Genomic DNA, 55,778 nt, shown 5'->3' on the forward strand with positions numbered 1-55,778 from the left:
ATGGCTCCAGCCAAAACCCAGGCCGATGTCGATCTCGACCGCGCTGCTGCGGTACAAACGGGTGAACTCGAACGGCAGCACACCGTCGAGCACGGCGTCGGTCAGGGTCAGCAGTTCTTCGCCGGTGACCATCGACACCGGGCAGCCGTTGGTACAGGTGTTGGGTACGCAGTCGGCGGCGTCGCCGTTGGGGTTTTTCGATTGGTCGGGGACGTCGTCGTGGTGTTCGTCTTTCTTCAACATGGCGTTGCGCTTGGCATCCCAGCGCAATTGCATCCGGCCCTTTTTCACCCCGGCGGCGATGCCCCGCGCGGCAACGGCTTTGTAGCGGTCGACGTATTCAATAAAGGTGCTGACGATGCTGAACAGCGCCTTGACCAGACGCTTGGCGACGTTGAACAACTGGGCTGCACGGTCAGCCAGACGCAGCGTCAGGTAAGCGATTCCCGCCCCCGCTCCGATAAACGTCAGCACCACGCTGATCAGTACATCGATGATCAGTTGCACGATCATCATCGACGCCACTTCAGCAGACTTGCCGGCAATCTCGCTGGGCGGCAGCATGTCCAGCCACAGGCTTGCCGACCTCAGCAGCAAGCACATCGCCGCTTCGTCACTGATCAGCAACTGCAGCTTTTCCATGAGATCCGGCGCGGTCTGCGCCAGCTTGATCAGGTCAGCCGCGCCACTGCCCAGACGCTCGGCAAACTTGCCGGGATCCTGAAGAATTTCCGAGAGCAGATCGAGGCTGTCCCATACCCCCTCGATGGCCGCCCAACTGCCGGCGAGCATGCCGTTGCTGGCTGCGGTTGCCACCGACTGTGACCACTGCGGCTTGAAACCTCGCCACTCGCTACGCAGCCAGCGTTCAAGTTCGCCGATCAAACCGTCATAGGATTCGAACAGCTCGGCGATTTGATCGGAGGTGACTGCGCCATGAACATGCACGCGGTAGAACTTGCCCGGTTCGCCTCTGAATTCACCCCTGCCCTGCTGATCAAGGGTGACCGGAGTGGTCTTGCCGCCCGCCACGTCGACCACATCGACTTTGATGTTGCCCAGCGGGATGTCGTAGACCGATTCGAACTTGCTCTCGATCTGCATCAGCCCGCCCAGCGGGCATTGAACGACACTGGAGGAAAATACGTCGTCGCTGCTGCTGACCGCCGTGCTGCGATCGCCGAAGCGGATGATCCGCTCCATGCCCACCAGCGACGGCAGGTCTGCTGCCTCGCTGACCTGGTCCGCCCTGCGACTGAGCCAGTGATTGAGCTGTTTGCGGTAGAGGCTGAGGGTTTGCGGAAAGCTGTCGAGTTCCTGCTCGATGCGCGCGATGGCTTCCATCAACACACGCGAGCAAACATGGTGGGCTGAAAAACGGGCTGAAGCATGAGCGGTCCCTCGCGCAAGAAATTAGTCGCGGGAACTGTGCGGGGGATCAGAAAGGAAAGAAGTCAGGCGAGTAGGCAAAGGATGTAGGACTAATCTGCAATCGAGCTTCAAGCGAAAAACGTGCAGGCAGAAACGTAAACGCGGCGCGAGGAAAACCTCACGCCGCGTTTACTTAGAAGACATATATGGAATTACTACGTTGAATCACCAGCCTTCAGCTGTTGCAGCTTCAGCTCGGCCAACGGATGCCCGGCCCTGGCGGCCATGCTCCACCAACGAGCGGCTTCAGCGGGATCCGACGCCTTGCTCGGGGTACCTGCAAGGCAAATGACGCCGACTTGATACGCCGCTTTGCCGTCGCCAGCCAGCGCCGCCAGGCGTAGTAAACGCACGCCTTCTTCATGCGCGCCTAGCCCGACGCCGCGAAAAGTCAGAATGTGCCCATAAAAGCTTTGCGCACCGACATCGCCGAGGTTGGCCATGCGCGCAAACCGGCCTTCGAGCCAGCGCCAGCCACGCGGCTGGCGGACGAACCACGACCAATGAAACAGTCTGCGCGCCAGCCAGTAACCGGCTCGCGCCTTGAGGCGCAGAAACACTCAGGCCTCCGCCGATTCAGGGTATTCGTATTCGAAGACGCGGACCACTTCGGACGCATGCCAGGACGCCGCTGCAACGCCGTCCGACGGCCCGGAAAAGCGCCCCAGACGCTCGACACATTCAAAGAACCCGGTACGCGGCAAACGACTCGCGCCCTGACTGATGACCAGCGAACTGCGCAACGGCTGTTCGGCTTTGGCATCCAGTGCGGCCAGATGCTCAAGCGCAGCCGTAAGCGTCTGCATCGCCGGAGTCGGCAGCTGCAAACGCTCGAGCAGAGCTCGATAAGTCAGAAGATGGCGCTGACGGCGCGCCTGATCCAGTTCCCCCAGCAATCCGTCCCAATGTTGACGGCTGATGCGTACGCTCACGATTCATCCCTCCAACCTGGCACCGTCAGTTCCCAGGCCAGGCTGCGGCGAATCGCGGCGTCGGGCTGACGCTCACCACTTTCGATCATGGCCAGATAAGACGGGCTGATGCCTACCGTGCGGGCCAGCGCCTCGATGGCGATGCCCTTCCCTTCGCGCAAACTGCGTAATTGATCCAGAGCAGGAAGAATCGGCTCCGGCGAGGCGGCGAGCGGCGCTGCTGGCTGCGGCGCCGGTGTTGCGTTGATCCCTGCTGCTTTCAGTAGAGCCTGATATTGAGCCCACGGCAGAACCGCGTATTCGGGTTCGCCATCGCGTGCAATTATCTGAATATCCATGACTACCCCGTAGGACAACACCACTTAGCGAGTCGGCACTTTTCCCTAGAAGTGTAATCCTAACAGCGGCTAAGGTCGCGAGTGGTATCTATCTGTAGGCAGTCTTGGTCAGTCAGGGCTTTTTCGGGCCTTGCAGCTGCAATTGTTCAGGGGTATCAGGGAGGCGTTCAACCACCGCCAGCTTCTCGGGTTGCTGACGCTTGCGCCACAGGCGGAAGGCGTTGAGCTCGTCATCGAGGGTTTTCATCAGCCAGGCGAGGACCGCGATGTCATCGAGCATGCCGAACATGGGAATGAAATCCGGAATGGCATCCACCGGGCTGAGGAAATACATCAGGCCCGCCACCACCGAAATCAGCGATTTGGCACTGATCGCGCGGTACTCGCCACGCCAGTAGGCCAGGCACAGCGACTGCAGCAAGCGCAGGTCATCCTTGAGTTTGCCCAGACGATTGCCTTGCGCGGCGCCTTTGCTGGCCACGGCGAACAATAGGGTCGGCAGGCGTCCACGGGCCAGCAGGCGACCGGCCAACGGCAGGAATCGAGCGAAATTCCATGGAGCTTTCATCTATTCTTCCCGTTGAAATGTTATCCACACAAATTGTGGATAACCTTGTGAACAGAGCTACTTTTCAGCGCTGAGAGCCCCGTTTCATAAGGGCTGCGCTTAGATCGGGCGTTTTTTACTCACATAAAAAAGCCCAATATTTCATTGACTTGGCGGCTCAGGGCGTCTAGTGCGGGCAGCCTCAAAGCTATGACTGTGTTGAACGGCGTCAGTTCGCTCTGTTTACCTTCCCTGACCTGCAGATGCAACAACGCCCCGCATAAGCGAGGCGTTGTTTTCGAGCCGTTGCGTGTTACTTGGCAGCGGCGTCTTCTTTGGCTGGATCCTTGATGGCCAGCAGTTCCAGGTCGAAAACCAGAACCGAGTTGGCCGGGATTGCCGGGCTTGGCGACTGAGCGCCGTAAGCCAGATCGCTAGGGATGTACAGTTTGTACTTCTCGCCAACGTGCATCAGTTGCAGACCTTCAACCCAACCCGGGATCACGCCACTGACTGGCAAATCGATCGGGCTGCCGCGCTCGACGGAGCTGTCGAATACGGTGCCGTTGGTCAGCTTGCCGGTGTAGTGAACAGTGACGACGTCGGTCGGCTTAGGCTGCGGGCCATCGGCTTTCTTCACTACTTCGTACTGCAGGCCCGAAGCGGTGGTGGTTACACCGGCTTTCTTGCCATTTTCTTCGAGGAATTTCTTGCCGGCGGCTGCCGACTCTTCGCTCATCTTGGCCATGCGCTCTTCAGCACGCTTTTGCAGCGAGGCGAAGGCTTCGACCAGTTCTTCATCTTTCAGCTTCTGTTCTTTCTTGCCAACGGCATCTTCGATGCCCTGGGCTACCGCTTTGGAGTCCAGATCATCCATGCCTTCCTGGGCAAGGCTTTTGCCCATGTTCAGGCCGATGCCGTAGGAAGCTTTTTGCGCCGGGGTTTTCAGCTCTACGCTGGTCTGCGAGTCACAACCCGCGAGTACCAGGCTAACCAGGGCTACCGCCGCCGCCAACCGATGCTGTTTCATGCTATTTCCTTGTTCATGCGCCGAATGGGCAATCGAGTAAAGCCGCGAGCTTATCAGGCCGCCACGACCAATGGCTACCGGCATGAGAGCAGGAATCTTCCGATAAGTTCAGGGATTAAAACGCATTTGGGCAGCGGCTGGATGAAGCTTCTGTCATCCGTGGACGACAAGGCTTATCGGCTCACGGCTCAACATCTGGCGTAATGGCCACTTGCCCAGCCCGCACAGCTCAGGCATAACAGCGCAACAATTCGACAAGGATGTTCAACTTGCGCCTCTTATCCCGCGTTCTCGCTGTGGTGATCGTGCTGGCGGTAATCGCTCTTGCAGTGATCGTCTATTACGTCGCCAACCCGAAACTGCCCTTCTACACCCCACCCCAGCAGGTGCGCTACCTGGATCAGTGGAGCGAAGCGCAACGCCAGACTTACTACTTCACGCCGCAGGGCACGCAAGTCAAAGGCCTGCGCTACGAGTGGTTTCAGGCACTGGAATTGCCCTTCTCCGAACAGCGCTTCGCCTCCCCCGAATACCTCGCCCGCTTCGGTTTTCTGGTAGATCCGCAGCAGAAAGCCAACGAGAACAACCCCGGCAACCTCCCCGTCGGTTTCGCCCGACATCAGAATCCCGGCAACGCTTCCGAGCACTATCTGGATATCACGTGCGCCGCTTGCCACACCGGTGAGTTGCGCTTCAAAGGTCAGGCCGTGCGCATCGATGGCGGCAGCGCACAGCACGTGTTGCCTTCCAGCGTTCCTACATTGCGCGGTGGCAGTTTCGGACAGGCCCTGGTCGCCAGTCTCGCCTCGACTTACTACAACCCATGGAAATTCGAGCGCTTCGCCCGTCAGGTGCTCGGAGATGATTACGAAGCGCGCCGCGAACAATTGCGCAGCGAGTTCAAGACCTCACTGAACACCTTCGTCAAAGTGGCCTGGAACGACACCCATCGCGGCCTCTATCCGACCGAAGAAGGCCCGGGGCGCACCGATGCGTTCGGCCGGATTGCCAACGCGACATTTGGCGATGCGATTTCCCCTGCCAACTATCGAGTGGCCGATGCCCCGGTGGATTATCCGCAACTGTGGGACATGTGGACGTTCGACTGGGTGCAGTGGAACGGCTCGGCCCAGCAGCCAATGGCGCGCAATATCGGCGAGGCGCTCGGCGTCGGTGCCACGCTGAATTTCTTCGACACCAACGGTCAGCCGCTGCAAGGCGCTGAGCGCTACCCCTCCAGCGTGCGCGTGCGCGATCTGCACGCCATCGAAGAAACCTTGCAACAACTCAAGCCGCCAACCTGGCCGGAAGATCTGTTCGGTGCGATCAACAAGCCGTTGGCCGTCAACGGCCGCGCGCTGTTTGCGGAAAACTGCGCCGGCTGCCATGTCCCGCGCCATTCGCAGGAAGGCGAACGCTGGGTGCAGCACTTGCACATGCTTCCCGTGGAGGTGATCGGCACCGATCCGAATGCGGCCAACAACATTGCCAGTCACCGTTTCGACCTGAGTGCACTGCAATGGGATGTCGAAGAGCTGGAAAAGATGGACGTCAAACTGCACCCCAAACCCAAGGAACCGCTTGATCTGAGCCAATTGTCGGTGGCCAAGGGCCTGGCTTACGTCACCGCGCTCGTGGAAAACCGTGCCTATCAAGAAGCGAAGATCACGCCGGAAGAAAAACCGCGCATGGATGGTTTCGGCCTGCCGATCGGGGTGCGCGAAAAAGTCGCTTACAAAGCCCGGCCGCTGGCGGGCGTGTGGGCGACTGCGCCGTTTCTGCACAACGGCTCGGTGCCGAGCATTTATCAGTTGCTGTCACCGCAGGACGAGCGTGCGACGACCTTCTATAAAGGCACGGTCGAATACGACCCGCGCCATCTCGGCTATCGCACCGAGGCTTTCGCCAACGGTTTTCTGTTCGACACGCGCATCAGCGGCAACCGCAACAGCGGCCACGAATTTCGCGCTGGCACTCGCGGCAATGGAGTGATCGGCCGGTTCCTGCAACCCGAGGAGCGCTGGGCGCTGCTCGAATACCTGAAAGTACTGGGCGGACCACTGGAGGCGCAGTTGCCATGATCATGCCGACATTCAAAAAGGAACTGCCGCCACTCGCGCGTTTCTGGCTTTGGCTGGGACGCTTGCTTGGCAAGACGCTGCTGATCCTGCTGATCATAACCCTGCTCGGCTGGGCCATCGCCACCGCGTGGTTTGCCTGGCAGCATCGCGGGCCGGTGTCGGCGCAGGAACAGATTCCAGCGGGCGAAGCGGCGATGACCCAGGACATCATTCAAACCGCAGTGCGCATCGTCGACCAGCACCGCGAACCCACGCGTTATCTGCGCGATGCCCACGCCAAAGCGCATGGCTGCGTGAAGGCGCAAGTGCAGGTGTTACCGGAACTGGCGCAATCGCTGCGACAGGGTGTGTTCAGCGAGTCGGGCAAGACCTGGCAGGCGCTGATCCGGTTGTCCAACGGCAATGCCTATCCGCAATTCGACAGCATTCGCGACGCGCGCGGGATGGCGATCAAGTTGCTTGAGGTTCCTGGCGCGCAACTGCTCGGCAACCGCCAGGACCAGCTTGAACAGGATTTCGTGATGTTCAGCCATCCGAATTTCTTTGTCAGCGATGTCGCCGAGTACCGTCAGAATGTGGCGGCGCAGGCTGATGGCAAGAAGGTCATGGCGTTTTTTCCGACATGGGATCCGCGCACTTGGCAGGTCCGTCATCTATTCATTGCGCTGGCAACCCTGTCAGCACCGCCGGACAGCCCGACCGCGACGACCTACTTCTCGGTATCGCCTTACAAATTCGGTGAGGCCAATGCCAAGTTCCGCGTCGTGCCGGATCCGGAGCGTTGCCCGGCGTATACGCTGCCCAAACAGAATCACGACTTGCCGAATTTCCTGCGCAGCGCACTGAATCAGCAGTTGTCGACGGATCGGGTGCCGGCGTGCTTCGCCCTGCAGATCCAGCGCCAGGACGCGAACAAGTACATGCCGATCGAGGACACCAGCATTGAGTGGCGTGAGCAGGATGCACCGTTTGAAACCGTGGCGCGGATCACCCTGCCCGCGCAGGACTTCGATACGCCGGCGCTAAATGTGCAATGCGACAACCTGTCGTTCAATCCGTGGTTCGGCATCGAGGCGCATCGGCCGATTGGCGGGATCAATCGCTTGCGCAGGACGGTGTATGAGGCGGTGAGCGATTATCGGCATGCCCGCAATGCGGCGCAGTAGCGCGACGATTTATAAATCGCAGACAGCAAAAAGCCCGCACAAGGCGGGCTTTCCGTTGGTGTCTGGCGTTCAGTTCCAGATACCGAATATGGCGCAGCGGACGGGACTCGAACCCGCGACCCCCGGCGTGACAGGCCGGTATTCTAACCGACTGAACTACCGCTGCGCGAAACGCTTGAAACGAATGGTGGGTGATGACGGGATCGAACCGCCGACATTCTGCTTGTAAGGCAGACGCTCTCCCAGCTGAGCTAATCACCCTTCGCTTCGTTACGGGGCGCATTATGCCACAAGTTTTCGTAACGTGTTGATTTAATTGAATATTTTTTCAAAAAAATCTGAAAACCGGTGAAACGACACATCCCGCGGGTACAACCTTGAGACAGAAAAAAACCCGCCTCAGCGGGTTTTTCCGTGGTGACCTGGCGTTCAGTGGTCCAGGTTACCGAATATGGCGCAGCGGACGGGACTCGAACCCGCGACCCCCGGCGTGACAGGCCGGTATTCTAACCGACTGAACTACCGCTGCGCTAAACACTAGAAACGAATGGTGGGTGATGACGGGATCGAACCGCCGACATTCTGCTTGTAAGGCAGACGCTCTCCCAGCTGAGCTAATCACCCTTCGCTTCGGTGTGGCGCGCATTCTACGGAGCACCCCAACCTCTGGCAAGCACTTTTTTAAATAATTTTCCGAGGCCTTCCAAAGGCTTAGAGAAGGGTTGGCCTATGCCCCGGCGAAGACAATAATGCCCCCCTTTGTATAAAGGAGTGACTCGCCCCATGTGGTTCAAGAACCTGCTGATCTATCGCCTGACCCAAGACCTGCCTGTCGATGCCGAGGCGCTGGAAACTGCACTGGCGACCAAACTGGCGCGGCCGTGTGCAAGCCAGGAGCTGACCACTTACGGTTTCGTCGCCCCCTTCGGCAAGGGCGAAGATGCGCCGCTGGTGCACGTCAGCGGCGATTTCCTGCTGATCTCTGCGCGTAAAGAAGAACGTATTCTGCCGGGCAGCGTCGTGCGTGACGCCGTCAAGGAAAAGGTCGAAGAGATCGAAGCCGAGCAGATGCGCAAGGTCTATAAGAAGGAGCGCGATCAGATCAAGGATGAAATCATCCAGGCGTTCCTGCCGCGCGCGTTCATTCGTCGTTCGTCGACCTTCGCCGCCATCGCGCCGAAACAGGGCCTGATCCTGGTCAACTCGGCCAGCCCGAAACGCGCCGAAGACCTGCTGTCGACCCTGCGCGAAGTGATCGGCACCCTGCCCGTCCGTCCATTGACCGTGAAAATGGCACCGACTGCGGTGATGACCGAGTGGGTCACCACGCAGAAAGCCGCCGACGATTTTTATGTACTGGACGAGTGCGAACTGCGCGACACCCACGAAGACGGCGGCATCGTCCGCTGCAAGCGTCAGGACCTGACCAGCGAGGAAATCCAGCTGCACCTGAGCACCGGCAAAGTCGTCACTCAGCTGTCGCTGGCCTGGCAGGACAAACTGTCGTTCATGCTCGACGACAAGATGACCGTCAAGCGCCTGAAGTTCGAGGATCTGTTGCAGGATCAGGCGGAACAGGACGGTGGCGACGAAGCCTTGGGCCAACTGGATGCCAGCTTCACGCTGATGATGCTGACCTTCGGCGATTTCCTGCCGGCGCTGGTTGAAGCGTTGGGTGGGGAAGAGATGCCGCAGGGGATCTGACTCTGACGAGTATTTAACCTGTGGGAGCGAGCCTGCTTGCGAATGCGGTGTGCCAGTCAACATTAATGTGTCTGGCTCACCGCATTCGCGAGCAGGCTCGCTCCCACAATGTTTTGTGGTGTAACCAAAAATAAGGATCAAGCCATGCGCGCACTGGCTGCACTCAGCCGCTTTGTCGGCAATACCTTCGCTTACTGGGTTCTGATCTTCGCCGTCATCGCCTTCCTGCAACCGGTGTGGTTCATCGGCCTGAAAAGCGCGATCGTACCGCTGCTGGGTCTGGTGATGTTCGGCATGGGCCTGACCCTCAAACTCGACGATTTCGCCGCCGTTGCTCGCCATCCGTGGCGGGTGGCGCTGGGCGTGATTGCTCATTTCGTGATCATGCCCGGTGTGGCCTGGTTACTCTGCCAGGTGTTCCACCTGCCGCCGGAAATCGCCGTCGGGGTGATTCTGGTCGGCTGCTGCCCGAGCGGCACCTCGTCAAACGTGATGACCTGGCTGGCGCGCGGTGATCTGGCACTTTCCGTGGCGATTGCCGCCGTCACCACCCTCCTCGCTCCGCTGCTGACCCCGGCACTGATCTGGCTGCTGGCCTCGGCGTGGCTGCCGGTATCGTTCATGGAGCTGTTCTGGTCAATCCTGCAAGTGGTGCTGCTGCCGATCGTTCTCGGCGTGGTCGCGCAGCGTTTGCTCGGCGACAAGGTGCGGCATGCGGTGGATGTGTTGCCGCTGGTGTCGGTGGTCAGCATCGTGATTATCGTCACCGCCGTGGTCGCGGCGAGTCAGGCGAAAATCGCCGAGTCCGGCCTGCTGATCATGGCCGTGGTGATGCTGCACAACAGCTTCGGCTATCTGCTTGGCTACTTCACCGGGCGCCTGTTCGGTCTGCCGCTGGCTCAGCGCAAGTCGCTGGCACTGGAAGTCGGCATGCAGAACTCGGGATTGGGCGCCGCGTTGGCCAGTGCTCATTTCTCGCCGCTGGCGGCGGTGCCGAGCGCGTTGTTCAGCGTCTGGCACAACATTTCCGGGGCGCTGCTGTCGACGTACTTCCGGCGCATGAGCGAAAAGGAAGACCGCGACAACCTCGCGCAACGCGCTGCCGACTGAGCTGAAAACTTGATCCTCGGGTTAATGCTCGTCACTATATTGCGCAACGCGGGGACGACCCTGCGGCTCGATCGAGTCATTAATCTGGGGACGACCCCGTCAATCGATGGAGGTTGTGCATGTCCTGGATCATTCTGTTTTGCGCCGGCCTGTTCGAAGTCGGCTGGGCCGTCGGCCTGAAATACACCGACGGCTTCACCCGCCCGCTCCCCACCGCCCTGACCGTTGCCGCCATGGCCATCAGCCTTGGCTTGCTGGGCCTGGCGATGAAGGAATTGCCGCTGGGTACGGCGTATGCGATCTGGACCGGTGTTGGTGCCGTGGGCACGGTGATCGCCGGGATCATTTTGTTTGGCGAATCGATGGCGTTGATTCGGCTGGTCAGTGTGGCGTTGATCGTTACCGGGTTGATCGGGCTCAAGGTCAGCGCTTAGGCCACCGGCCCCATCGCTGGCAAGCCAGCTCCCACAAGATGGGTGTACACCATCGAACCTGTGGGAGCTGGCTTGCCAGCGATGAGGGCCGTCCAGTCAACGACTATCTAACGGATCCGCGCAATTCCCCCACCAACACCTGCAACTTCGCCGGCTCGGTCCCTTCGGTAATCGCCGGCCCCGCCACCAGCGTCACCCGCGACCACAAGCGATGGAACAAGCCCTTGTTCGGATCGCGACTGAAGAAACTCCCCCACAATCCTTGCAGCGCCAGCGGAATCACCGGCACCGGGGTCTCCTCGAGAATCCGCGTCACGCCGCCACGAAACTCATTGATCTCGCCATCGGCGGTCAATTTGCCTTCCGGGAAAATGCACACCAGTTCGCCGTCCTTCAGATACTGAGCGATGCGAGTGAAGGCTTTTTCGTAGATCTGGATATCTTCCTGGCGTCCGGCAATCGGAATAGCGCCCGCCGTGCGGAAGATAAAGTTCAACACCGGCAGGTTGTAGATCTTGTAGTACATGACAAAGCGAATTGGCCTACGCACGGCCCCGCCGATCAGCAAGGCGTCAACAAACGACACGTGGTTGCACACCAGCAGCGCCGCGCCTTCGTCCGGGATCGCTTCAAGGTTGCGGTGTTCGACGCGGTACATGGAATGGCTGAGCAGCCAGATCATGAAGCGCATGCTGAATTCCGGAACGATCTTGAAGATATAGGCGTTGACGCCGATGTTCAGCAGCGACACCACCAGGAACAGTTGCGGGATCGACAGTTTGGCGACGCTCAACAAGACGATCGAAACAATCGCCGACACCACCATAAACAGCGCGTTGAGAATGTTGTTGGCGGCAATCACCCGCGCCCGTTCGTTTTCAGCCGTGCGCGACTGAATCAGCGCGTACAGCGGCACAATGTAGAAGCCACCGAAAATGCCGAGGCCAAGGATGTCGATCAACACCGCCCAGGTGTGCACGAAGCCCAACACGGCAACCCAGCTATGGCCGGTGACGCTGTCCGGGATTCCCCCGGAATGCCACCACAGCAACAGGCCGAACACGGTCAAGCCAAACGAGCCAAACGGCACCAGGCCGATCTCGACTTTGCGCCCGGAGAGCTTCTCGCAGAGCATCGAACCCAGTGCGATCCCTACCGAGAACACCGTCAAAATCAACGTAACCACGGTTTCGTCACCGTGCATCCATTCCTTGGCGTAGGCCGGGATCTGCGTCAGGTAAATCGCCCCGACGAACCAGAACCACGAGTTGCCGACAATCGAGCGTGACACCGCTGGCGTCTGGCCCAGACCGAGTTTCAGGGTCGCCCAGGATTGACTGAAAATGTTCCAGTTCAGACGCATCTCCGGCGACGAGGCCGCCGCGCGCGGAATGCTGCGGCTGGCCAGATAACCCAGCACGGCAATGCCGATGATCGCTGCGGAGACTACCGGCGCGTAGTGCTCGGTCGACATCATGATCCCGGCGCCGATGGTGCCGGCGAGAATCGCCAGAAACGTGCCCATTTCCACCAGACCGTTGCCACCGACCAGTTCATCGTCGCGCAAGGCCTGCGGCAGGATCGAATACTTCACCGGGCCGAACAGTGCCGAGTGCGTGCCCATGGCAAACAGCGCCACCAGCATCAGCGACAGGTGATCGAAGAGGAAGCCGATCGATCCTACGGCCATGATCGCGATTTCCGCGAGTTTGATCAGACGGATCAGCGCGTCCTTGGCGAATTTTTCCCCGAACTGCCCGGCCAGCGCCGAGAACAGGAAAAACGGCAGGATAAACAGCAGCGCGCAAAGGTTGACCCAGATCGAGCGGTCGCCCTCGATGGTGAGCCGATAGAGGATGGCGAGGATCAACGACTGCTTGAACACATTGTCGTTGAACGCGCCGAGCGACTGGGTAATAAAGAAGGGCAAAAAGCGCCGGGTGCGCAACAGGTTGAACTGTGAGGGGTGACTCATCTTCCGTGTTTCCTGATGTTAGGTAGAGAGGCCTGGGTGCTTGTTATTGGAATGCCGCACCGCGATCCAGGCCACACCTTACCTAAACTTTGCAGATTATTTCTTCAAACCTGCAATACACGGCGAGACAAACAGCTCGCCACGCCACGCGCCCTGCACGGTGCGCTTGCCGACAATCAACCACATCGCTGCGAGCAGGATCACCAGCGCGGTTCCGAACACGCTGAAAAACGTCAGACCGAGAATGCTCGCCAGTTTCAGCGTCGCCAGCGAATAAACGCCCAGTGGAAAAGTGAAGCCCCACCAGCCAAGGTTGAAGGGGATGCCGTCTCGCAGATAACGCACAGTGATCAACAGCGCCATCAACATCCACCACAGACCGAAGCCCCATAGGGTGATTCCTGCCACCAACCCAAGGCCCCAAGCGATTTCACCGACGCCGGGCAGGCCATTCGCGGCAAAAATCGCTGGCGCCTCACCGCCCAACAGCAGCATGCCCAACGCACCAGTACCGATCGGACCGAGGGCCAGCCAGCTCGACGCGGCCATGTTTTCGTGGGGCAGTTTGTGCAAGGCCATGCGCAACAACAGGATGGTCAGAATGCTGAACGCCACCGGCAGGGAAAAGGCCCACAGCACATAGCTGGTGGTCAGTACGACGAGTTGCGCATGGGCGTCAGTCAGATGCGGGGCGAGCAAACCGCCACTGGCCGCTGCCACTTCCGCCGCCACCACCGGCAGCAACCACACTGCCGTCATCTGGTCGATGCTGTGTTCCTGGCGGGTAAACATCATGTACGGAATCAACACACCGCAGGCCAGCGACATCGCCACATCGATCCACCACAACACTTCAACAAGCTGGATGACACCGTCGCCCCAGCGCGGCAGGCCGAACTGTATAAAGCCGTTAATGATCGTCGCCAGGCCCATGGGGATGGTGCCGAAAAACATCGACACAGTGGAATGACCGAATATCCGCCGCGCCTCGTCAAAGAACAAAATCCAGCGCGCAGCGTAAGCAATAGTAAACAGCGTGAATAACAAAATGTTGAACAACCACAGCCCTTCAGCCAGGGCGCGCAATCCGGGAATCGCCAGTGGCAATTGCGCCAAGGCCAGCGCCAGCACACCGGTACCCATGGTCGCGGCGAACCAGTTCGGGGTGAATTGGCGGATCACTTCACGCGGATGTTGAAGCTGGCTGAAAGGTTTGTAGCCGGGGGTGACGCTGTTGGGGCAAATCATCATGAACTCCTGTCCTCTGGTGAGGTTGAGCCCATGGTAGATCCGAATCGAATATCGATATAACGGGTAATATCTCTAACTGTTATCTGTTTTACAGATAAACGCCTACACGCGTTCACGAAGCGCTGCAAACTCTGCCCGCCTGCGGACGCAGGCTGAGCAGCAGCGCAGCCACGGCCAGCACAATCAAGGCAGTACCGTAACCGTCGGTGGTCGCCAGCAGTCCAAAGTTGCGCGCCAGATAACCGGCCAGCAGCGCGGGCAAACAGAACGCCAAGTAACTGAGCACGTAATAAGCCGACATTAACCCGGCTCGTTCATGCGGCAAAGCCAGCGACACCAGACTGCGCACCGCACCGAGGAAACCCGAACCAAAGCCGCAACCGGCGACCAGTGTGCCGAAGAAAAACAGCGGCAGACTGGCGCCATGTACTCCGAGCAGAATCAGGATCAGCCCGACCGGCAGCAGACTTGCCCCCAGCCGCAGCGCCTGAGCGGCCGGGCGATTGCGCATCATGAAGATCATCAATGCGCCGGTCACGGTGAGCGCCGCTACCGTAGCGCCACCGATCAGATTAGAAGTGGAGCCCGTCGCGGTGCGCACCAATGACGGCGCCAGCGAGGCGTAGAAACCACCGAGCGCCCAGGTTGCGGTGTTGAGTGGCAGCACGCGCCACAACGTTGAACGCGCTTGCACCGGCACGTGCAGGGTCGGCCGCAACGAGGCCAATGCCCCGCCTTGCCGCGAAACACTTTCCGGCAGGCGCCAGACATACACGCCTTGCAATACAAACAGCGCCAACAGTAACCAGTAAGTCAACTGCAACGGCGCCGGCGCGAATTCTGCCAGCAAGCCACAACCCAAACCGCCCAGCGCCATCCCCAGTAACGGCGCAACACTGTTGATCAGCGGCCCCTGCTGACGGTCGGTGTCGAGCAGCGTTGCGCTCAATACGGCAGTGGCCATGCCGGTGGCAAAACCCTGCAACACCCGTGCGCTGATCAACCAAGCCACGCTATCGGCATAGATGAACAGCAACATGGCCAGCGAATTGAGCAACACGGCGGCGAAGATCACCGGTTTGCGTCCGAGATGGTCAGAAAGCGAACCGACCGTCAGCAACGCCGCCAACAGACTCAAGGCGTATACGGCAAAAATCAGCGTCAGCATCGCCGCCGAGAAGTGCAACTGATCCTGATACAAGTGATACAACGGCGTCGGGGCGGTGGAAGCGGCGAGAAAACTGAGTAAGGTGATCGCCAGAAACCACAAGCTGGACCGGTGGGAAGCGACACTATTCAAGGGGCTTGTCATGGGCATACTCCGCAAAAGCTAACTTTTTGCTTTTGCGGAGTGTGCTACCGCCTCGCGCTTAAAGCAAATTCTTTGTGTTAAGGTCTGCCGCATGGCTATTAAAGAAGGTTTACGCCCCGGTGGCCGCAGTGCCCGGGTGCAAGAGTCGATTCATTCGGCCGTCAATGCGCTGCTGCAAGAGCAGGAACGTTCCACCGTGACCGTCCCGCAAATTGCCGCCCGTGCGGGGGTCACGCCGTCGACGATCTATCGGCGCTGGGGCGATCTGGCGGCATTGCTCGCCGACGTCGCCCTCGCCCGCATGCGTCCCGACAGCGAACCGGCAGAGACGGGCAGCCTGCGCGGCGATATCCGTGCGTGGGCCGAGCAATATCTGGACGAGATGAGCTCGGAGGTCGGGCGCAACATGCTGCGTGACGTGCAGGCGAGTGCGACGCCTGGCTATTGCGTGACGATCATCGGTGCGCAGTTGCAGACCATTGTCGATCGCTATGCGCATGAGAAAACGCCGAGTGTCGATCGCTTGATCAATCTGGTGGTGGCGCCGGTGGTGTTCCGGATTCTGTTTTCGGCGGCGGCGCTGGAGGTGGATGAGTTGCATCGGTTGATCGATATTGCATTGCGGCAGGACTGACGCCTTCGCGAGCAGGCTCGCTCCCACAAGGGATGCATTCCAACTGTGGGAGCAAGCCTGCTCGCGAAGAGGCCCGCCCGGTCACCACAAAAACCACCCGGTACCCCGCCTGCGACACCCCGCCACGCCACGACCTTGGTCGACACTGACTAACCGCCGCGCCCGTGCGAGACTGTCCGCCCGGGCAGGAGTGCCGGGGAGTCTTTTGTCGGGAGTGCTGCATGTCGTTGTCCACCGGGCTGATCGCCGTCGTTGCCCTGGCCTACATGGCCATCATGTTCGCCATCGCCTTCTACGGCGACCGTCGCAGCACACCGTTGCCGCCGCGGGTGCGTGCCTGGGTATACAGCCTGTCGCTGGCGGTTTACTGCACCAGCTGGACGTTTTTCGGCGCGGTCGGTCAGGCGGCGGAACAACTGTGGTCATTCCTGCCGATCTACCTCGGGCCGATCCTGCTGCTGGTCGGCGCGCCGTGGGTCCTGCAAAAAATGGTGATGATCAGCAAACAGGAGAACATCACCTCCATCGCCGACTTCATCGCCGCGCGCTACGGCAAATCGCAATCGCTGGCGGTGGTGGTGGCGCTGATTTGTCTGGTCGGCGTCTTGCCCTATATTGCCCTGCAACTTAAAGGCATTGTCCTCGGCGTGAACCTGTTGATTGGCGCCGGCGCCGATGCCATGGGCACCCGCGCTCAGGACACGGCGCTGATCGTGTCGCTGGTGCTGGCGTTGTTCACCATCGTTTTCGGCACGCGCAACCTCGATGCCACCGAACACCACCGTGGCATGGTGCTGGCGATCGCTTTCGAATCGCTGGTCAAGCTGTTCGCCTTTCTCGCCGTCGGCGCCTTCGTCACGTACGGCCTGTATGACGGTTTCGATGACCTGTTCAATCAGGCAATGCTCGCCCCGCGCCTTGAGGCGTACTGGAAGGAAACGATTAATTGGCCGTCGATGGTGGTGCAGACCGGCGTGGCGATGATGGCGATCATCTGTCTGCCCCGGCAATTTCACGTCACCGTAGTGGAAAACATCGACCCGCAGGATCTGCGTCTGGCGAAATGGGTGTTCCCTGCCTATCTGGCTTTGGCCGCATTGTTTGTAGTCCCGATCGCCCTCGCCGGTCAGATGATGCTGCCCAGCCACGTGCTGCCCGACTCGTTCGTGATCAGCCTGCCGCTGGCCCAGGCCCATCCGGCGCTGGCGATGCTGGCGTTTATCGGTGGTGCCTCGGCAGCGACCGGCATGGTGATTGTCGCCAGCGTTGCGCTGTCGACCATGGTTTCCAACGACATGCTGTTGCCGTGGCTGTTGCGCCGCAACAACGCCGAGCGCCCGTTCGAAGTGTTCCGCCAGTGGATGCTCTCGGTGCGCCGGGTGAGCATCGTGGTGATTCTGCTGCTGGCCTACGTCAGTTATCGCTTGCTCGGCTCGACCGCGAGCCTGGCGACCATCGGCCAGATCGCCTTTGCGGCAGTAACGCAACTGGCGCCGGCGATGCTCGGCGCGCTGTACTGGAAACAAGCCAACCGCCGCGGCGTGTTCGCCGGTCTCGCCACCGGCACTTTCCTCTGGTTCTACACACTGGTGTTGCCGATTGCCGCGCACAGTCTCGGCTGGTCGCTGGCGAGTTTTCCGGGCCTGGCGTGGCTGCACAGCAATCCGCTGAACCTGCCGATCACGCCGTTGACCCAGGGCGTGGTGCTGTCGCTGGCCGGTAACTTCACCGTGTTCGCCTGGGTCTCGGTGCTGTCGCGCACGCGAGTTTCCGAGCACTGGCAGGCCGGGCGCTTCATCGGTCAGGAAATCAGCGCCCGCCCGAACGGACGCTCGATGCTGGCAGTGCAGATCGACGACCTGCTGCAACTGGCGGCGCGTTTCGTTGGCGAAGAACGCGCGCGGCAGAGCTTCATTCGTTTCGCCTACCGCCAGGGCAAGGGTTTCAACCCCAACCAGAACGCCGACAGTGAATGGATCGCGCATACCGAACGTTTGCTGGCTGGTGTCCTTGGCGCCTCTTCGACGCGCGCTGTAGTAAAAGCCGCCATCGAAGGTCGGGAAATGCAGTTGGAGGACGTAGTCCGTATCGCTGACGAAGCCTCGGAAGTGCTGCAGTTCAACCGTGCGCTGCTGCAAGGCGCGATCGAAAACATTACCCAGGGCATCAGCGTGGTCGACCAATCGCTGAAACTGGTGGCATGGAACCGGCGTTATCTGGAGTTGTTCAACTACCCCGACGGCCTGATCAGCGTCGGCCGCCCGATCGCCGACATCATTCGCTACAACGCCGAACGCGGTTTGTGCGGCCCCGGCGAAGCGGAAGTGCACGTTGCACGACGCTTGCACTGGATGCGTCAGGGCCGCGCGCATACCTCCGAGCGGCTGTTCCCCAATGGCCGGGTGATCGAGCTGATCGGCAACCCGATGCCCGGCGGCGGCTTCGTCATGAGTTTCACCGACATTACCGCGTTCCGCGAAGCCGAACAGGCACTGACCGAGGCCAACGAAGGGCTGGAACAACGGGTCAGCGAGCGCACCCAGGAACTGTCGCAACTCAACGTCGCGCTCACCGAAGCCAAGGGCAACGCCGAGGCGGCGAACCAGTCGAAAACCCGCTTCCTCGCCGCCGTCAGCCACGATTTGATGCAGCCGCTTAATGCCGCACGGCTTTTCTCCGCTGCCCTCTCCCACCAGAACGAAGGTCTGAGCCCAGAGGCGCAGCAGCTGGTGCACCACCTCGACAGCTCACTGCGTTCGGCGGAAGACCTGATCAGCGATTTGCTGGACATCTCGCGCCTGGAAAACGGCAAGATCAACCCGGATCGCAAGGCCTTTGCCGTCAACGAACTGTTCGACACCCTCGGCGCGGAATTCAAGGCGCTGGCGCAAGAGCAAAAGCTCACGTTCCGGGTGCGTGGCAGTCAGTTGCGCATCGACAGCGACATCAAATTGCTGCGGCGAATTCTGCAGAACTTCCTCACCAACGCTTTCCGCTACGCCAAAGGTCCGGTGCTGCTGGGCGTGCGTCGACGCGGTGGTGAGTTATGTCTGGAAGTCTGGGATCGCGGACCGGGCATTCCAGAAGACAAGCAGCAAGTGATCTTCGAGGAATTCAAACGCCTCGACAGCCACCAGACCCGCGCCGAGAAAGGCCTGGGCCTGGGTCTGGCGATCGCCGACGGCCTGTGCCGCGTGCTCGGGCATACCTTGCGCGTGCGTTCATGGCCGGGGCGCGGCAGTGTGTTCAGCGTGACGGTGCCGATCGCCCGCGCGCAAACGCCTCCAGTTAGCGCCACGGTGGAACTGAACGGCAAACTGCTCAGCGGCGCGCAGGTACTGTGCATCGATAACGAAGACAGCATTTTGATCGGCATGAACAGTCTGTTGAGCCGTTGGGGCTGCCAGGTGTGGACAGCGCGCAATCGCGAAGAATGCGCAGCCATATTGAATGAAGGTGTGCGGCCGCAACTGGCGCTGGTCGACTATCACCTCGACCACGGCGATACCGGCACAGAGCTGATGGCGTGGTTGCGCACGCGCCTGGGCGAACCGGTGCCTGGCGTGGTCATCAGCGCGGATGGACGCACGGAGACCGTCGCGCAAGTGCATGCGGCGGGCCTGGATTACCTGGCCAAACCGGTGAAGCCGGCGGCGTTGCGGGCGCTTTTGAGTCGGTATTTGCCGCTGTAGAAGGTGACCTTGCAGACGTTATCGCGAGCAGGCTCGCTCCCACATTTGGATTTGAGTACAACCGCAAGTAACAGGTCGGCTGTCAGGCCGCTTTCGCGAGCAAGCCCCCTCCCACATTTGGGATTGGGTACAACCGCAAGGAACAGGTCGGCTGTCAGGCCGCTTTCGCGAGCAAGCCCCCTCCCACATTTGGGATTGGGTACAACCGCAAGGAACAGGTCGGCTGTCAGGCCGCCTTCGCGAGCAAGCCCGCTCCCACATTTGGGATTGGGTACAACCGCAAGGAACAGGTCGGCTGTCAGGCCGCTTTCGCGAGCAAGCCCGCTCCCACATTTGGATTTGGGTACAACCGCAAGGAACAGGTCGGCTGTCAGGCCGCTTTCGCGAGCAAGCCCGCTCCCACATTTGGGATTGGGTACAACCGCAAGGAACAGGTCGGCTGTCAGGCCGCCTTCGCGAGCAAGCCCGCTCCCACATTTGGGATTGGGTACAACCGCAAGGAACAGGTCGGCTGTCAGGCCGCTTTCGCGAGCAAGCCCGCTCCCACATTTGGGATTGGGTACAACCGCAAGGAACAGGTCGGCTGTCAGGCCGCTTTCGCGAGCAAGCTCGCTCCCACATTTGGATTTGGGTACAACCGCAAGGAACAGGTCGGCTGTCAGGCCGCCTTCGCGAGCAAGCCCGCTCCCACATTTGGATTTGGGTACAACCGCAAGGAGCAGTTCGGCTGTCAGGCCGCTTTCGCGAGCAGGCTCGCTCCCACATTTGGGATTGGGTACAACCGCAAGGAACAGGTCGGCTGTCAGGCCGCTTTCGCGAGCAAGCCCGCTCCCACATTTGGATTTGTGTACAACCGCAAGGAACAGGTCGGCTGTCAGGCCGCTTTCGCGAGCAAGCTCGCTCCCACAACAAAAGCAAAAGCAAAGCAGCGAAGCTGCCCGCGGCGAAGCCGCCCCACTCAACAATGAGCGTTAGCTCGAGTGCTTTTGATCTTGCTTTTGATCCACCGGCGACGTCGGAAGGCTGAGTGGAGGGATTGATCCGGGGGTGGGAGCGCAGCGACCGTCTGGCGCAGCCAGACACAGCGGAAGGAGGTGCAGCGAAGCAAACCGGAGCCGCTGCGCCCGGATCAGTCCCGGAGCGAAGGGACCCGAGCCCGCGAGGGCCGAACGCAGGAGCTAGCGTTTTTTGCTTACTTTTTTTGGCGATTGTAAAAAAGTAAGTCGCCGTCAGGCGAAACCGCCAGCCGCCGCGACCGCAGCAACGGATATGCCCCCAATCAGCCAAACAAAGCCTTTACTCAGGCAACTCAACCAACCCATCAACGTCCGTCATCGCCCGCTCCAGCAAATCCGCCGGCAAGCTCTTGCTCGCCCGCGCACCGAGCAACTTCAACTGCTCACTGCGGCTGACCAGATTACCGCGCCCCTCTGTCAGCTTGTTACGCGCCGAGCTGTAAGCCTTGTCCAGTTGCTGCAGACGATTGCCCACTTCGTCCAGATCCTGAATAAACAGCACGAACTTGTCATACAGCCAACCCGCGCGCTCGGCGATTTCCCGGGCGTTCTGGCTCTGCCGTTCCTGCTTCCACAGACTGTCGATCACCCGCAGCGTAGCCAACAGCGTGGTCGGGCTGACAATCACGATATTGCGGTCAAAAGCGTCCTGAAACAGCGACGGCTCAGCCTGCAATGCCGCAGAAAACGCTGCTTCGATCGGTACGAACAGCAAAACGAAATCGAGGCTGTGCAAGCCTTCCAGACGCTTGTAATCCTTGCCGGCCAGACCTTTGACATGATTGCGCAGCGACAACACGTGCTGCTTGATCGCGATCTGCCCCAACGTGTCGTCATCAGCCGCAACATATTGTTGATAGGCCGTGAGGCTGACTTTCGAGTCGACTACCACCTGCTTGTCGCCGGGCAGATAAATGATCACATCGGGCTGGAAGCGCTCACCGTCCGGGCCCTTGAGATTGACTTGGGTCTGATATTCGCGACCCTTCTCCAGACCTGCATGCTCAAGAACGCGCTCGAGGATCAGTTCGCCCCAATTGCCCTGGGTTTTCTGGCCCTTGAGCGCGCGAGTCAGATTGGTCGCTTCGTCGCTCAGACGCAGGTTCAACGCCTGCAAACGCTCCAGCTCCTTGGCCAGCGAGAAGCGCTCGCGGGCTTCGGCCTGGTAGCTTTCTTCAACGCGTCTTTCAAAGGACTGGATGCGCTCTTTCAACGGATCAAGCAACTGCCCGAGCCGCTGCTGGCTGGTTTCGGCAAAGCGCTGCTCACGCTCATCGAAAATCTTGCCGGCCAGCTCGGCGAATTGCGCGCGCAGTTCGTCGCGCGAGCCTTGCAGGTCGTTGAGACGTTGTTGATGGCTTTCCTGTTGTTCGCGCAGTTCGGCGCTCAGCGAGGCAGCGTGGGCGTCGAGGCGGCGCAACTCAGCATCCTTGTTGGCGCGTTCGAGGTTCCAGGCGTGGGAGGCGTCGCGGGCGTCATCGCGCTCGATCTGCAGCAATTCGACTTCGCGGCGCAGGGCGGCGAGGTCTGCCTGTTTGGCGGCATTGGCCTGGCCGAGATCGGCGATCTCATCGCGGCTGGCTTCAAGCTGCGCGGTGAGGCCATCCTGGGCCAGTTGCGACATCGCCAAGCGCTCTTCGAACAAGGCCAGATCGGCCTGGGCATTGCTGGCCCGGCGTTGCAGTTGCCAGGCCAGCGCCAGCAGCGGCAACCCTGCCGCCGCAAGACCGAGCAATATGCTGGTCAAGTCCATAGCCATAGCGACTCCTGCCAATCGGATAAAGCCTGAAGGTTAACCAAGGTGTCAGGGCTTGGACAGCTCAGTCTTCGATCAGACCGAGTTCCTGCTGCGCGCGACGGTCACCGGCGCGGGCGGCCTGACGCAGCAGCTCCTGACCGATACGCCGGTCACGGGCATTGCCGCACTCCCGGCAAATCAATTGGCCGAGACGGCTCTGTGCAGCGACCACACCTTCACGGGCCGGTTGCTTGAGCAGACGGCCAGCGAGGTGTTTGGCGCTGGGACTGTCACTCAGACGCGGCGCATCGAGCAGCCACTCAGCCACACGTACGGAAAAACGCTTGGGAGCGGTCACGGAGGTCGGATTGGAGGTAACGGAGTCTGATACTGAGCGAAACTTCATAGAGCACTGCGGGACAGATCGGAAGGCGCGCCACTTTACTCTCTTTTCTTACAGGTAAAGTCGAAAAAAACCCGGCACGCCCGTCCTAGAGCAAGCGCTAGGGACAATCCACAGAAGCTGTGGATAAGTCAGTGGACAACCGCTCTCTGATCCTCGCAAAGCCTTATGGAATGGGGCTCGCAGTCAAACTGACGATTTTTTCACCAACAAAAAAAGACGATATTTTTCATTGACTTAAACTTTTGATACAGGCAGCGACTGGAGTCAGGATCGATGTGACAGTTGCGTTACGCTCTGCGCAACTAATGTGCACAAGTACCTGTGAGCCGGTTATATGCGTGCGCTTTTTCGGGTCATTTTGCGCAGCTGCGAGCGACCGAAAGGCTCTGCGAAAAGCATGCACGCCGACGGACGGTGCGACACGACCTTTCCCTGTGATCCTTTTTTTGGTCGTGGGGTTTGCTTCGCTCGAACGGATCCGTTACTATCCGCGGCGTTAGTACCAAGCTGAAAGTCAATTCCGGTCGAACATCTCCCCACGGTCAACTTCCAAACAAGAAGCTACTGCCGAAAAAAGCGGGAACGACCCCTCGATGGTTTCCAGGTAAATCTTGCGACGACGCTGCCTTTGAATGAAAGCAAAGGGCGTTGCGAAGAACACTTACTCTGACCGAACCAACCTGCAAATTGATCAGGATCTTCACCCCGGGCCCAGAACCTTTGCCCTCGCTGTGATGCCTGTCCTCCTAAGTACCTACCTGCCAGCCCAAGCGCGCTCACTTATCAGCGCTTCAAACTGGCTGCTTTGTTCCAGTCGGGTTCTTCGTTCGATCAATGGTGATCAACGTTACTGGAACGTTTTAACGTTGCACGGTTCTTATCCGTGTCATTTGTAGGAACACCTAATAACTATGTCTACTCAAATCCAGACTCAGGATGCCATTCGCACCCTAACCAACGCTTTTGCTCCAATGAACTGCCTGATCATGGCCGCTCGCAAAGGCTGCTTCAGCTTCACCGTGGTCAATGAACACGGCATCGCTCGTCACAGCGAGCGTCTGTACCCCGATCAATACTCCAGCGCCGAACCGCTGCAGGCCGTGATCGAGCGTACCCGGCAGGCACTGGTTGCCTGAAAGCCGGACAGGCTGCAAAAGCAAAGCCCTGCTGAAAAGCGGGGCTTTTTATTGCCTGATATTTCACTGTTAACGCTGCGCTTCTAAGCAGGTTCCGATCTAACGCCGGGAAAGCCATGGCGGAAATATTTTAAAAACAGTCCTTTACACGCTGAATATGACACTACACTTCAACTCAAGCGGCGTGACCCGCTTGCGGCGAGCCTGAGTCGATCCACAGCTGCCAAAGCCCCTTCAGGCCTCGCCCTCAACAACAAGAACCGAGGGTGTTATGGGTATCGCTGCCAGCGAACTGTGCCGCTATGTGATCCGTCCCACATTGATCTATCTGGGACGCCACTGCGCAACCGCCGAATCCCTGCTGCTGGGTATCGCTGCCAGCCAGTCCGCCCTCGGGTCTGCCCTGCATGACCGCCGTGGCCATGGCCTCTACCGGATCGCCGAGCATCGCCATCAGGCACTCTGGGACGATTATCTGGCGCTCGATCCGGAGCGCGCCAGCCTGGTGCGCGGCTTGGCCAGTCAGCATGCGTTCCTCAGCGGCCCGCATCTGGAACTGACCGTCAACCTGCGTTACGCCACGGCCATCGCCTGGCTACTGGTGGAAGAACAAAACCCCACCCTCCCCGCTCCGACCGACCTGCTCGGCATGGCGCGCATCTGGCGCCAGACCTTTCAACCGCAAGGTCGCCTGCGCGACTTCACCTATGCCTGGCAAACCTGTGTTTCACCGCTGAATCAGGTCGCTTGCTGACCAGGCGGTTTCACAAGTTCTCGCATCAGGCCGCCATTTTGGTCGGATTGTCCTACAAAACCGCTCTAACTCAAGGCATACAGGCTATAGCGCTGGGACGAAAATGTTGGTAATTTTCGCCCCGGTGATCACCAGGAGTTCTAATAATGAAAAAAGTCATGCTCAAAACCACCCTTAGCCTCGCCGTTACCCTTGCCTCCACACAAATCTTCGCGGCAGGTTTTGCCCTTAATGAACAAAGCATCAGTGGCATGGGGACTGGTTTTGCCGGGCGATCTTCTTCTGCCGACGACGCAAGCACTGTTTATGGCAACCCGGCCGGCATGGCGCGCATCAAGCGCGAACAGGTCACCGGTGGCGTCGCCGTTGTCGATGCACACACCGATATCAGCAACGCCAGCTCCAGCCCTAACGGCGGCAGCAACAAAGGCGACATGGTGCCCTTCACCGCTGTACCTATGGGCTTCTATGTAAAACCGATCGATGATCACTGGGCATTCGGTCTCGGTGTGTACGTGCCGTTCGGTCTGATCACGGATTACGAAAACGGCTTCGCCGGCCGTTACTTCGGCAGCAAGTCCGAAGTACAAGTCATCACCTTCCAGCCAACCGTCAGCTACGCCTTCAACGACAAGGTGTCGATCGGTTTCGGCCCGACTATCAACCGCATCGACGGCGCGCTGGAATCCAACCTGTCGATCACCCAGGCACTGCCGGATGGCAAGGTCAAGATCAAGGGTGACGACACCGCGCTGGGCTACAACGTCGGTTTGCTGGTCCAGGCCACTGACACTACCCGCCTGGGCCTGACCTATCACTCCAAGGTCGACTACAAGCTCGAAGGCAACACCAAGGTCAACTACGGCGCGCTGGCGCTCGTGGGTGTCGGCGCCAACCAGAAGTACGACGCTTCGCTGAAGATCACCACACCGGAATCCGTAGACTTCTCCGTCACCCAGGCGATCAACGATCGCTGGAACGTCTACGCCGGTACCACCTGGACTCGCTGGAGCCAACTGGACAAGATCACCGTGAAGAACTCCGGCGTGCAGCCTCTGCTGGCCGGTCAGTTTGGTTCGATCAACGAAGACCAGAACTGGCATGACTCCTGGGCCTACGCCGTGGGTACCTCGTACCAGTTGAACAAGGAATGGGTACTGCGTACCGGTCTGACCTTCGATCAGTCTCCGACCAACAATGAAGACCGCTCGCCGCGTATCCCGACTGGCGACCGTACCATCTTCAGTATTGGTGCCGGCTGGAGCCCGACCGACGATCTGACCATCGATGTCGCGTACTCGTACCTGAAAGAAGAGTCGGTCAACATCCGCAACGAAAACGCTCGTGGCCAGACCTACGATGCCAAGTATGAAAACTCGGCAAACGGCTTCGGTGTCGGCGCGACTTACCGCTTCTGATGCTCGATGGCGAGGCTAACCCCTCGCCCACTAAAAAGCCCCGCTCTCTTTACAGAGGCGGGGCTTTTTCTTGCCTGCAACTTTTCACTGGAACGACTAAATCACCCTTGTGGGAGCGAGCCTGCTCGCGAAGGCGGTATGTCAGATGTAGATTTGCTGGCTGACACACCGCTTCGCGAGCAGGCTCGCTCCCACAGGGTAAAGCATGAGTCAGTGAGTCAGCGGTTCGGAGGCAATGGCCTTTTCGATCGCGGCGATAAACTCGGGGTCATCCGGTTTGGTCAAGCTGGAAAAACTCGCCACGACCTTGCCTTGCCGGTCCACCACGTACTTGTAGAAATTCCACTTCGGCGCATTGCTCTGCGCGGCCAGCACCTGAAACAGATGTGTGGCGTCGTCGCCGCGAACTTTCTGCGGCTCGGTCATGTTGAAGGTCACGCCGTAGTTGGCGTAGCAGACCTTGGCGGTTTCGGCGCTGTCCTTGGACTCCTGCTTGAAATCGTTCGACGGCACGCCAAGCATCTCCAAGCCTTGTGATTTGTAGCGTTTGTTCAGCGCCTCGAGCCCTTCGAACTGTGGAGCGAAACCGCAGAAGCTGGCGGTATTGACTACCACCAGCGGCTTGTCGGCGTACTGCTTGCACAGATCGATGGATTCCTTGGCGCGCAGCTTCGGCAGCGAGCCTTGCAGCAGCTCAGGACAGTCGGCAGCCTGGGCCAGGCCAGTCAACGCCATCAGCAACGCGGGAACAGCACACCAGCGCATCAACATATCGAACTTCCTTGGGCAGTCATCAGGCTTTGACGTTACTCGCCACGCTGCGATCTAGCAAATGCTCATGCCCAACTGCATCAGCGCCAGACCGCCGCGCTGCCAGCCCCACCACACCAGCGCCAATAGCGCTGCAGCGACTGCGGTGACGGCGAATCGCGCGCAGATCCGGCTCATGCTGCGCTCGCAGCGGCTTGCAGGCGCGCCACCGGACGCTCGCGCACCGGCCAGTTCAGCGCCGCCGCGAGCAGGCTCAAGAGAACCGCCACTTGCCAGATCAAGTCATAACTCCCGGTTCGGTCATACACCACTCCGCCCAGCCAGCCGCCAAGGAAGGAGCCGAGCTGATGGAACAGGAAGACGATGCCGCCGAGCATGGACAAATTGCGCACGCCGAACAAGGTCGCCACCGTACCGTTGGTCAACGGCACCGTCGACAGCCACAGGAAACCCATGGCCATGCCGAACAGATACGCCGTGGTGGTCGTCACCGGCAACCACAGGAACAGCACGATCACCACTGCGCGCAACAGATACAGCGCAGTCAACAGACGCGGTTTGGACATGCGGCCACCGAGCCAGCCGGCGGTGTAAGTGCCGAAGATATTGAACAATCCGATCAACGCCAGCACCGTAGTGCCGACACTGGCGGGCAGATGCTGATCGACCAGATACGCTGGCAAGTGCACACCGATGAACACCACCTGAAAACCGCAGACAAAAAAGCCGAACGCCAGCAGCCAGAAACCGGAGTGCGAGCAGGCTTCACGTAGCGCTTCGCCAAGGGATTGTTCGTGGCCAAGCACCGGCAGCGGCTTGTCTTTCAGCATGCTCACCAGCGGCACAATCATCGCCACCAACAGACCCAGCACCAGCAATGCGGCGGACCAGCCGAGCCAGCCGATCAAACCGAGCGTGCCCGGCAACATGGCGAACTGGCCGAACGAACCGGCAGCGCTGGCAATACCCATGCCCATGCTGCGTTTGTCGGCCGGGACAGCGCGACCGACCACGCCGAGGATCACCGAGAACGACGTACCGGACAAACCAATGCCGATCAACAGGCCGGCGCTCAGCGACAAAGTCATCGCCGAGTCGGACAGGCCCATGCACACCAGACCCAGCGCGTAAAGCACGCCGCCGACCAGCACCACTTTCGCTGCACCGAAGCGGTCAGCCAGCGCACCGGTGAATGGCTGCGCCAGGCCCCAGATGAGGTTTTGCAGGGCGATGGCGAAGGCGAACACTTCGCGGCCCCAGCCGAACTGTGCGCTCATCGGCGACAGGAACAGACCGAACCCGTGGCGCACGCCCAATGACAACGCCAGGATCAGCGCACTCCCCAGCAACACCCAACCGCACGTCCGCCACATCGTTGTCATTGTTATTCTCCAGTCGCGGGTATATACCCGCTTGAGCGCGAAGAAACCGGCGTCAGGCCAGTTCGTCGAGCAGTTTGAGCAAGGTTTCGCGCTTCTCGGCACCCAGACGGTCGATCAGCCGTTGTTGCGCCGCTTCCCACGCCGGCAATGCCGCTGCCAGGCGCTGCACGCCGGTTTCGGTGAGCCGGACGATACGGTTGCGCATGTCCTCGCCTTCGGCCAGCGCCACCAGACCTTCACCCTCCAGCACACGTAGATTGCGCCCGAGAGTGCTGCGATCCAGGCCCATGGCCTCGGCCAGTTCGGAAATGCTCGGCTGCTCCAGCCGCTGCAGATTGCACAGCAGAGAATACTGGGCAACGTTGATCCCGAAGCCGTCGAGAGCGCCGTCGTAATGCCTGCTGACGCCACGCGCGGCGCGACGCAGGTTGGTGCACAAACACTGAGAAGGAAGCATGATGCGTGTATATACCCGCGAGTGTGTTAAATCAAGTTACAGATGAGTTTATCCACGCATTTGTGGCGCCGACCGATAGCTATCGCGAGCACACTCACTCCTACAAGGAGTACGCATTCCAACTGTAGGAGTGAGCCTGCTCGCGATAAGGCCGGCATTACCAACCCAAATATTTCAGACGAGGGCCAACCCAACCAACACCCCCGTCTCCAGCAATTCCAGCAACGCCCCCGCCGTATCCCCGGTCGTCCCACCCAACCGCCGCATCATCAAACGCCGCAGCCAGACAAACCCGACCAGCGAAATCAGCACCGCGCCGAAACCGGCGATAAACACGCAGCCCAAGGCAATCAACCCCAGCACCCACCACCCCGCTCTGCGCGGCAGATGATCGGCCAGTGCCTGACCCAAGCCACCCGCACGCACATATGGCGTAGTCAGAAACAACCCCAACAGCGCCGCTCGCCCGAGTACCGGAACGATGATCAGCGCCAGGGTATGCCCTTGCTCGATCAGCGCCAGCAGCGCGGCAAATTTGAGCAACAGGACCAGCACCAGCGTGACCACCGCAATCGGCCCGCTGCGCGGATCTTTCATGATCGTCAGCGTGCGCTCGCGATCACCAAAACCGCCGAGCCAGGCATCGGCGCTGTCGGCCAGGCCATCGAGATGCAGCGCGCCGCTGAGCAGTACCCACACGGTCAGCAACAGCGCCGCATGCAGCAACAACGGGGCGCCGGCCAACAACAGATTCAACGCGAAGAGGATCAGCCCGAACAGCAATCCCACCAGCGGATAAAACAGCAGCGAACGGCCGAGCTGTTGCGGCTCGGGCATGCCCGGGAGGCGAATCGGCAGGCTGCTGAGAAACTGCAAGGCGATCCACAGCGGCAACATCTCAGTGACCTTCCTTGAGCGCGCCATCGGCCTCGACCGTCAGCGCAAACAGCGCGCCATGGCCGACTTCGACATTGAGTAACTGTTCGCGCGGCAGCCCTCTCGCCTGCGCCAGCAACAAGCGCATCACACCGCCGTGGCTGACCAGCAGAATCCGCTCGCCGGCGTAAGCCGCATGCAACCGCGCGACCGCCGCCAACACCCGCGCTGAAAAATCGCTGACCGGCTCACCCTGCGGAGGCGTAAATCCATAGGGATCAGCCCAGAACAGCCCCAGCGCTTCGGCATCCGTCTCCATCAACGCCGCCGCGCTCTGCCCTTCCCACGCGCCGAAATGCAGCTCCTGCAAATCCTTGTCCAGATGCACGGACAGGTTCAGTTGCTCGCCGAGTTCAGCAGCGAAGCGCGCGCAGCGCTGCAATGGCGAACTGACGATACGATCCCACGGCCCGCCGTCGACCACCGCCGTACGCATCTGCGTCCAGCCATTAGCGGTCAGCGCATCGTCGAGGCTGCCGCGCAGGCCGCCGCCAAGTTCCGTTTCGCCGTGGCGCAACAGGTCCAGGCGCAGGCTCATGCCGGGCGATCCGCCACGGCTGCTTCGGCGAACGTCGCCATTTGCCCGTGCAGGTCACAGGCCAGACGCAACAACGGCACCGCCAACGCCGCGCCACTGCCCTCGCCCAGGCGCAGGCCGAGTTCCAGCAACGGTTCGGCGCTCAAGGTTTCCAGCACGTGGCGATGGCCCGGCTCGGCACCGCGATGGCCGAACAACAGCCATTCACGACAGGCCGGATTCAAGCGCACTGCGACCAGCGCCGCGACCGTGCAGATGAAGCCGTCGACCAGCACCGCGATACCTTCCTGCGCGCAGGCCAGATAAGCGCCGACCAACGCGGCAATCTCGAAACCGCCGACATTGAATAGCGTCTGCAAGGCGTCGCCACGCTGTGCGGCATGCAGCGCCAGCGCGCGTTCGATCACCTGTGCCTTGTGGCTGACGCCAGCGGCATTCAGCCCGGTGCCGGGACCGGTCAGGTGCGCCACCGGGCAATCGAGCAAGGCGCAGGCCAGCGCACTGGCCGCCGTGGTGTTGCCGATGCCCATTTCGCCGCCGATGAATAACTGCGTGCCGGCGGCTTTCGCGCGCAACACGCTGTCGCGACCGGCCTGCAGTGCCAGTTCGCCCTGCGCCTGAGTCATCGCTGCCCCCTGAGCGAAGTTCGCCGTTCCCGCGCCAATGTTCAGATGGCGCACGCCGGGCAGATTCAGCGTCGGATTCACCGTGCCCAGATCGACCACCTCCAGCTGCGCGCCGAGCTGACGCGCCAGCACGCTGATCGCCGCGCCGCCGCTGACAAAGTTGAGCAGCATTTGTCCGGTGACTTCCTGCGGATAAGCCGATACGCCTTCGGCTACCACGCCATGGTCGCCAGCGAAAATCGCGATCCAGACTTGATCCAGCGTTGGCTTGAGCTGACCTTGCAGACCGGCCAGTTGCACGGCCACCGATTCAAGGCGTCCCAGCGAACCGGCCGGTTTAGTCAACTGCTGCTGGCGCTCGGTCGCTTGCGCAACCATCTCGGCATTCACTGTTTTGCACGGGTTCAGCCACCAGGTCGGGCTCATAACGCAGGTCCTTTCAAAGTCAGGGGCAGGCCGGCGACGGTCAGGACAACTCGCTGACAACGCTCGGCCAGAGCTTGATGCAGCCAACCGGCTTCATCGACATAGCGGCGAGTCAATTCGCCCAGCGGCACGACACCCATTCCGGTCTCGTTGCTGACAAAAATGATTTCACCCGGCAACGACGCCAGGCAATCGAGCAAGGCTTCACGCTCGGCGGCGAGACGTTCGGTGTCGTCGAGCATGAGCAGATTGGTCAGCCACAGGGTCAGGCAATCGACCAGCAGGCAGCGCTCGGCGCCGGCGGATTCGCGCAGCACGCGGGCCAGTTCCAGCGGCTCTTCGATCAACGCCCATTCAGCCGGGCGGCGCGCGCGGTGATGGGCGACGCGCTGGTTCATTTCGCCGTCCAGCGGCTGGCTGGTAGCGATGTAGGTCACCGCGAGATGGCTGTCGCTGGCGAGTTTTTCCGCCAGACGACTCTTGCCGGAGCGGGCGCCGCCGAGGATCAGTTGGAGCATGGGTTCATCCAAAAATGTGTGGTGAGACAACCGGCCCCTTCGCGAGCAGGCTCGCTCCCACAGTTGATCGCAGTTCCCTGTGAGAGCGAGCCTGCTCGCGAAGAGACCAGCCCAGACAACTCAAATCCCGCAGAGCTGACGCAACAGCCCGGTGTCCAGATGCTTCTCCACCAGATCAGCCAGTCGCTCGATATCGCGCTCGCGCAAGCCGTGGTAATCGACCTCTTGCACATCACTCAAGCCCGCCCAGCGCAGCAACGCCGCGCTCGCCTCGGGGGATTCGAACAAGCCGTGCAGATAGGTGCCAAACACCTGGCGATCGGCACTTTGCGCACCATCGCAACGACCGTCGTCCAGATGCACCGCGGGGTTTTCCAGCGCCGGCCCGGTGGTTACGCCAGCATGGATTTCATAACCGCTGACTGCGGCGTTTTCCAGCGCCAGCCGCCCGCGCACGTTGCGCAGTTGCTTCTCGGCTTCAAGTTGCGTTTCGAACGCCAGCAGACCCAGGCCGGCACTGGAGCCGGCAGCGCCTTCCAGCCCAAGCGGGTCGTGCACCTGCTCGCCGAGCATCTGCAGACCGCCGCAAATCCCCAGCACCTTGCCGCCGTAGCGCAGATGCCGATTGATTGCTGCGTCCCAACCGTTGGCGCGCAGATAAGCCAGATCGCTGCGCACGCTTTTCGAGCCTGGCAGGATGATCAGATCGGCGGCAGGAATCGCCTGCCCCGGGCCGACAAACTGCAGATCCACCTGCGGATGCAGACGCAGCGGGTCGAAGTCGGTGTGATTGCTGATGCGCGGCAGCACCGGCACCACCACTTTCAACACCTGCTCGGCCTTATCGGTCTGGCGTTGGTCGATACCGTCTTCGGCCTCAAGGTGCAGGTCCATCACGTAGGGCAACACGCCAACCACCGGTTTGCCGGTGCGCTGCTCCAGCCAGTCGAGGCCCGGTTGCAGCAAGGCAATATCGCCGCGAAAACGGTTGATGATGAAGCCTTTGACCCGCGCCTGCTCACTCGGCGACAGCAATTCCAGCGTGCCAACCAGATGCGCAAACACGCCACCGCGATTGATGTCGGCGATCAGCACAACCGGGCAATCCACCGCTTCGGCAAAGCCCATGTTGGCAATATCGCCGGCGCGCAGATTGATCTCGGCCGGCGAACCGGCGCCTTCGACCATGACCAGCGGATACGCCGCAGTGAGCCGCGCATGGGAAGCGAGCACCGCTTGCATCGCGATGGTTTTGTAATCGTGATAGGCAACGGCGTTCATCGTCGTCACCGCGCGGCCATGAATGATCACTTGCGCGCCGGTGTCGCTGTTGGGTTTGAGCAGCACCGGGTTCATGTCGGTGTGCGGCTCGAGACCGGCCGCTTGCGCCTGCACTGCCTGCGCGCGGCCGATCTCGCCGCCGTCAGCGGTCACTGCGCTGTTGAGCGCCATGTTCTGCGGTTTGAACGGCACCACCGCCACGCCCTGGCGGGTGGCCCAGCGGCACAACGCCGTCACCAAAGTGCTTTTGCCGGCATCGGACGTGGTGCCTTGCACCATCAGAGTGGTCATGGATTGTCCTTGGTGAAAGCTTGCAAAGCCTGTTCGAGACGCAGCGCTTGCGCGGCATCGGCAGGCAGGCCGAAACGCACACTGCTGTTGTGGCTGAACAGGCGCAGGAGGATGCCGCGCCGGGCGAGGAATTCGTGCAGCGCTTCGGCGTGCTCGGTGATCAGCCACTGAAACAGCGCGCAGCCACCCTGCGGTGCAAAACCGCAACGGGTCAGCAGCGCCACCAGCCGTCCGCTCGCTTCATCGCTGCGAATCCGCTGACGGGTGTGACCCTCGGTGTCTTGCAGACACGCCGTACCGAGCACCCGCGTCGGCCCGCTCACCGCCCACGGCCCGACCTGTTCGGCGAGCAGTTTGAGCAACTTGCGCTCGGCCAGAACGAAACCGAGGCGCACCCCGGCCAGGCCGAAAAACTTGCCGAACGAACGCAACACCACCAGCCCGACCTGATGGGCATAGGGCGCCAGGCTCAGTTGCGGCGTGTTGTCCATGAACGCTTCATCGACCACCAGCCAGCCGCCGCGTTGCGCCAGCCGCGCATGCCAGTCGAGCAGGCGCGCCGGGGTCAGGCTCAGGCCGGTCGGGTTATTCGGATTGACCACCACCAGCACATCGAGACTGTCGAGAAAGAACTCGACTTCCTGCTCGAGCACTTCACGGACAATGTAACCGCTGCGCCGCCAGGCTTCGGCATGCTCGGCATAGCACGGCGACAACACGCCGACCTTGCCAGCCCGGCGCAAACGCGGCAGCAGCTGGATGGCCATTTGCGAGCCGGCGACCGGTAGCACCTGCGCGGCGCCGTAATAATCGCAGGCCGCCTGTTCCAGACCGTCGTCGGTTTCCGGCAAGCGCGCCCAGGCGCGCAGCGGAATCTCCGGAATCGGGAACGGCCAGGGCGCGAGGCCGCTGGACAGGTCAAGCCAGTCAGCTTCGGCAATCCCGTAATCGAGTGCAGCCTTGCGCAGCCGGCCACCGTGCTCAAGCATAAAATTCCGCCCCCAGGCAAAGCATCAGCAGCCACAACCATACGCCGCGCTGGACCAATTGCCAGCCACGGTCGATGGATTCGGCATCGGCCGGCGCACCTTCGCCCAGTTGCGGGCGCTCATGCAGTTCGCCGTGATAGATCGCCGGGCCACCCAACTCGACGCCCAGCGCACCGGCACCAGCTGCCATCACCGGGCCGGCGTTGGGGCTGTCCCACTTTGGCGCCTGGGTGCGCCAGCACTTCAGTGCGAGTCGGGTTTTGCCGAGCAGCGCGTAGGTCAATGCCACCAGACGGGCAGGAATGTAGTTCAACACGTCGTCGATTTTCGCCGCGGCCCAGCCGAAACGTTCGAAGCGTTCGTTGCGATAACCCCACATCGCATCGAGGGTATTGCTCAGGCGATACAGGACCACGCCCGGCGCACCGGCGACGACAAACCAGAACAGCGCGGCAAACACCGCATCGCTGCCGTTCTCCAATACCGATTCGGTGGCGGCGCGGGCCACAGCGTTGCTGTCCAGTTCATCGGTCTGGCGGCTGACCAGATAGCCAACACGCTTGCGCGCCTCGTCCAGATCATCGGCGCGCAACGCCGCCGCGACCGGCGCAACATGTTCGCCGAGGCTGCGCATGCCGAGGGCGCAATACAGCGCGAGAATCTCGACGATCCAGCCCACATACGGTGCCCAGGAAAATGCCGTGGCGAGCAAGGTCAGCGGCACCACCGCGAGCACCCATGCGGTCACACCATGGCTGCGCCAGCCACGGCCGCCGGCGTTGAAGCGTTGCTCGATGCGCCCGGCCAAATTGCCGAACGCCACCAGCGGATGCCAGCGTTTCGGTTCACCGAGTAGCGCATCCAGCGCTACCGCGGCGACACTCAGCAACGCCACACTCATTGACTCACTCCCCAATAATTTTCGTACAGCAACTCGTTCAGCGGCCGCGCCTGCGCCCAGCCTTCGAGCACCAGCATCGGGGCCGGATAGAATTCCTTGACCGGGCCCAGACACAACACCGCCAGCGGCTTGGCACCGGTCGGCAACTTGAGCAAATCCGCCAAGGCTTGCGGCTCGAACAGCGAGACCCAGCCCATGCCCAGACCTTCAGCGCGGGAGGCCAGCCACAGATTCTGGATCGCGCAGGACAGCGAAGCCATGTCCATTTCCGGCAACGTGCGCCGACCGAAAATGTGTTTTTCGCGATCGTCCATCAGCGCCGCGACCAGCACCTCAGCGCAGTCGTTGATGCCTTCGACCTTGAGCTGCATGAACTCATCGCTGCGCTCGCCAAGGGCTTCGGCGGTGCGGATGCGCTCTTCTTCCACCAGATCGCGGATCTGCCCGCGCAAGGCACGATCGCTGATGCGGATGAAGCGCCAGGGCTGCATCAGGCCGACGCTTGGGGCCTGGTGGGCGGCTTCCAATAAACGTCGCAGCAGCTGCGGCTCGACGCTGCCACCGGTGAAGTGGCGCATGTCGCGGCGTTCGGCGATGGCCTTGTAGACCGCTGCGCGTTCGGCTGCGGAGAATGTGTTGTCGGTCATGGGCCTTTCGCGAGCAGGCTCGCTCCCACAGGGTTCAGGTGATCCATTGTGGGAGCGAGCCTGCTCGCGAAGGCGGCCTCACGGTCTGGCGCAAACAATGCAGCAATCGCAGTCGGATTCGACGGAAAATAAAAGTGCACATAGGAAGCTGTCATCCGCCCCTCGCGATAAACCGCCTCAGCGCCGCGCCCGCCATTGGGGCTCAACCCCCGGGCAATCGGCGTCAGCTCGGTGGTGGTCAGCGAATGGTGATACGTGTGCCCTCGCAAAGAACCTTCCGGCAATTCAACCGCCTGCAACGCCAATGCCGCCAGACGCTTCTGCATCACCGCATCACCTTTCAACAAACCGACCAGCTCAGCACGGGTGCCTTCCACGTCGGTCAGCGAATCCAGCAGATAAAGCATGCCGCCACACTCGGCGAGCAACGGCTTGCCCGCTGCGTGATGCGCGCGGATGGCTGCAAGCATCGAGGTGTTCTGCGCCAGCGCGACGTGATGCAGCTCTGGATAGCCGCCCGGCAAATACAGGCTGTCCGCGTCGGGCAATTGCGTGTCGCGGATCGGCGAGAAAAAGTGCAGCTCGGCGCCCATCGCCCGCAGCAAATCGAGGCTGGCGCCATAGGTGAAGGCAAACGCTTCATCGCGGGCGACGGCGATGCGCACACCTTTTAATAGAGGCTCGGCTTCGATGACATCAGGCGCGGCGAATTCGACCGCCGGTGGCAGCGCGACTTGGCAACTGCTGGCCAGCGCATCGGCGGCGGCGTCGAGGCGCAGATCCAGATCATTCAATTCGCTGGCCTGAACCAGGCCCAGGTGGCGGCTCGGCAATTCGATGCCGGTCTCGCGGGACAGTGCGCCGTACCAGCGCAGACCTTCGGTGAGGCTGCCTTCGAGCAATTGCGCATGGCGCAAGGTGCCGACGCGGTTGGCCAACACGCCAGCGAACGGCAAGTCCGGCTGATACTTCGCCAGGCCCAGCGCCAAGGCACCAAAGGTCTGCGCCATGGCGGTGCCGTCGATCACACCGAGCACCGGCACACCGAAGTGGCGCGCCAGATCAGCGCTGGATGGCGTGCCGTCGAACAGGCCCATCACGCCCTCGATCAGAATCAGCTCGGCCTCGGCGGCAGCTTCCCACAACAAACGGCGACTTTCCTGCTCGCCGACCATCCACATGTCCAGTTGATACACCGGCGCACCGCTGGCGCGCTCGAGGATCATCGGGTCGAGAAAGTCCGGCCCGCACTTGAACACGCGCACCTTGCGCCCTTGGTTGCGATGCAAACGGGCGAGTGCGGCGGTGACGGTGGTCTTGCCCTGACCGGAGGCCGGCGCGGCAATCAACACCGCCGGACAGTGACGTGGTTGCTTCAAAGTTCGACGCCTTTCTGCGCTTTGATCCCGGCCTGGAAGGCGTGCTTGAGCATGCCCATCTCGGTGACCGTGTCGCCCATCTCGATCATTTCCGGCTTGGCGCCGCGACCGGTAACGACCACGTGTTGCATCGGCGGACGCGCCTGCAAATCGCTGAGCACCTGATCGAGATCAAGGTAGCCGTGCTTGAGGGCGATGTTCAATTCGTCGAGCACCACCAGACCGATCGAAGGGTCGCGCAACAATTCCCGCGAGACTTCCCAAGCGGCGGTCGCCGCGGCGATGTCACGTTGGCGATCCTGGGTTTCCCAGGTGAAGCCTTCGCCCATGACGTGGAAACGCACCTGCTCGGGAAAACGGCGGAAAAACAATTCTTCGCCGGTGCTGTTGCGGCCCTTGATGAACTGCACCACGCCGCACTGCATGCCGTGGCCCATGGCACGGGCGAGCATGCCGAACGCCGAGCTGCTCTTGCCTTTGCCATTGCCGGTCAGCACCAGCACCAGGCCGCACTCGTCGGGCGAGTTGGCGATGCGTTCGTCGATCACGGCTTTCTTGCGCTGCATACGCGCCAGATGGCGTTCGTCACGCTCGGGGGAATCATTCATGGGGAGCTCTCCGTTGAGGCTGGATAACGGCGGGCAGGCACAAGAATAGACGGCAAAAAGCCTGGCATCGCCCACCGTGATGCCGCTGAGATGGATCAGGCCGGTCTCCGGGCTCATGAGCGGCATCGGCCGGACTGCGCGCCTTCCCGCTTCTTTCGAGGCAGTGGCTCAAGGCGCAGTTTTCACTCATTTACCGTTGCGGGGGCAGCGCCGGGATCGTCGTGGCTTCGCTTGAAGACCACCCTTACCGGCTTCCCTGTTTCACTCTGTCGACGCGGGGCCACAGAGCACCTGAAACAAGCGGCGAAGGTTAGAGGGTTGGGGGTGGAGCGTCAATTGAAGAGGCACATTGCGCGCAAATAGCTGCCGCTGATCAATTGTGCAGCGGCAATCTTGTGCCAGACTGTGACAAGTGATATCAAAGAGCCATGCTTTTTTTCCAAAAAGCCCACTACAACAATAAGGATGACGACGATGCAAGGCATGATCATCAGCAACCCGCGCCTGGAATTCCTGCGCCCGTTGCTGGAACGCTGGTTTGACTGTATCGATCGCTACAACACCGTTCGCGGCGACAACGACACGCCATATTGGCACGACGAAAAAGCCAATCTCGGCCTGCTCGCGGCAGCGGCGTGGATGGCGGAAATGGTCACGCTGAACGACACGGCCACGCGCAAACAGAACGAAGAAGGCGAACGCAATGCTCGCGCAGATCTGCTGATTGCCGGCGCCGAAGACCGCGCGTTCATTCAGGCCACGCAACGCTGGCCACGGGTCAACAACCTCAACCTGACCCAGGCCCTGCTCGACATCACCGCTGATGCCAAGCGCATCAGCTACGCCAGCGATCTCAAGCTCGGCTGCCTCTTTGTTGCTCCGCAAAAACCTCAGCACAGCGCCAGCCCCGAAGAATTGCAGGACATGGTTGACGACCTGCAAAAGGAACACACCTGCGCCGTGGCCTGGTATTTCCCCTACGCCTATCGCAAATTGCACAGCGACGCGGGCAACTATCATCCGGGCATCGCCGTGCTGTTCAAGGAAGCCCGCGGCTGAGCAGTTGAACCATCGGGCCTGCGCCCTCCTCTATGTTTAGGAATGCATTCATAGGGAAGATCAGCAATGCGCAAGGCCCCACTCGCTCTCATCATCGCCGTCGCTGGCGGGCTCGCCGCCTGCGGTGAAACCTCCAGCCTGCAAGTCTCCGACGGCACCGGCCCGTCGCCGAAACTGCCCGAACCGAACAAGACGCTGATCCCGACAGTCAACATCGCCCCGGCGGTGGGCTGGCCACAAGGCACGAAACCGACCGCAGCGGCCGGCACCCAGGTCGCGGCGTTTGCCGAAGGCCTCGATCACCCGCGCTGGCTCTATGTGCTGCCCAACGGCGATGTGCTGGTGGCGGAAACCAACGCGCCGCCCAAGCCTGACGACAGCAAAGGCATTCGCGGCTGGGTAATGAAGAAAGTCATGGGCAAGGCCGGCGCTGGGGTGCCGAGCCCGAACCGCATCACCCTGCTGCGTGACGCCGACCACGATGGCGTCGCCGAAACCCGCACGGTGTTTCTGCAGAACCTCAATTCGCCATTCGGCATGACGCTGGTCGGCAACGATCTGTACGTAGCCGACACCGATCGCCTGCTGCGCTTCAACTACGAGCCGGGTGCCACCGAGATCAAGACCCAACCGATCAAAGTCGTCGACTTGCCCGGCGGCACGTTGAATCACCACTGGACCAAGAACGTCATCGCCAGCAAGGACGGCAGCAAGTTGTACGTCACCGTCGGCTCGAACAGTAACGTCGGCGAAAACGGTCTGGATCAGGAAGAAGGCCGTGCGGCGATTTGGGAAGTGGATCGTGCGACCGGCAATCACCGCATCTTCGCCTCGGGCATCCGCAATCCCAACGGCCTCGCCTGGGAACCCACCAGCGGCGCGCTGTGGACAGCGGTCAACGAGCGTGACGAAATCGGTAGCGACCTGGTGCCGGACTACATCACCTCGGTCAAGGACGGCGGCTTCTATGGCTGGCCCTTCAGCTACTACGGACAACATGTCGATGAACGGGTCAAACCGCAGAACCTCGATCTGGTGGCCAAGGCCATCGCTCCGGATTACGCCGTCGGCCCGCACACGGCTTCGCTGGGCCTGACCTTCGCCGAGGGCAACAGCCTGCCGGCGCAATTCAAGGAAGGCGCATTCATCGGCCAGCACGGCTCGTGGAACCGCAAACCGCACAGTGGCTACAAAGTGATTTTCGTGCCGTTCACTGGCGGCAAACCGACCGGGCAGCCGGTGGATGTGCTGACCGGTTTCCTCGACAAGGACGAGAACGCGCTGGGCCGCCCGGTGGGCGTGGTGATCGATCAGCAAGGTGGCTTGCTGGTGGCGGATGATGTCGGGAACAAAGTGTGGCGCGTTTCGGCCAGCAAATAAGCTAAGCGCGACGCAAAAAATGTGGGAGCGAGCCTGCTCGCGAAAGCGGTTTATCAGTCAAATCATGGTCGACTGACACTCCGCCTTCGCGAGCAGGCTCGCTCCCACATTTCGTTATGCATTCGAACTATGGGTTATGCGCCAACTGTCCCGGCTGCAACACCCGCTTGGCGCTCAGATACGCCTTCTGCCAATAAGCCTTCGACAGGCTGTCGAGTTTGACCGTGCCGCCCGTGGCAGGCGCATGCACGAAGCGCCCCTCACCCACGTAAATCCCCGCATGGCTGACCTGCGAGCCGCCATTGGTGGCGAAGAAGATCAGGTCGCCGGTCTGCAAGCCTTCCTTGCCCACATTCGGCGCCTGCATGACGATCATTTCGCGGGTCGAGCGCGGCAGCGAGATGCCCGCCGCGTCGCGGTAGACGAAACCGATCAGGCCACTGCAATCAAAACCGGAATCCGGCGTGTTGCCGCCCCAGCGATAAGGCGTACCGACCAGGCCCAAGGCACGGAACAGCACGTCTTCAGCAACAGGGGAAAAAGTCTGGGTAGGTGCGAACACGATTGGCGCGCGAACCACGGGGGCTGGCGGCGGTGTACGGCTGGCGCAGGCGCTGAGCAGCGCGGCGCAAAGAATCAAGGTGAGGCGGGCCGACATCGTCATAAGCAGAACATCCTGATCTGGCTGCGGCTTTCTCTGCCGAATGGACAGAAACAAAACCGCCTGCGTCATCACGCAGGCGGTTTGCCATCAATATAGATTCAGGATTCTAGCGGCTACGCGGCAAACTTCAAGTAAGACTTTAACTTCACCTTGTAAAGTTTACGTCTACTTCGTCGCCGGGCCGTTTTGTCGCCGCGAACGCAGCGACATCGGGGTTACTTGCGAGCGGTGACCACGGTCGGCGCCATGGCGAGTGCACGCTTGGCTTCGATGAAAGTCTTGCTCCAGTAGCTGTCACCCAGGCTGTCGATGCGAACACCGCCACTGCGACGACTGCTGGAGTGAATGAACTGGTTGTCACCCAGGTAGATCCCGGCGTGACTGACACGACCGCGACGACCATTGGTGGCGAAGAACAGCAGATCACCCGGCTCAAGGTTGCTGCGCGAAACCAGCGGCGCATCGACGTTGATCATTTCACGAGTGGAGCGCGGCAGGTTCATGCCCGCCTCTTCGCGGAACAGGTAACCGATGAAACCGCTGCAATCGAAGCCGGCTTCAGAAGTACCGCCGAAACGGTAACGAGTACCGATCAGGGACATGCCGCGTTCGAGGATGCTGTCAGCCAGTACAGGAAGCTGATAAGGCTTGCTGCCGTTGAACTGGTTGAGTTCTTTTTCGGTATCCAGCTCTTCCTGGTAAATAACGGAAGACTGGGCGGTAGCAGAATTCTTGACCTGTTGCGGCGGCTCTTGAACCGGAGAATGAGCAGCACAACCGAATAACAGGGTAACGAGTGCGAGAGGCACGAGGGGTGCGAAGCGCTTTAGCATGGGCACGACCGTGGCTGATAGTTGTAAAGAAGCCGAGACTATGCCCGCTATCGTCCTCATTTGCAAATTCAATCGAACTTTATGTGACTTCCCGGTTTCGCGTTTACATCTAAGCGCTTAACTCGTTTGGCCGGTGAAACGCCGCAGGTACGCGGGTTTTCTGGCGCCTGAAAGCTGGCAAAAGCCCACTACTACCAGCCCAGAGTTTCCTTGAGGAAGGGAATGGTCAGCTTGCGTTGCGCTTGCAGGGACGCCTGATCAAGCTGCTCAAGCAGATCGAACAGCGCGCTCATGCTGCGCGTGCCGCGAGTGAGAATGAAGTGCCCGACTTCATCGGTCAGGTGCAGACCACGACGCGAGGCGCGCAATTGCAGCGCACGCAATTTGTCTTCATCGGAGAGTGGGCGCATCTGGAAGATCAGCGCCAGGGTCAGGCGCGATTTCAGGTCAGCCAGCTTCACTGGTAATTCGCGAGGCGAAGTGGACGCAGCGATGAGCAAGCGCCGACCGCTGTCACGCAGTCGGTTGAACAGATGGAACATCGCCTCTTCCCAGTCAGCCTTGCCGGCAATCACCTGCAAGTCATCCAGACAAACCAGTTCGTACTGTTCAAGGTTGTCGAGGATTTCCACGCCGCGGTCCATCAACTCGGCCAGCGGCAGATACACCGCCGGTTCACCCATCTGCTCGAAGCGCAGGCACGCCGCCTGCAACAGATGCGTGCGCCCGACGCCGTGCTTGCCCCACAGATAGATCAGGCTCTCCGTCCACCCGGCGTCGGCTTCGCACAGACGCTCGACATAGCCGAGTGCAGCGGCATTGGCGCCTGGGTAGTAGTTGATGAAGGTGGCGTCGTCACGCAGACGCACACCTAGGGGCAGCTGAATCGGTTTCATGCTGACTGAACAGTTCAAAGGAACCGTTAGTGGCCTCTGTGTAAAGTTTGCGAAGTTTATACCCGTGAGGCTGAGCGCACAATGCGACAGACTCCAAGCAAAATCAAAGGTTTGCGTTACCGCAGCGGTTTTGTGACAGATTCTCTGGCGCCCTTGCCCGCACGACATGGGCCAGCCCGGCCAAGCGCCGGGCCGCCCGAGCCGTTACAGCTCGGGTTCGTCGACGCCACTGTAGATTTCTGAATCCTTGTACAGATCGTGCACATGCCGCACTAGCACCATGATCACCGCCGCCACCGGCAGCGCCAGCAGCACGCCGGTGAAACCGAACAATTCGCCGCCCGCCAGAATCGCGAAAATCACCGCCACCGGGTGCAGACCGATACGATCGCCCACCAGCAACGGCGTCAGCACCATGCCTTCCAGCGCCTGTCCGACCATGAACACCGCGACAATCCCGACCATCGGGTACAGATCGCCACCGAACTGAAACAACCCGGCGATCAACGCCGCGCCAATGCCGATGACAAAACCCATGTACGGCACGATCGCCGCGAGCCCGGCAATCAGGCCGATCAACAGCCCCAGTTCCAGACCGACGATCATCAGGCCAGCGGCGTAAATCACCCCCAGCGCAACCATTACCAGCAACTGCCCGCGCACGAACGCGCCGAGCACTTCGTGGCACTCGCCCGCCAGCGCAACCACGCGCTCTTCGCGATCACGTGGCAGCAGGCTGCGGATCTTGCCCATCATCACGTCCCAGTCGCGCAGCAGGTAAAAGCTCACCACCGGGATCAGCACCAGATTTGCCAGCCAGCCGATCAGTGCCAGGCTCGAGGCCGTCGCCTGACTCAGCACCACGCCAACAATGTCAGTGGTCTGGCCCATGTGCTCGCTGATGGCAGCCTTGACCTTGTCGAACTTCCAGAAGCCGTCCGACAAGCCGAGCTTCGCTTGCGCCCACGGCACAGCGGTGTGCTGCAACCAGTCGAGCATCTGCGGCGCCAACTCGTACAAACGCAGCAACTGCTTGGCGAGCATCGGCACCAGCACCAGCATCAACGCGGTGACGATCAAGGTGAACAGAGCAAACACGGCGATCACGCCCCAGGTTCGCGACAAGCCGAGCCGTTCCAGACGATCCACCAGCGGATCGAACAGATAAGCCAGCAACAACGCGACCAGAAACGGCGTGAGGATCGGGTGCAGCAACCACACAAACGCGCAAAGCAGGACCACCCCACCGAGCCAGAACCAACGCCGCGTATCGGCCATTTACCACTCCTGATGCTTCTATATAAGGAAAGACTTACCAGCGAAACCGCAACGACGGTGCCGCCGCTACCGGGGTTGGCGCTGCAATCGCAGGCGCGCCCTCGACGGCAGGCTGCGCCGGCGCCACTGGAGCCGGTGCTTCGGCAGGCAGCTCCTGCAACTTCGCCAGCGACAATTGCGCGCGCAACTGATCGGCGCTGCCATTGACCCGGTAGATGATGCGATCACCCTGCACGCTTTGCAGACGCACGCCGAACGGTTCGAGTAACCGCAGCAGCGCCGCATAATGCTCCAGATTCATGCCCTGCACTTCCAGAATCTGCTGACCCGATGCGCCGGGCTTGGCGACAAATCGCGGCGCCAGACGCTCGGCCACTGCCAGCATCACCGCATCGGCAACGGCGGCCTGATCGGCGCCCTGCACGCTGCCGGCCTCTTTCTGATCACCGAGCCACAAGCGCCACTTCGCCTGCCACTGCCCGCCCTCTTCCCGGGCATGCACGGCCAACAGGGCGTCAGCGTTGTAGCGGTCCGAAGCACTGCGCAGGGGCGCGGGGTCAGCGCTCTCCAGCGCCGGCGCGGTAGCCACCAATTGCTCGCTGAGATCGGCCAGCGGCAAGCGCAGGGGCAACCCACGATGTTGCGCGGCCGTGCGCAAGGTTGCGGCCGCGGCCTGCCCGTCGCCGACCAGACTTGCACCTTCGGTTGAATCGTTCAGCCACCAGCTGAGCATCGACGGCCGACTGGCGCCCCACACCGGCAATCCGGCCCGGCGCAAGGCCCGCTCGGTGGTTGCCGGGTCGAAGTCGACTTTCAGCACTTCCGGTGGTCCCGCGTCGAAACCGAACTGACTGATGATTTGCTGCGGATCCTTGCGAATCGGCGCCAGCCCCGGGTTCTGCGCGGCTTTCGGGTCGCCGGTCAGGCGCAGCACCAAGGTATCGAGCGCCGCCTGCGTGGCACGATCGCGCTCTTCCGGCGCCTGGCCGCTGACCGGCTGACGCACCTGATACAGGCCTTTGAGGTTTTCGGCATGACTCGCCAGGCTGACCAGTGTCAGGCAGCCCACAAATAACAATTTACAAAAACGCATGGAAAATTCCCGTCGACAGGAGCGGCTGGAACACGCCGCGTGAACCGTTTGAGCAAGGCTGTGACCCCCTCCTCTGGCAAAACATTCACACGGTGGCGGTAAGTTTTTGCACAGTCCTAACGATAGACGGTTAATCGCCACACCTTATACAGGCAGTCATATCCTGCGATTGCAAAAAATTTCCGCCGATATGGCCCTGCCCGTCGGTGCGAGGATGGCCGCTGCCCCTCAAGCCTGATAAAATCGCGCGCCTTCGCAGACCGGCAACAGCCGGGCCCCTCGAAACTCGCGTGAGGCGATCGCCCATCGAGCTCGACGTTCCCGCTGAACTCGGTCGTTACCCCCTGAATCCCCTCCCCTAAAGGCCTGGATCATGAGCAAGCAACCCTCCCTGAGCTACAAGGACGCCGGTGTAGACATCGACGCCGGTGAAGCATTGGTCGAACGCATCAAGAGCGTCGCCAAGCGCACTGCGCGCCCGGAAGTCATGGGCGGCCTGGGCGGTTTCGGCGCCCTCTGCGAAATCCCGGCCGGCTACAAGCAGCCAGTGCTGGTCTCGGGTACCGACGGCGTCGGCACCAAGCTGCGTCTGGCGCTGAACCTGAACAAGCACGACAGCATCGGCATCGACCTGGTCGCCATGTGCGTCAACGATCTGGTGGTGTGCGGCGCTGAGCCGCTGTTCTTCCTCGACTACTACGCCACCGGCAAACTGAACGTCGACACCGCTGCCCAGGTGGTGACCGGCATCGGCGCTGGCTGCGAACTGTCGGGTTGCTCGCTGGTTGGCGGCGAAACCGCTGAAATGCCAGGCATGTACGAAGGCGAAGACTACGACCTGGCCGGCTTCTGCGTCGGCGTCGTGGAAAAATCGGAAATCATCGACGGCTCGAAAGTCGCCACCGGTGACGCCCTGATCGCCCTGCCATCGTCCGGCCCGCACTCCAACGGCTACTCGCTGATCCGCAAGATCATCGAAGTCTCCGGTGCCGACATCGAGAACACCCAGCTCGACGGCAAACCGCTGACCGACCTGCTGATGGCCCCGACCCGCATCTACGTCAAGCCGCTGCTCAAGCTGATCAAGGACACTGGCGCGGTCAAAGCCATGGCCCACATCACCGGTGGCGGCCTGCTCGACAACATTCCGCGCGTACTGCCAAAAGGCGCTCAGGCTGTGGTTGATGTGGCCAGCTGGACTCGCCCGGCCGTGTTCGACTGGCTGCAAGAGAAAGGCAACGTTGACGAAACCGAGATGCACCGCGTGCTGAACTGCGGCGTCGGCATGGTCATCTGTGTAGCTCAGGAGCACGTTGAAGTGGCCCTGAACACCCTGCGTGACGCTGGCGAGCAGCCTTGGGTCATCGGTCAGATCGCCGTGGCCGCCGAAGGCGCTGCGCAGGTCGAGCTGAAGAACCTCAAGGCCCACTGATGTCAAAGCCCTGTGATGTCGTGGTGCTGTTGTCCGGCACCGGCAGTAACTTGCAGGCTCTGATCGACAGCACGCGGACCGGCGACAGCCCGGTCCGCATCGCTGCGGTGATTTCCAACCGCGCCGACGCCTACGGCCTGCAACGCGCCCGCGACGCGGGTATCGCCACCCGCTCGCTGGATCACAAGACATTCGAGGGCCGCGAGGCCTTCGATGCCGCGCTGATCGAACTGATCGACCAATTCAACCCCCAACTCGTGGTACTGGCCGGCTTCATGCGCATTCTCAGCGCTGATTTCGTGCGCCACTACCAAGGTCGCCTGCTCAACATCCACCCGTCACTGCTGCCCAAATACAAAGGGTTACACACTCATCAGCGCGCGCTGGAGGCCGGCGATACGGAACATGGCTGCTCCGTGCACTTCGTCACCGAGGAACTCGATGGCGGACCACTGGTCGTACAGGCAGTATTACCGGTAGAGTTGCACGACACGCCGCACAGTCTGGCGCAACGAGTCCACGCTCAGGAACACCTGATCTACCCGATGGCAGTACGCTGGTTTGCTGAAGGCAGGCTGACACTCGGTGACCAGGGTGCTTTACTCGACGGCCAGCTACTCGCCGCCAGCGGCCACTTGATTCGAAACTAGGAGATATTATGCGTCGCGCCCTGCTCTTCGCTTGCGCTCTGCTCGCCCTGCCCTTCGCGCAGGCAGCGGACCTTCAACCGTTCTCCGCCAGCTACACCGCCGACTGGAAGCAGCTGCCCATGAGCGGCACTGCCGAACGCAGCCTGACCAAAGAAGCCAACGGCGTCTGGAAACTCAGCTTCAAGGCCTCGATGATGATCGCCAGCCTGACCGAAGAAAGCACCCTGAAGCTGGACAAGGACACGCTACTGCCGCAGTCCTACCACTTCGAACGCGGTGGTCTGGGCAAAGCGAAAAAAGCTGATCTGGACTTCGACTGGGCCAACAAGCTGGTCACCGGTACCGACCGTGGCGACGCGGTGAAGATCCCGCTGAACCGTGGCATGGTCGACAAGTCGACCTACCAACTGGCGCTGCAGCATGACGTTGCCGCCGGCAAGAAAAGCATGAGCTATCAGGTGGTTGATGATGGCGAAGTCGATACCTACGACTTCCGCGTGCTGGGTTCGGAAAAGGTCGACACCAAGGCCGGCCAGATCGACGCGATCAAGGTCGAACGCGTGCGCGACCCGACACAAAGCAAGCGCATCACCGTGCTGTGGTTCGCCAAGGACTGGGATTACCTGCTGGTGCGCCTGCAACAGGTCGAGACCGACGGCAAGGAGTACAACATCATGCTCCAGGACGGCACGGTCAACGGCAAGACTGTCAAAGGCAACTGATCGACCGCAACAGCAAAGAGCCCCGCGAATGCGGGGCTTTTTATTGCCCGCAGTTTACGCAAACACAACAATACCCGTGGGAGCGAGCCTGCTCGCGAAGGCGTCTGCTCAGCCAACCTTTTCATTGGCTGACACTGCGCTTTCGCGAGCAGGCTCGCTCCCACAGGTTTTAATTGCAATGGATTGCGCGGTCAGACAGAAAACCGCGCCACCATCCCGTTCAGATCCACCGCCAACTTCGACAACTCCTGACTCGCCGCACTGGTCTGATTGGCCCCCGCCGATGTCTGCATCGCCAGATCGCGAATGTTCATCAGATTGCGATCCACCTCCCGTGCCACCGCCGCCTGCTCTTCCGAGGCACTGGCGATCACCAGGTTGCGCTCGTTGATCAAGGTAAACGCCGAGGCGATTTCCTCCAGGGCCGAGCCTGCGCTCTTCGCCAGCTCGAGGGTCGAGCGCGCCCGTGAGTTGCTCTGCTGCATCGAACTGACCGCTGAATCGGTGCCCTGCTGAATTCCGCCGATCATCTGCTCGATTTCCTGGGTCGACTGCTGGGTGCGATGCGCCAGCGCCCGCACTTCATCTGCCACTACTGCAAAACCACGCCCGGCATCACCGGCCCGTGCCGCTTCGATCGCGGCGTTGAGGGCGAGCAGATTGGTCTGCTCGGCAATCGAGCGAATCACGTCCAGCACTTTGCTGATGCCATGAACCTTTTGCGCCAGCGCCTCGACCTGCGCTGCGTTGTTGGTGACGTCGCCGGCAAGAAACTCGATCGACGTCACCGTCTGCTGCACCTGCTCACGCCCCTGGCGGGCGATGCGGTCGGACTCACGGGAGGCTTCGGACGTAGCCACGGCATTGTTCGCCACCTCTTCCACCGCTGCTGTCATCTGGTTGACTGCGGTGGCGGCCTGTTCGATTTCCTGGCTCTGCTGATGCAGGCCGCGAGTGGCGTCTTCGGTGACGCTGCTGAGCTCTTCGGCGGCCGAGGCCAACTGAGTCGACGACTCGGAAATGCGCCGGATCGTGTCGCGCAAGTTGTGCTGCATGCTTTTCAGCGCTTGCAGCAGGCGCGCCGGCTCGTCTTTGCCAGCGATATGAATGTCACCTGTCAAATCCCCGCCGGCCACCACCTCGGCCACGCTGAGCGATTGCGACAACGGCACGACGATGCTGCGCGTCAGCAGCAATGCCAGGCCAATGGTGATCAGCGCGGCCATGGCGATCATCACCCCAACCCATACCCGCGATTGGTTGAACACCAAGCGTGCCGCCTCGGTGGCCAGGTTGGCATTGTGTTTATTCATCTCGACCAGATCGCGCAGAGTGACAGCGATCTCATCGGCCAGCGGGCTCATCTGATCATTAAGAATTGCCGAGGCCTCAGCGACCCGATTTTGTGCCGATAGCTGTAGGACTTGCGCCTGCAACTCCAGGTACTTGTGCTCGGCAACCTTGAATCGATCGAACAGCGCACGCTCCTCCGGCAAGGCGATCAACACGTCATAGCGCTGCTGCGCCTCGCTCAAGCCACTGCGCAGTTCGCTGAGCTTGGCGACGTTCTGCTCCAGTGCCTTGGGGTCACGATTGAGCAACAGGCGCATGGTCAGTGCGCGCAGACGCAGCATGTCCTGACTCATCTCACCGACGGCCATCACGCTTGGCAGCCAGTTGTTGTCGACTTCATCGGACTGTGCGCGCATGTTCGACATTTGCAGCAAGGCGAACGCGCCAAGGGCAAACACCATCAAGGCCAGCAGGCCGAAACCGAAACCGGCGCGCGGGGCAATATTGAGACTACGGATATTCATCACTCTGGCTCCTTCCAAAAGCGCTGCATCAGCCTGCAGCGGGTTGCTTTAGAAGGTATCGGCATTGCCCTGAATTTGCGTAAGACGAAAAGGCGATAGGCAGACGAGCGGCTAGTTCGAACCCATGGCTTTGTCGTTTCAGCGCGAGTCGGCGGGTTTGCTTGTATTGCGCGGCAATATTGCCAGGAAGTTGTCCCTTGCTACCTTTCGCGCAATCGCCTCTGGCAGCGCATCGAGAAATGGTTTGTAGCTGTGCATTTCCTGACCGAGCTTGTTGAATCGTCCTACCACGTCAGAGCCAAGCATGAAGCGCTCGGGATATTTTTCCACCAGCGCCAGCCATTGCGCGCGCGGCCTGCCCTGCTCGTCCAGCAAGTACGGCGTGAGCATGCTCCACGACAGGTCGATAAACAGATTCGGATAAGCCTCAAGCATGCGCGTCAGGGTTGGCAACAAAAACGGTAATTGCGTTTGATGCCGATGAATCTCGGCGCTGGTGCCAGCGTGCGCCCAGATGAACCGCGTATGCGGATGATTGCGCAGCGGCTCTTCGACTTCCTTCAGGTACAGCGGATTTTTCTCACGCTTTGAAGTGATGTTGGAATGCAGCATCACCGGCAGATCATTTTCCGCTGCCAGGTGATAGATCTTGGTCATCGCCTCGTTGTTGGCCCGGGGTGTGTCGCCGGAGGTCAGCGCGGTCAGGTCATCGTGCCGGGTGAACACCTCGCCAATGCCCTGCCAAAGTCCCGGGTACAGGTCGAGCATGCGCTGGATGTGCGCGGCGGAATTCTTGTCATTGGGATTGAAGCCGGACAGGAACGGATGAAAGTACTGGCGTTGCTCTGGGGCGAGTTTTTGCACCGCGTCGGCAATGATCACATCGGTGGCGCTGTACCAATAGGCATCGGCGTCATCACCGGCGTAATAACGCGGGCGCTTGGGTTCGTCTTCATGCCATTTCTTCGCCACGGGAATGCCGGAAATCATCACGTGCTCAATGGAATTTTCTTTCATGGCCGTGAGCAATTTCTGCATGCCGGCGCTTTCCTGGAAAAAATCCACGTAATGCAGGTGCGCATCGCTGTAGGTGTATTCGCGGGCGCCGGCGCTGCCAGCGAACAGCAGCAGGCAGGCAAGACTCAGACGAGACAAGGACACAAGTAATCTCCGGCAGATGGGCATAACCTAGACCGCGCCCGAACCACAAGGGTTCATCCCTGCCGAAAAGCGCAACGCCCACTGCCGGGAATGCTCTATAACTGCAAGGTCTGTTTTGATCGAACGATTTTTCCTGCCGCCTGTGAGGTTTCCATGACTGTCACCGTCAATACCGTCTCTGCCGAAGGTTTTCGTCACACCGTCCAGATCGACGACCACGAATTGTTTGCCGATGTACCGAAAACCGCCGGAGGTGAAGGCACCGCGCCAGAACCACACGACTACTTCGACGCCGCACTCGGCGCCTGCAAAGCGCTGACCCTGAAGATGTACGCGAAGAAAAAAGACATCCCGCTGACCGGCGTGGGCGTCGAAGTGAAGCGCGACAACAGCCAAGAACAGAAAGGCAAATACGCCCTGCATGTCACCCTGACGCTCAAAGGCGTACTCACCGACGCCCAGCGTGAAGAACTGTTGCGAGTCGCCGATCGCTGCCCGATTCACAAGTTGATGACCACCAGCGAAGTCAGCATCGAAACTCACGCGCCACAAGGCTTCGATAGCCAATAATCCTCCCGATGCCAGCGGCGGGTTATGCTTCTGGCATCACCCGCTCAGCCTGGAATGCACCATGGACACGCCACTCCTGATCATCCGCCCCCGCGCCGAAGACGTCGAAGGCCAGCCGATTCTGCGCCCGCTGCCGTCAGCCAAATGCCGCAACGTCGGGCCTTTCGTGTTTTTCGACCACATGCTCGAAACGATTTATCCGACGGGCAAAGGCATGGATATCCGACAGCATCCGCACATTGGTCTGTCGACGCTTACCTATCTGTTTGAAGGGCAATTGCAGCACAAGGACAGTCTGGGCTCTGATCAAGTGGTCGTTGCCGGCGATGTCAGCTGGATGACCGCTGGCAGCGCCATCGCCCACGTCGAGCGTACGCCTGCGCCGCTGCTCGCCGAGACCTTCACCCTGCACGGCCTGCAAGTCTGGCTGGCCTCCCCCAAAGAACACGAACAGGGCCCGGGGCATTACAGCCATCATCCGGCAGCGACGTTGCCGGTCAGCGATAACCTCGGCGTGCAGATTCGCATGATTGCCGGGTCAGGCTTTTGCCTGGAATCGCCGGTACCGGTGCTTTCTCCGACGCTGTATGCCGAAGTGAAGATGCAGACTGCTACCACCCTGCTGATTCCCACCGAGCATGAAGAACGCGCGGTGTACGTGTTGAGCGGTGATGCGCAGTTGAATGGCGAGGCGATCGAGCCGCATGCGCTGGTGGTATTGCCAGCCGGCGAAGAGATGAGCCTGTTTGCCGAAAGCGATGTGCACGCGGTGGTGTTCGGCGGCGCGGCGCTGGACGGTCCGAGGCGGATCAACTGGAATTTTGTTGCCAGTGATCCGGGGGCGATTGATGAGGCACGGCGCAAATGGGCAGCCAAGGATTGGCCGACGGTGCCGGGGGAAGTCGAGCGGATCGAATTACCGCCAGGCCGTTAAAAACAAAAGATCGCAGCCTTCGGCAGCTCCTACACCGGACTTACGTAGGAGCTGCCGAATGCTGCGATCTTTTGATCTGAGGGCAATCAGCCCTTGAACACTTCATCCAGCAAATCATGCATCGACTTGAACGCGCGCTTGGCGGTCTTTTCGTCGTACATCATCTTGCCCGGTACGTTGGCGTGCGGATCAGTAAACGAATGCACCGCACCGCCGTAGCTGAGCAATTGCCAGTCGACCTTCGCCGCGTTCATTTCATCTTCGAACGCCGGCAGTTGCTCTTTCGGCACCAATGGATCGGACGCGCCGTGCAGCACCAGCACCGAGCCCTTGATGTTCTGCGCATCCGCCGGATTCGGCGAATCCAGCGTGCCGTGGAACGACACCGCCGCTTTTACCGGCGCGCCAGTGCGGGCCAGATCCAGCGCACAGCAACCACCGAAGCAGAAACCGAACACCGCCAGTTTCGACGTATCAACCGCCGCTTCGCCCTGGCTCTGCAATTGCTCGAAAGCCACCTGCAGACGCTTGCGCAGCAGCGCGCGATCGTCCTTGAGCGGCATCATTGCTGCCAGCGCCTCGTCTGCATTCTGCGGACGTACGGTCTGGCCGTAGACATCCGCGATCAACACTACGTAACCCTCGGCCGCCACCGCTTTGGCGATGTCTTCGGCACCGGCGCTGACGCCCATCCAGTTCGGCGCCATCAGCAAACCCGGGCGCGCGCCCTTATGCTCAGCGTCGAAGGCAAGGCGACCTTCATAGGCTTGGCCGTCAATCTGATAGACCACGGAACGTACAGTGACTTGGCTCATTTCTGACTCCCGATTGAGTAAACACCAGAACGAAAAAACCCGCCGAAGCGGGTTTTTCCTACAACGTGATCAAACCGACAGTTCAACCAGCAGCTTGTTCAGACGGCGCACATATGCGGCCGGATCCTTCAAGCTGTCGCCTGCCGCCAGAGCGGCCTGATCGAAGAGGATGTGCGACAGGTCGCCAAACCGCTCTTCGCTCTGCTCGCCATCGAGTTTCTCGATCAGCGGGTGGCTCGGGTTGAATTCGAAGATCGGCTTCGAATCCGGGACTTTCTGCCCGCTGGCCTCGAGGATCTGGCGCATTTGCAGGCCCAGATCCTGTTCGCCGATGGCCAGAATGGCCGGCGAATCGGTCAGACGATGCGACACGCGAACTTCAGCGACGGAATCGCCCAGCGCAGTTTTCAGACGCTCGACCAAGCCTTCTTTGGACTTGGCGACTTCTTCCGCAGCTTTCTTGTCCTCTTCCGAGTCCAGGTTGCCCAGATCGAGGTCACCGCGCGCCACGTCGACAAAAGTCTTGCCGTCGAATTCGCTGAGGTAGCTCATCAGCCACTCGTCGATACGATCGGTCAGCAGCAGCACTTCGATGCCTTTCTTGCGGAAGACTTCCAGGTGCGGGCTGTTCTTGACCTGCGCGTAGGTTTCGCCGGTGAGGTAGTAGATCTTGTCCTGACCTTCCTTGGCGCGGGCCAGGTAGTCAGCCAGACCAACAACCTGCTCACCGTCGTCGCCCTGGGTCGATGCGAAACGCAGCAGACCAGCGATTTTCTCCTTGTTGGCGAAGTCTTCTGCCGGGCCTTCTTTCATGACCTGACCGAAGTTTTTCCAGAAGCCTTTGTATTGCTCTGGCTCGTTCTTCGCCAGTTTTTCCAGCATGTCCAGAACGCGCTTGGTCAGCGCGGTTTTCATCGAATCGATGATCGGGTCTTTTTGCAGGATCTCACGCGACACGTTCAGCGACAGGTCGTTGGAATCGACCACGCCTTTGATGAAGCGCAGGTACAGCGGCAGGAACGACTCGGCCTGATCCATGACAAACACACGCTGCACGTACAGCTTCAGGCCTTTCGGCGCTTCACGCTGGTACAGGTCGAACGGCGCGCGGGCCGGCACGTACAGCAGCGAGCTGTACTCAAGCTTGCCTTCAACCTTGTTGTGGCTCCACGACAGCGGATTTTCGAAATCGTGAGCGATGTGTTTGTAGAACTCCTGGTATTCCTCGTCCTTCACCTCAGTACGCGGACGGGTCCACAGGGCGCTGGCGCGGTTGACGGTTTCCCATTCAACGGCGGGAGCCTCTTCGCCTTCGGCCGGAGTGACTTCCTTCGGCAGTTCGATCGGCAAAGCGATGTGGTCGGAATACTTCTTGATGATGTTGCGCAGACGCCAGCCATCCGCGAATTCGTCTTCACCGGACTTCAGGTGCAGGACGATGCGGGTGCCGCGCTCTGGCTTGTCGATGGTGGCGACTTCGAACTCGCCCTCGCCTTTCGACGACCAGTGCACGCCTTCGCTGGCGTCGGTGCCGGCGCGACGGCTGTAGACATCAACCTTGTCGGCAACGATGAAGGCCGAGTAGAAGCCGACACCGAACTGGCCGATCAGGTGCGAATCTTTCTTCTGATCGCCGGACAGGTTTTTCATGAAATCGGCGGTGCCGGATTTGGCGATGGTCCCCAAGTGGGTGATCACATCGTCACGGTTCATGCCGATACCGTTGTCTTCGAGGGTGACGGTCTTGGCGTCCTTGTCGAAGCTCACACGGATTTTCAGGTCGGCGCCACCTTCGAGCAACTCAGGCTTGGCCAGGGCTTCGAAGCGCAGCTTGTCGACAGCGTCAGAGGCGTTCGAGATCAATTCGCGAAGGAAAATTTCCTTATTCGAATACAGCGAATGGATCATGAGGTGCAGCAGCTGCTTTACCTCGGTCTGGAAGCCCAGGGTTTCCTTTTGAGTTTCCACACTCATGGTCATCAAACTCCAATCAGATGGCATTGGCCGCGACCCGAATGGTCTGCGGCGGGTTGTCATCTGAGTTGGGGGCGCTGCTCAGGATTTCAAGGGCTCATCAATTTTGAAGTGCGCACGGGCGGTGGCGATCGGTTCGGCCTCGGTACTCTGCCACGCCGTGACCGCAACGTTGGCCACGCGCCGGCCCTGACGGCAGACCTGGCACCTGGCCCAGGTGTCGCGAAACTGCCCGGCGCGCAGGTAATCGAGGGAAAAATCGATGATCTTCGGCACACCCGGCGTGCCGGTAAATATCAGCAAATGCAGGGCTGCGGCCAGCTCCATGAAGCCGGCAATCACCCCGCCGTGGATCGCCGGCAATAAAGGGTTACCAATGTTGTCCTTGTTCGCCGGCAGCTTGAACAGCAACTCATCGCCGACTCGCGAGCACTCGATACCGATCAGCCCGGCGTAAGGGATCAATGCCAGCAGCGGCGCGTAATCGCCCTGCGCGTGGGCCTGTTGCAGCTGCTCCCTGAGATCGTTGCTCATTGGCTCGCTCCCTTGATCGCGCCCGCGAAACCCTTGCTGCCCTTCAGACCGATGCCCATGCGCATGAATGTGCCGACGACGTGGGCAATCGGTTGCTCGGGATCGTCCTGG

The 55,778-nt window shown here is 60.6% G+C and carries 53 protein-coding genes, 4 tRNA genes and 1 riboswitch (2 of these 58 only partly in view); of the genes, 17 read left to right on the forward strand and 40 right to left on the reverse strand.

What is annotated here, in order from left to right; genetic code table 11:
* The 6 genes from ACMYUN_RS06280 to ACMYUN_RS06305 form a co-directional block, all read right to left on the reverse strand.
* A protein-coding gene (locus tag ACMYUN_RS06280; RefSeq protein ID WP_415763268.1) for an RHS repeat-associated core domain-containing protein crosses the window boundary here: on the reverse strand, positions 1–1,344 show its start. Its footprint begins 3,429 nt before the window's first position; the window shows 1,344 of its 4,773 coding nt (coding positions 1–1,344); its start codon is at positions 1,342–1,344; its stop codon lies off the left edge, out of view.
* Positions 1,345–1,586: 242 nt separating this feature from the next.
* Positions 1,587–1,991, reverse strand: a complete 405-nt coding sequence (locus tag ACMYUN_RS06285) for a sel1 repeat family protein (protein WP_039764018.1) — start codon at positions 1,989–1,991, stop codon at positions 1,587–1,589.
* On the reverse strand, positions 1,992–2,363 hold the full coding sequence (locus tag ACMYUN_RS06290; RefSeq protein WP_003223109.1) for a hypothetical protein: 372 nt from the start codon (positions 2,361–2,363) through the stop codon (positions 1,992–1,994).
* On the reverse strand, positions 2,360–2,701 hold the full coding sequence (locus ACMYUN_RS06295; RefSeq protein WP_415763269.1) for a helix-turn-helix domain-containing protein: 342 nt from the start codon (positions 2,699–2,701) through the stop codon (positions 2,360–2,362). Before ACMYUN_RS06295 ends, ACMYUN_RS06290 begins: the two co-directional genes overlap by 4 nt.
* Before the next feature lie 112 nt (positions 2,702–2,813).
* On the reverse strand, positions 2,814–3,269 hold the full coding sequence (locus ACMYUN_RS06300; protein WP_016773733.1) for a YkvA family protein: 456 nt from the start codon (positions 3,267–3,269) through the stop codon (positions 2,814–2,816).
* Positions 3,270–3,561: 292 nt separating this feature from the next.
* The gene (locus ACMYUN_RS06305; protein WP_016773732.1) at positions 3,562–4,278 is read right to left on the reverse strand and encodes an FKBP-type peptidyl-prolyl cis-trans isomerase; all 717 of its coding nucleotides are present in this window, start codon (positions 4,276–4,278) and stop codon (positions 3,562–3,564) included.
* Positions 4,279–4,547: 269 nt separating this feature from the next.
* Between ACMYUN_RS06305 and ACMYUN_RS06310 the strand changes: the two genes are divergently transcribed.
* Together ACMYUN_RS06310 and ACMYUN_RS06315 are read left to right on the forward strand one after the other, a co-directional pair.
* Positions 4,548–6,359: a di-heme-cytochrome C peroxidase gene (locus ACMYUN_RS06310; RefSeq protein ID WP_415763270.1), complete on the forward strand. Its 1,812-nt coding sequence runs from the start codon at positions 4,548–4,550 to the stop codon at positions 6,357–6,359.
* Positions 6,356–7,525 carry a catalase family protein gene (locus ACMYUN_RS06315; protein WP_415763271.1) on the forward strand — a complete coding sequence of 390 codons (1,170 nt, stop codon included), beginning with the start codon at positions 6,356–6,358 and terminating at the stop codon, positions 7,523–7,525. The genes ACMYUN_RS06310 and ACMYUN_RS06315 overlap by 4 nt, the downstream gene beginning before the upstream one ends.
* Positions 7,526–7,614: 89 nt before the next feature.
* Here ACMYUN_RS06315 and ACMYUN_RS06320 read toward each other — a convergent pair.
* The 4 genes from ACMYUN_RS06320 to ACMYUN_RS06335 form a co-directional block, all read right to left on the reverse strand.
* Positions 7,615–7,691: transfer RNA gene (locus ACMYUN_RS06320), tRNA-Asp, on the reverse strand.
* 19 nt (positions 7,692–7,710) lie between these two features.
* Positions 7,711–7,786: transfer RNA gene (locus ACMYUN_RS06325), tRNA-Val, on the reverse strand.
* A 191-nt stretch (positions 7,787–7,977) separates the two neighbouring features.
* Positions 7,978–8,054 (reverse strand) — tRNA-Asp (locus ACMYUN_RS06330).
* 19 nt (positions 8,055–8,073) lie between these two features.
* A tRNA-Val gene (locus ACMYUN_RS06335) sits at positions 8,074–8,149 on the reverse strand.
* 159 nt (positions 8,150–8,308) lie between these two features.
* Here ACMYUN_RS06335 and rdgC point away from each other — a divergent pair.
* The 3 genes from rdgC to sugE all read left to right on the forward strand — a co-directional run bounded on the left by rdgC (position 8,309) and on the right by sugE (position 10,773).
* Complete coding sequence (gene rdgC / locus ACMYUN_RS06340) at positions 8,309–9,229, forward strand: recombination-associated protein RdgC (RefSeq protein WP_024012190.1); 921 nt, start codon at positions 8,309–8,311, stop codon at positions 9,227–9,229.
* A 144-nt stretch (positions 9,230–9,373) separates the two neighbouring features.
* Positions 9,374–10,339: a bile acid:sodium symporter family protein gene (locus tag ACMYUN_RS06345; RefSeq protein ID WP_039763754.1), complete on the forward strand. Its 966-nt coding sequence runs from the start codon at positions 9,374–9,376 to the stop codon at positions 10,337–10,339.
* A 119-nt stretch (positions 10,340–10,458) separates the two neighbouring features.
* The gene (gene sugE / locus ACMYUN_RS06350) at positions 10,459–10,773 is read left to right on the forward strand and encodes a quaternary ammonium compound efflux SMR transporter SugE (RefSeq protein WP_024012188.1); all 315 of its coding nucleotides are present in this window, start codon (positions 10,459–10,461) and stop codon (positions 10,771–10,773) included.
* A 103-nt stretch (positions 10,774–10,876) separates the two neighbouring features.
* On the opposite strand, the gene ACMYUN_RS06355 is transcribed toward sugE, so the two are convergent.
* From ACMYUN_RS06355 to ACMYUN_RS06365, 3 genes are all read right to left on the reverse strand, one after another.
* Positions 10,877–12,748, reverse strand: a complete 1,872-nt coding sequence (locus tag ACMYUN_RS06355) for an MFS transporter (RefSeq protein ID WP_415763272.1) — start codon at positions 12,746–12,748, stop codon at positions 10,877–10,879.
* A 96-nt stretch (positions 12,749–12,844) separates the two neighbouring features.
* Positions 12,845–13,996 (reverse strand): TDT family transporter, encoded by a 1,152-nt coding sequence (locus tag ACMYUN_RS06360; RefSeq protein WP_415763273.1) that lies wholly within the window; start codon positions 13,994–13,996, stop codon positions 12,845–12,847.
* Positions 13,997–14,111: 115 nt separating this feature from the next.
* Entirely contained in the window at positions 14,112–15,299 is a 1,188-nt protein-coding gene (locus ACMYUN_RS06365; RefSeq protein ID WP_415763960.1) for an MFS transporter, read from the reverse strand.
* A gap of 103 nt (positions 15,300–15,402) precedes the next feature.
* Here ACMYUN_RS06365 and ACMYUN_RS06370 point away from each other — a divergent pair, with 103 nt between their 5' ends.
* The gene (locus ACMYUN_RS06370) at positions 15,403–15,945 is read left to right on the forward strand and encodes a TetR/AcrR family transcriptional regulator C-terminal ligand-binding domain-containing protein (RefSeq protein ID WP_415763274.1); all 543 of its coding nucleotides are present in this window, start codon (positions 15,403–15,405) and stop codon (positions 15,943–15,945) included.
* A 221-nt stretch (positions 15,946–16,166) separates the two neighbouring features.
* Positions 16,167–19,637, forward strand: coding sequence for a NahK/ErcS family hybrid sensor histidine kinase/response regulator (locus ACMYUN_RS06375; protein WP_310407131.1), 3,471 nt, complete (start codon positions 16,167–16,169; stop codon positions 19,635–19,637).
* A 1,296-nt stretch (positions 19,638–20,933) separates the two neighbouring features.
* Here the strand turns inward: ACMYUN_RS06375 and rmuC are convergent.
* A complete protein-coding gene (gene rmuC, locus ACMYUN_RS06380) occupies positions 20,934–22,298 on the reverse strand; it encodes a DNA recombination protein RmuC (RefSeq protein WP_415763961.1) in 1,365 nt (454 codons plus the stop codon).
* 175 nt (positions 22,299–22,473) lie between these two features.
* Positions 22,474–22,797: a hypothetical protein gene (locus ACMYUN_RS06385; RefSeq protein WP_024012181.1), complete on the reverse strand. Its 324-nt coding sequence runs from the start codon at positions 22,795–22,797 to the stop codon at positions 22,474–22,476.
* A 911-nt stretch (positions 22,798–23,708) separates the two neighbouring features.
* On the opposite strand from ACMYUN_RS06385, the gene ACMYUN_RS06390 reads away from it, so the two are divergent.
* From ACMYUN_RS06390 to ACMYUN_RS06400, 3 genes are all read left to right on the forward strand, one after another.
* On the forward strand, positions 23,709–23,933 hold the full coding sequence (locus ACMYUN_RS06390) for a hypothetical protein (RefSeq protein WP_016773719.1): 225 nt from the start codon (positions 23,709–23,711) through the stop codon (positions 23,931–23,933).
* 271 nt (positions 23,934–24,204) lie between these two features.
* Positions 24,205–24,687: a hypothetical protein gene (locus ACMYUN_RS06395; RefSeq protein WP_024012180.1), complete on the forward strand. Its 483-nt coding sequence runs from the start codon at positions 24,205–24,207 to the stop codon at positions 24,685–24,687.
* A 146-nt stretch (positions 24,688–24,833) separates the two neighbouring features.
* Positions 24,834–26,105 carry an OmpP1/FadL family transporter gene (locus ACMYUN_RS06400; RefSeq protein WP_039763708.1) on the forward strand — a complete coding sequence of 424 codons (1,272 nt, stop codon included), beginning with the start codon at positions 24,834–24,836 and terminating at the stop codon, positions 26,103–26,105.
* 210 nt (positions 26,106–26,315) lie between these two features.
* Here ACMYUN_RS06400 and ACMYUN_RS06405 read toward each other — a convergent pair whose 3' ends face one another.
* The 14 genes from ACMYUN_RS06405 to cobO form a co-directional block, all read right to left on the reverse strand.
* Positions 26,316–26,876, reverse strand: coding sequence for a glutathione peroxidase (locus ACMYUN_RS06405; protein ID WP_415763275.1), 561 nt, complete (start codon positions 26,874–26,876; stop codon positions 26,316–26,318).
* Between the two features lie 54 nt (positions 26,877–26,930).
* A complete protein-coding gene (locus tag ACMYUN_RS06410; RefSeq protein WP_268747873.1) occupies positions 26,931–27,053 on the reverse strand; it encodes a hypothetical protein in 123 nt (40 codons plus the stop codon).
* On the reverse strand, positions 27,050–28,258 hold the full coding sequence (locus ACMYUN_RS06415; protein ID WP_415763276.1) for an MFS transporter: 1,209 nt from the start codon (positions 28,256–28,258) through the stop codon (positions 27,050–27,052). The genes ACMYUN_RS06410 and ACMYUN_RS06415 overlap by 4 nt, the downstream gene beginning before the upstream one ends.
* A 52-nt stretch (positions 28,259–28,310) precedes the next feature.
* The gene (locus ACMYUN_RS06420) at positions 28,311–28,715 is read right to left on the reverse strand and encodes a MarR family winged helix-turn-helix transcriptional regulator (protein WP_016773714.1); all 405 of its coding nucleotides are present in this window, start codon (positions 28,713–28,715) and stop codon (positions 28,311–28,313) included.
* Positions 28,716–28,889: 174 nt separating this feature from the next.
* The gene (locus tag ACMYUN_RS06425; RefSeq protein WP_415763277.1) at positions 28,890–29,612 is read right to left on the reverse strand and encodes an adenosylcobinamide-GDP ribazoletransferase; all 723 of its coding nucleotides are present in this window, start codon (positions 29,610–29,612) and stop codon (positions 28,890–28,892) included.
* A 1-nt stretch (position 29,613) separates the two neighbouring features.
* Complete coding sequence (cobC, locus tag ACMYUN_RS06430) at positions 29,614–30,189, reverse strand: alpha-ribazole phosphatase family protein (protein ID WP_415763278.1); 576 nt, start codon at positions 30,187–30,189, stop codon at positions 29,614–29,616.
* A complete protein-coding gene (gene cobT, locus ACMYUN_RS06435) occupies positions 30,186–31,241 on the reverse strand; it encodes a nicotinate-nucleotide--dimethylbenzimidazole phosphoribosyltransferase (RefSeq protein ID WP_415763279.1) in 1,056 nt (351 codons plus the stop codon). Before cobT ends, cobC begins: the two co-directional genes overlap by 4 nt.
* Positions 31,238–31,759, reverse strand: a complete 522-nt coding sequence (gene cobU / locus ACMYUN_RS06440) for a bifunctional adenosylcobinamide kinase/adenosylcobinamide-phosphate guanylyltransferase (RefSeq protein ID WP_310407143.1) — start codon at positions 31,757–31,759, stop codon at positions 31,238–31,240. Before cobU ends, cobT begins: the two co-directional genes overlap by 4 nt.
* 120 nt (positions 31,760–31,879) lie before the next feature.
* The gene (locus ACMYUN_RS06445) at positions 31,880–33,331 is read right to left on the reverse strand and encodes a cobyric acid synthase (protein WP_415763280.1); all 1,452 of its coding nucleotides are present in this window, start codon (positions 33,329–33,331) and stop codon (positions 31,880–31,882) included.
* On the reverse strand, positions 33,328–34,320 hold the full coding sequence (gene cobD / locus ACMYUN_RS06450) for a threonine-phosphate decarboxylase CobD (RefSeq protein WP_415763281.1): 993 nt from the start codon (positions 34,318–34,320) through the stop codon (positions 33,328–33,330). Before cobD ends, ACMYUN_RS06445 begins: the two co-directional genes overlap by 4 nt.
* The gene (cbiB, locus tag ACMYUN_RS06455; protein ID WP_415763282.1) at positions 34,313–35,221 is read right to left on the reverse strand and encodes an adenosylcobinamide-phosphate synthase CbiB; all 909 of its coding nucleotides are present in this window, start codon (positions 35,219–35,221) and stop codon (positions 34,313–34,315) included. The genes cobD and cbiB overlap by 8 nt, the downstream gene beginning before the upstream one ends.
* The gene (gene bluB, locus ACMYUN_RS06460) at positions 35,218–35,868 is read right to left on the reverse strand and encodes a 5,6-dimethylbenzimidazole synthase (protein WP_039763691.1); all 651 of its coding nucleotides are present in this window, start codon (positions 35,866–35,868) and stop codon (positions 35,218–35,220) included. The genes cbiB and bluB overlap by 4 nt, the downstream gene beginning before the upstream one ends.
* Positions 35,865–37,247, reverse strand: a complete 1,383-nt coding sequence (locus ACMYUN_RS06465) for a cobyrinate a,c-diamide synthase (RefSeq protein WP_415763283.1) — start codon at positions 37,245–37,247, stop codon at positions 35,865–35,867. The genes bluB and ACMYUN_RS06465 overlap by 4 nt, the downstream gene beginning before the upstream one ends.
* Positions 37,244–37,855, reverse strand: a complete 612-nt coding sequence (cobO, locus tag ACMYUN_RS06470) for a cob(I)yrinic acid a,c-diamide adenosyltransferase (RefSeq protein ID WP_415763284.1) — start codon at positions 37,853–37,855, stop codon at positions 37,244–37,246. Before cobO ends, ACMYUN_RS06465 begins: the two co-directional genes overlap by 4 nt.
* 80 nt (positions 37,856–37,935) lie before the next feature.
* A riboswitch (cobalamin riboswitch) is annotated at positions 37,936–38,165 on the reverse strand.
* A gap of 164 nt (positions 38,166–38,329) precedes the next feature.
* Between cobO and ACMYUN_RS06475 the strand changes: the two genes are divergently transcribed.
* Complete coding sequence (locus ACMYUN_RS06475; protein WP_415763285.1) at positions 38,330–38,914, forward strand: hypothetical protein; 585 nt, start codon at positions 38,330–38,332, stop codon at positions 38,912–38,914.
* 66 nt (positions 38,915–38,980) lie between these two features.
* Positions 38,981–40,294 (forward strand): PQQ-dependent sugar dehydrogenase, encoded by a 1,314-nt coding sequence (locus ACMYUN_RS06480; RefSeq protein ID WP_415763286.1) that lies wholly within the window; start codon positions 38,981–38,983, stop codon positions 40,292–40,294.
* A 127-nt stretch (positions 40,295–40,421) separates the two neighbouring features.
* Here the strand turns inward: ACMYUN_RS06480 and ACMYUN_RS06485 are convergent, their stop codons facing one another.
* The 5 genes from ACMYUN_RS06485 to ACMYUN_RS06505 form a co-directional block, all read right to left on the reverse strand.
* The gene (locus tag ACMYUN_RS06485; RefSeq protein WP_310407153.1) at positions 40,422–40,958 is read right to left on the reverse strand and encodes a C40 family peptidase; all 537 of its coding nucleotides are present in this window, start codon (positions 40,956–40,958) and stop codon (positions 40,422–40,424) included.
* Between the two features lie 215 nt (positions 40,959–41,173).
* Entirely contained in the window at positions 41,174–41,791 is a 618-nt protein-coding gene (locus ACMYUN_RS06490; RefSeq protein ID WP_016773699.1) for a C40 family peptidase, read from the reverse strand.
* A 191-nt stretch (positions 41,792–41,982) separates the two neighbouring features.
* Positions 41,983–42,687, reverse strand: a complete 705-nt coding sequence (gene hda / locus ACMYUN_RS06495; protein WP_007919828.1) for a DnaA regulatory inactivator Hda — start codon at positions 42,685–42,687, stop codon at positions 41,983–41,985.
* Positions 42,688–42,891: 204 nt separating this feature from the next.
* Complete coding sequence (locus ACMYUN_RS06500; RefSeq protein ID WP_039763677.1) at positions 42,892–43,965, reverse strand: AI-2E family transporter; 1,074 nt, start codon at positions 43,963–43,965, stop codon at positions 42,892–42,894.
* Positions 43,966–43,999: 34 nt separating this feature from the next.
* Positions 44,000–45,058 carry a DUF2066 domain-containing protein gene (locus tag ACMYUN_RS06505; protein WP_415763287.1) on the reverse strand — a complete coding sequence of 353 codons (1,059 nt, stop codon included), beginning with the start codon at positions 45,056–45,058 and terminating at the stop codon, positions 44,000–44,002.
* 373 nt (positions 45,059–45,431) lie between these two features.
* Here ACMYUN_RS06505 and purM point away from each other — a divergent pair, with 373 nt between their 5' ends.
* From purM to ACMYUN_RS06520, 3 genes are read left to right on the forward strand one after another with little or no spacing between them, the layout of a single operon-like run.
* The gene (purM, locus tag ACMYUN_RS06510) at positions 45,432–46,490 is read left to right on the forward strand and encodes a phosphoribosylformylglycinamidine cyclo-ligase (RefSeq protein ID WP_039763675.1); all 1,059 of its coding nucleotides are present in this window, start codon (positions 45,432–45,434) and stop codon (positions 46,488–46,490) included.
* Positions 46,490–47,140 carry a phosphoribosylglycinamide formyltransferase gene (gene purN, locus ACMYUN_RS06515; protein ID WP_415763288.1) on the forward strand — a complete coding sequence of 217 codons (651 nt, stop codon included), beginning with the start codon at positions 46,490–46,492 and terminating at the stop codon, positions 47,138–47,140. The genes purM and purN overlap by 1 nt, the downstream gene beginning before the upstream one ends.
* Before the next feature lie 8 nt (positions 47,141–47,148).
* Complete coding sequence (locus tag ACMYUN_RS06520) at positions 47,149–47,862, forward strand: DUF3108 domain-containing protein (RefSeq protein ID WP_310407163.1); 714 nt, start codon at positions 47,149–47,151, stop codon at positions 47,860–47,862.
* A 191-nt stretch (positions 47,863–48,053) separates the two neighbouring features.
* Here ACMYUN_RS06520 and ACMYUN_RS06525 read toward each other — a convergent pair whose 3' ends face one another.
* Together ACMYUN_RS06525 and ACMYUN_RS06530 are read right to left on the reverse strand one after the other, a co-directional pair.
* A complete protein-coding gene (locus tag ACMYUN_RS06525; protein WP_039763673.1) occupies positions 48,054–49,679 on the reverse strand; it encodes a methyl-accepting chemotaxis protein in 1,626 nt (541 codons plus the stop codon).
* 138 nt (positions 49,680–49,817) lie between these two features.
* On the reverse strand, positions 49,818–50,864 hold the full coding sequence (locus ACMYUN_RS06530; protein WP_415763289.1) for an amidohydrolase family protein: 1,047 nt from the start codon (positions 50,862–50,864) through the stop codon (positions 49,818–49,820).
* Positions 50,865–50,993: 129 nt separating this feature from the next.
* On the opposite strand from ACMYUN_RS06530, the gene ACMYUN_RS06535 reads away from it, so the two are divergent.
* Together ACMYUN_RS06535 and ACMYUN_RS06540 are read left to right on the forward strand one after the other, a co-directional pair.
* Positions 50,994–51,410, forward strand: a complete 417-nt coding sequence (locus ACMYUN_RS06535) for an OsmC family protein (protein ID WP_039763671.1) — start codon at positions 50,994–50,996, stop codon at positions 51,408–51,410.
* A 61-nt stretch (positions 51,411–51,471) separates the two neighbouring features.
* The gene (locus tag ACMYUN_RS06540) at positions 51,472–52,344 is read left to right on the forward strand and encodes a pirin family protein (RefSeq protein ID WP_415763290.1); all 873 of its coding nucleotides are present in this window, start codon (positions 51,472–51,474) and stop codon (positions 52,342–52,344) included.
* An 86-nt stretch (positions 52,345–52,430) separates the two neighbouring features.
* On the opposite strand, the gene ACMYUN_RS06545 is transcribed toward ACMYUN_RS06540, so the two are convergent.
* From ACMYUN_RS06545 to ACMYUN_RS06560, 4 genes are all read right to left on the reverse strand, one after another.
* Positions 52,431–53,159, reverse strand: coding sequence for a dienelactone hydrolase family protein (locus ACMYUN_RS06545; protein WP_415763291.1), 729 nt, complete (start codon positions 53,157–53,159; stop codon positions 52,431–52,433).
* 69 nt (positions 53,160–53,228) lie between these two features.
* Entirely contained in the window at positions 53,229–55,133 is a 1,905-nt protein-coding gene (htpG, locus tag ACMYUN_RS06550; protein WP_042607640.1) for a molecular chaperone HtpG, read from the reverse strand.
* Positions 55,134–55,214: 81 nt separating this feature from the next.
* Positions 55,215–55,667 (reverse strand): PaaI family thioesterase, encoded by a 453-nt coding sequence (locus tag ACMYUN_RS06555; protein WP_016773686.1) that lies wholly within the window; start codon positions 55,665–55,667, stop codon positions 55,215–55,217.
* Positions 55,664–55,778: the 3' portion of a PaaI family thioesterase gene (locus ACMYUN_RS06560; protein WP_129999274.1), read on the reverse strand. It continues 362 nt past the right edge of the window; 115 of the gene's 477 nt are visible here — the last part of the coding sequence; its start codon lies off the right edge, out of view; it ends in the stop codon at positions 55,664–55,666. The genes ACMYUN_RS06555 and ACMYUN_RS06560 overlap by 4 nt, the downstream gene beginning before the upstream one ends.

Source organism: Pseudomonas sp. CP4, from assembly GCF_047758505.1.
GTDB lineage: Bacteria > Pseudomonadota > Gammaproteobacteria > Pseudomonadales > Pseudomonadaceae > Aquipseudomonas > Aquipseudomonas fluorescens_AO.

What these genes read in the sequence shown, in the direction of transcription:
- sugE (WP_024012188.1), top strand. Translation starts at nt 10,459, where the DNA reads ATGTCCTGGATCATTCTGTTTTGCGCCGGCCTGTTCGAAGTCGGCTGG.
- ACMYUN_RS06395 (WP_024012180.1), top strand. Translation starts at nt 24,205, where the DNA reads ATGGGTATCGCTGCCAGCGAACTGTGCCGCTATGTGATCCGTCCCACA.
- cobU (WP_310407143.1), bottom strand. Translation starts at nt 31,759, where the DNA reads ATGCTCCAACTGATCCTCGGCGGCGCCCGCTCCGGCAAGAGTCGTCTG.
- ACMYUN_RS06415 (WP_415763276.1), bottom strand. Translation starts at nt 28,258, where the DNA reads ATGACAACGATGTGGCGGACGTGCGGTTGGGTGTTGCTGGGGAGTGCG.
- ACMYUN_RS06490 (WP_016773699.1), bottom strand. Translation starts at nt 41,791, where the DNA reads ATGCTAAAGCGCTTCGCACCCCTCGTGCCTCTCGCACTCGTTACCCTG.
- ACMYUN_RS06345 (WP_039763754.1), top strand. Translation starts at nt 9,374, where the DNA reads ATGCGCGCACTGGCTGCACTCAGCCGCTTTGTCGGCAATACCTTCGCT.
- ACMYUN_RS06390 (WP_016773719.1), top strand. Translation starts at nt 23,709, where the DNA reads ATGTCTACTCAAATCCAGACTCAGGATGCCATTCGCACCCTAACCAAC.
- ACMYUN_RS06300 (WP_016773733.1), bottom strand. Translation starts at nt 3,269, where the DNA reads ATGAAAGCTCCATGGAATTTCGCTCGATTCCTGCCGTTGGCCGGTCGC.
- ACMYUN_RS06375 (WP_310407131.1), top strand. Translation starts at nt 16,167, where the DNA reads ATGTCGTTGTCCACCGGGCTGATCGCCGTCGTTGCCCTGGCCTACATG.
- rdgC (WP_024012190.1), top strand. Translation starts at nt 8,309, where the DNA reads ATGTGGTTCAAGAACCTGCTGATCTATCGCCTGACCCAAGACCTGCCT.
- cbiB (WP_415763282.1), bottom strand. Translation starts at nt 35,221, where the DNA reads ATGAGTGTGGCGTTGCTGAGTGTCGCCGCGGTAGCGCTGGATGCGCTA.
- ACMYUN_RS06400 (WP_039763708.1), top strand. Translation starts at nt 24,834, where the DNA reads ATGAAAAAAGTCATGCTCAAAACCACCCTTAGCCTCGCCGTTACCCTT.
- ACMYUN_RS06500 (WP_039763677.1), bottom strand. Translation starts at nt 43,965, where the DNA reads ATGGCCGATACGCGGCGTTGGTTCTGGCTCGGTGGGGTGGTCCTGCTT.
- cobD (WP_415763281.1), bottom strand. Translation starts at nt 34,320, where the DNA reads ATGCTTGAGCACGGTGGCCGGCTGCGCAAGGCTGCACTCGATTACGGG.
- ACMYUN_RS06535 (WP_039763671.1), top strand. Translation starts at nt 50,994, where the DNA reads ATGACTGTCACCGTCAATACCGTCTCTGCCGAAGGTTTTCGTCACACC.
- ACMYUN_RS06530 (WP_415763289.1), bottom strand. Translation starts at nt 50,864, where the DNA reads ATGCCCATCTGCCGGAGATTACTTGTGTCCTTGTCTCGTCTGAGTCTT.
- ACMYUN_RS06445 (WP_415763280.1), bottom strand. Translation starts at nt 33,331, where the DNA reads ATGACCACTCTGATGGTGCAAGGCACCACGTCCGATGCCGGCAAAAGC.
- bluB (WP_039763691.1), bottom strand. Translation starts at nt 35,868, where the DNA reads ATGACCGACAACACATTCTCCGCAGCCGAACGCGCAGCGGTCTACAAG.
- ACMYUN_RS06355 (WP_415763272.1), bottom strand. Translation starts at nt 12,748, where the DNA reads ATGAGTCACCCCTCACAGTTCAACCTGTTGCGCACCCGGCGCTTTTTG.
- ACMYUN_RS06305 (WP_016773732.1), bottom strand. Translation starts at nt 4,278, where the DNA reads ATGAAACAGCATCGGTTGGCGGCGGCGGTAGCCCTGGTTAGCCTGGTA.
- ACMYUN_RS06525 (WP_039763673.1), bottom strand. Translation starts at nt 49,679, where the DNA reads ATGAATATCCGTAGTCTCAATATTGCCCCGCGCGCCGGTTTCGGTTTC.
- ACMYUN_RS06295 (WP_415763269.1), bottom strand. Translation starts at nt 2,701, where the DNA reads ATGGATATTCAGATAATTGCACGCGATGGCGAACCCGAATACGCGGTT.
- purM (WP_039763675.1), top strand. Translation starts at nt 45,432, where the DNA reads ATGAGCAAGCAACCCTCCCTGAGCTACAAGGACGCCGGTGTAGACATC.
- ACMYUN_RS06545 (WP_415763291.1), bottom strand. Translation starts at nt 53,159, where the DNA reads ATGAGCCAAGTCACTGTACGTTCCGTGGTCTATCAGATTGACGGCCAA.
- ACMYUN_RS06385 (WP_024012181.1), bottom strand. Translation starts at nt 22,797, where the DNA reads ATGAAGTTTCGCTCAGTATCAGACTCCGTTACCTCCAATCCGACCTCC.
- ACMYUN_RS06555 (WP_016773686.1), bottom strand. Translation starts at nt 55,667, where the DNA reads ATGAGCAACGATCTCAGGGAGCAGCTGCAACAGGCCCACGCGCAGGGC.
- ACMYUN_RS06480 (WP_415763286.1), top strand. Translation starts at nt 38,981, where the DNA reads ATGCGCAAGGCCCCACTCGCTCTCATCATCGCCGTCGCTGGCGGGCTC.
- htpG (WP_042607640.1), bottom strand. Translation starts at nt 55,133, where the DNA reads ATGAGTGTGGAAACTCAAAAGGAAACCCTGGGCTTCCAGACCGAGGTA.
- ACMYUN_RS06505 (WP_415763287.1), bottom strand. Translation starts at nt 45,058, where the DNA reads ATGCGTTTTTGTAAATTGTTATTTGTGGGCTGCCTGACACTGGTCAGC.
- cobC (WP_415763278.1), bottom strand. Translation starts at nt 30,189, where the DNA reads ATGAGCCTGCGCCTGGACCTGTTGCGCCACGGCGAAACGGAACTTGGC.
- hda (WP_007919828.1), bottom strand. Translation starts at nt 42,687, where the DNA reads ATGAAACCGATTCAGCTGCCCCTAGGTGTGCGTCTGCGTGACGACGCC.
- cobO (WP_415763284.1), bottom strand. Translation starts at nt 37,855, where the DNA reads ATGAATGATTCCCCCGAGCGTGACGAACGCCATCTGGCGCGTATGCAG.
- ACMYUN_RS06520 (WP_310407163.1), top strand. Translation starts at nt 47,149, where the DNA reads ATGCGTCGCGCCCTGCTCTTCGCTTGCGCTCTGCTCGCCCTGCCCTTC.
- ACMYUN_RS06475 (WP_415763285.1), top strand. Translation starts at nt 38,330, where the DNA reads ATGCAAGGCATGATCATCAGCAACCCGCGCCTGGAATTCCTGCGCCCG.
- ACMYUN_RS06315 (WP_415763271.1), top strand. Translation starts at nt 6,356, where the DNA reads ATGATCATGCCGACATTCAAAAAGGAACTGCCGCCACTCGCGCGTTTC.
- ACMYUN_RS06540 (WP_415763290.1), top strand. Translation starts at nt 51,472, where the DNA reads ATGGACACGCCACTCCTGATCATCCGCCCCCGCGCCGAAGACGTCGAA.
- ACMYUN_RS06360 (WP_415763273.1), bottom strand. Translation starts at nt 13,996, where the DNA reads ATGATTTGCCCCAACAGCGTCACCCCCGGCTACAAACCTTTCAGCCAG.
- ACMYUN_RS06420 (WP_016773714.1), bottom strand. Translation starts at nt 28,715, where the DNA reads ATGCTTCCTTCTCAGTGTTTGTGCACCAACCTGCGTCGCGCCGCGCGT.
- ACMYUN_RS06410 (WP_268747873.1), bottom strand. Translation starts at nt 27,053, where the DNA reads ATGAGCCGGATCTGCGCGCGATTCGCCGTCACCGCAGTCGCTGCAGCG.
- ACMYUN_RS06370 (WP_415763274.1), top strand. Translation starts at nt 15,403, where the DNA reads ATGGCTATTAAAGAAGGTTTACGCCCCGGTGGCCGCAGTGCCCGGGTG.
- ACMYUN_RS06405 (WP_415763275.1), bottom strand. Translation starts at nt 26,876, where the DNA reads ATGTTGATGCGCTGGTGTGCTGTTCCCGCGTTGCTGATGGCGTTGACT.
- purN (WP_415763288.1), top strand. Translation starts at nt 46,490, where the DNA reads ATGTCAAAGCCCTGTGATGTCGTGGTGCTGTTGTCCGGCACCGGCAGT.
- ACMYUN_RS06485 (WP_310407153.1), bottom strand. Translation starts at nt 40,958, where the DNA reads ATGACGATGTCGGCCCGCCTCACCTTGATTCTTTGCGCCGCGCTGCTC.
- cobT (WP_415763279.1), bottom strand. Translation starts at nt 31,241, where the DNA reads ATGAGCCCGACCTGGTGGCTGAACCCGTGCAAAACAGTGAATGCCGAG.
- ACMYUN_RS06425 (WP_415763277.1), bottom strand. Translation starts at nt 29,612, where the DNA reads ATGTTGCCGCTGTGGATCGCCTTGCAGTTTCTCAGCAGCCTGCCGATT.